The sequence below is a fragment of the Thiohalospira halophila DSM 15071 genome (genome assembly GCF_900112605.1).
Lineage (GTDB): Bacteria > Pseudomonadota > Gammaproteobacteria > Thiohalospirales > Thiohalospiraceae > Thiohalospira > Thiohalospira halophila.
In genome coordinates, this window is the sequence record NZ_FOMJ01000001.1 from 300,788 (window position 1) to 356,155 (window position 55,368).

53 protein-coding genes (2 of these 53 only partly in view) are annotated in these 55,368 nt (G+C 70.1%); 38 read left to right on the forward strand and 15 right to left on the reverse strand.

Features of this window, described 5'->3' with window-relative positions:
- The 10 genes from BM272_RS01595 to BM272_RS01640 all read left to right on the forward strand — a co-directional run.
- Positions 1-1,142, forward strand: partial view of an oligosaccharide flippase family protein gene (locus BM272_RS01595; RefSeq protein ID WP_159432988.1) — the 3' portion only. The gene continues 412 nt to the left of window position 1, outside the view; only the last 1,142 of its 1,554 coding nucleotides appear in the window; its start codon lies beyond the left edge, outside the window; the stop codon is at positions 1,140-1,142.
- Positions 1,143-1,145: 3 nt separating this feature from the next.
- Entirely contained in the window at positions 1,146-2,492 is a 1,347-nt protein-coding gene (locus tag BM272_RS01600) for a phenylacetate--CoA ligase family protein (protein ID WP_093426999.1), read from the forward strand.
- Entirely contained in the window at positions 2,489-3,598 is a 1,110-nt protein-coding gene (locus BM272_RS01605; protein ID WP_093427000.1) for a glycosyltransferase, read from the forward strand. Before BM272_RS01600 ends, BM272_RS01605 begins: the two co-directional genes overlap by 4 nt.
- The gene (locus tag BM272_RS01610; protein WP_093427001.1) at positions 3,595-4,770 is read left to right on the forward strand and encodes a glycosyltransferase; all 1,176 of its coding nucleotides are present in this window, start codon (positions 3,595-3,597) and stop codon (positions 4,768-4,770) included. The genes BM272_RS01605 and BM272_RS01610 overlap by 4 nt, the downstream gene beginning before the upstream one ends.
- Entirely contained in the window at positions 4,767-5,405 is a 639-nt protein-coding gene (locus BM272_RS01615) for a polysaccharide deacetylase family protein (protein WP_093427002.1), read from the forward strand. The genes BM272_RS01610 and BM272_RS01615 overlap by 4 nt, the downstream gene beginning before the upstream one ends.
- The gene (locus BM272_RS01620) at positions 5,402-6,589 is read left to right on the forward strand and encodes a glycosyltransferase (protein ID WP_093427003.1); all 1,188 of its coding nucleotides are present in this window, start codon (positions 5,402-5,404) and stop codon (positions 6,587-6,589) included. The genes BM272_RS01615 and BM272_RS01620 overlap by 4 nt, the downstream gene beginning before the upstream one ends.
- The gene (locus BM272_RS01625) at positions 6,586-7,785 is read left to right on the forward strand and encodes a glycosyltransferase family 2 protein (protein ID WP_093427004.1); all 1,200 of its coding nucleotides are present in this window, start codon (positions 6,586-6,588) and stop codon (positions 7,783-7,785) included. Before BM272_RS01620 ends, BM272_RS01625 begins: the two co-directional genes overlap by 4 nt.
- The gene (locus BM272_RS01630) at positions 7,782-8,987 is read left to right on the forward strand and encodes a hypothetical protein (protein WP_093427005.1); all 1,206 of its coding nucleotides are present in this window, start codon (positions 7,782-7,784) and stop codon (positions 8,985-8,987) included. The genes BM272_RS01625 and BM272_RS01630 overlap by 4 nt, the downstream gene beginning before the upstream one ends.
- Before the next feature lie 22 nt (positions 8,988-9,009).
- Entirely contained in the window at positions 9,010-10,149 is a 1,140-nt protein-coding gene (locus BM272_RS01635; protein WP_093427006.1) for a GNAT family N-acetyltransferase, read from the forward strand.
- Between the two features lie 222 nt (positions 10,150-10,371).
- On the forward strand, positions 10,372-12,462 hold the full coding sequence (locus BM272_RS01640; protein ID WP_093427007.1) for an RIFT barrel domain-containing protein: 2,091 nt from the start codon (positions 10,372-10,374) through the stop codon (positions 12,460-12,462).
- A gap of 110 nt (positions 12,463-12,572) precedes the next feature.
- Here the strand turns inward: BM272_RS01640 and BM272_RS01645 are convergent, their stop codons facing one another.
- From BM272_RS01645 to BM272_RS01655, 3 genes are all read right to left on the reverse strand, one after another.
- Positions 12,573-14,483 (reverse strand): hypothetical protein, encoded by a 1,911-nt coding sequence (locus BM272_RS01645; protein WP_093427008.1) that lies wholly within the window; start codon positions 14,481-14,483, stop codon positions 12,573-12,575.
- Between the two features lie 179 nt (positions 14,484-14,662).
- Complete coding sequence (locus BM272_RS01650; RefSeq protein ID WP_093427009.1) at positions 14,663-16,582, reverse strand: methyl-accepting chemotaxis protein; 1,920 nt, start codon at positions 16,580-16,582, stop codon at positions 14,663-14,665.
- 212 nt (positions 16,583-16,794) lie between these two features.
- On the reverse strand, positions 16,795-17,370 hold the full coding sequence (locus BM272_RS01655; RefSeq protein ID WP_093427010.1) for a Smr/MutS family protein: 576 nt from the start codon (positions 17,368-17,370) through the stop codon (positions 16,795-16,797).
- A 127-nt stretch (positions 17,371-17,497) separates the two neighbouring features.
- Here BM272_RS01655 and surE point away from each other — a divergent pair, with 127 nt between their 5' ends.
- From surE to rpoS, 5 genes are read left to right on the forward strand one after another with little or no spacing between them, the layout of a single operon-like run.
- Positions 17,498-18,247 carry a 5'/3'-nucleotidase SurE gene (gene surE, locus BM272_RS01660; RefSeq protein ID WP_093427011.1) on the forward strand — a complete coding sequence of 250 codons (750 nt, stop codon included), beginning with the start codon at positions 17,498-17,500 and terminating at the stop codon, positions 18,245-18,247.
- A gap of 26 nt (positions 18,248-18,273) precedes the next feature.
- On the forward strand, positions 18,274-18,909 hold the full coding sequence (locus tag BM272_RS01665; RefSeq protein WP_093427432.1) for a protein-L-isoaspartate(D-aspartate) O-methyltransferase: 636 nt from the start codon (positions 18,274-18,276) through the stop codon (positions 18,907-18,909).
- The gene (locus BM272_RS01670; RefSeq protein ID WP_093427012.1) at positions 18,906-19,484 is read left to right on the forward strand and encodes a YqaA family protein; all 579 of its coding nucleotides are present in this window, start codon (positions 18,906-18,908) and stop codon (positions 19,482-19,484) included. Before BM272_RS01665 ends, BM272_RS01670 begins: the two co-directional genes overlap by 4 nt.
- 4 nt (positions 19,485-19,488) lie before the next feature.
- Positions 19,489-20,271 (forward strand): peptidoglycan DD-metalloendopeptidase family protein, encoded by a 783-nt coding sequence (locus BM272_RS01675; protein WP_093427013.1) that lies wholly within the window; start codon positions 19,489-19,491, stop codon positions 20,269-20,271.
- Positions 20,272-20,287: 16 nt separating this feature from the next.
- Entirely contained in the window at positions 20,288-21,286 is a 999-nt protein-coding gene (gene rpoS / locus BM272_RS01680; RefSeq protein WP_093427014.1) for an RNA polymerase sigma factor RpoS, read from the forward strand.
- Here the strand turns inward: rpoS and BM272_RS01685 are convergent.
- Positions 21,279-21,728 carry an Mth938-like domain-containing protein gene (locus BM272_RS01685; protein WP_093427015.1) on the reverse strand — a complete coding sequence of 150 codons (450 nt, stop codon included), beginning with the start codon at positions 21,726-21,728 and terminating at the stop codon, positions 21,279-21,281. The two genes, rpoS and BM272_RS01685, sit on opposite strands and share 8 nt — an antisense overlap.
- Before the next feature lie 171 nt (positions 21,729-21,899).
- Here BM272_RS01685 and alaC point away from each other — a divergent pair, with 171 nt between their 5' ends.
- From alaC to lysS, 7 genes are all read left to right on the forward strand, one after another.
- On the forward strand, positions 21,900-23,093 hold the full coding sequence (gene alaC / locus BM272_RS01690) for an alanine transaminase (RefSeq protein ID WP_093427016.1): 1,194 nt from the start codon (positions 21,900-21,902) through the stop codon (positions 23,091-23,093).
- A 28-nt stretch (positions 23,094-23,121) separates the two neighbouring features.
- A complete protein-coding gene (locus tag BM272_RS01695; protein WP_093427017.1) occupies positions 23,122-24,435 on the forward strand; it encodes a homoserine dehydrogenase in 1,314 nt (437 codons plus the stop codon).
- Positions 24,436-24,459: 24 nt separating this feature from the next.
- Complete coding sequence (gene thrC, locus BM272_RS01700) at positions 24,460-25,611, forward strand: threonine synthase (protein WP_093427018.1); 1,152 nt, start codon at positions 24,460-24,462, stop codon at positions 25,609-25,611.
- 4 nt (positions 25,612-25,615) lie between these two features.
- On the forward strand, positions 25,616-26,626 hold the full coding sequence (locus BM272_RS01705) for a hypothetical protein (protein ID WP_093427019.1): 1,011 nt from the start codon (positions 25,616-25,618) through the stop codon (positions 26,624-26,626).
- A gap of 58 nt (positions 26,627-26,684) precedes the next feature.
- On the forward strand, positions 26,685-27,008 hold the full coding sequence (locus tag BM272_RS01710; RefSeq protein ID WP_093427020.1) for a hypothetical protein: 324 nt from the start codon (positions 26,685-26,687) through the stop codon (positions 27,006-27,008).
- 71 nt (positions 27,009-27,079) lie between these two features.
- Positions 27,080-28,181 (forward strand): peptide chain release factor 2 gene (gene prfB / locus BM272_RS01715; protein ID WP_143613100.1). Its coding sequence is split into 2 segments (ribosomal slippage): positions 27,080-27,154 and positions 27,156-28,181, totalling 1,101 coding nucleotides; the frame shifts between segments, so codons are not numbered across the junction.
- 50 nt (positions 28,182-28,231) lie between these two features.
- Positions 28,232-29,764, forward strand: coding sequence for a lysine--tRNA ligase (gene lysS, locus BM272_RS01720; protein WP_093427022.1), 1,533 nt, complete (start codon positions 28,232-28,234; stop codon positions 29,762-29,764).
- A 222-nt stretch (positions 29,765-29,986) separates the two neighbouring features.
- Here lysS and BM272_RS01725 read toward each other — a convergent pair whose 3' ends face one another.
- The 7 genes from BM272_RS01725 to BM272_RS01755 form a co-directional block, all read right to left on the reverse strand.
- Positions 29,987-31,066 carry a 3-deoxy-7-phosphoheptulonate synthase gene (locus BM272_RS01725; RefSeq protein ID WP_093427023.1) on the reverse strand — a complete coding sequence of 360 codons (1,080 nt, stop codon included), beginning with the start codon at positions 31,064-31,066 and terminating at the stop codon, positions 29,987-29,989.
- A 360-nt stretch (positions 31,067-31,426) separates the two neighbouring features.
- The gene (locus tag BM272_RS01730; protein ID WP_093427024.1) at positions 31,427-32,794 is read right to left on the reverse strand and encodes a tetratricopeptide repeat protein; all 1,368 of its coding nucleotides are present in this window, start codon (positions 32,792-32,794) and stop codon (positions 31,427-31,429) included.
- Positions 32,791-33,819 (reverse strand): VWA domain-containing protein, encoded by a 1,029-nt coding sequence (locus tag BM272_RS01735; protein WP_093427025.1) that lies wholly within the window; start codon positions 33,817-33,819, stop codon positions 32,791-32,793. Before BM272_RS01735 ends, BM272_RS01730 begins: the two co-directional genes overlap by 4 nt.
- A complete protein-coding gene (locus tag BM272_RS01740) occupies positions 33,816-34,313 on the reverse strand; it encodes a DUF4381 family protein (RefSeq protein ID WP_093427026.1) in 498 nt (165 codons plus the stop codon). The genes BM272_RS01735 and BM272_RS01740 overlap by 4 nt, the downstream gene beginning before the upstream one ends.
- The gene (locus BM272_RS01745) at positions 34,310-35,296 is read right to left on the reverse strand and encodes a DUF58 domain-containing protein (RefSeq protein ID WP_093427027.1); all 987 of its coding nucleotides are present in this window, start codon (positions 35,294-35,296) and stop codon (positions 34,310-34,312) included. Before BM272_RS01745 ends, BM272_RS01740 begins: the two co-directional genes overlap by 4 nt.
- A gap of 6 nt (positions 35,297-35,302) precedes the next feature.
- Positions 35,303-36,274, reverse strand: a complete 972-nt coding sequence (locus BM272_RS01750; protein ID WP_093427028.1) for an AAA family ATPase — start codon at positions 36,272-36,274, stop codon at positions 35,303-35,305.
- A gap of 89 nt (positions 36,275-36,363) precedes the next feature.
- The gene (locus tag BM272_RS01755) at positions 36,364-36,867 is read right to left on the reverse strand and encodes a gamma-glutamylcyclotransferase family protein (protein ID WP_093427029.1); all 504 of its coding nucleotides are present in this window, start codon (positions 36,865-36,867) and stop codon (positions 36,364-36,366) included.
- Positions 36,868-37,110: 243 nt separating this feature from the next.
- Here BM272_RS01755 and BM272_RS01760 point away from each other — a divergent pair, with 243 nt between their 5' ends.
- The 7 genes from BM272_RS01760 to BM272_RS01790 all read left to right on the forward strand — a co-directional run bounded on the left by BM272_RS01760 (position 37,111) and on the right by BM272_RS01790 (position 43,420).
- Positions 37,111-38,433: an MFS transporter gene (locus tag BM272_RS01760; protein ID WP_240307973.1), complete on the forward strand. Its 1,323-nt coding sequence runs from the start codon at positions 37,111-37,113 to the stop codon at positions 38,431-38,433.
- Positions 38,430-39,065 (forward strand): class I SAM-dependent methyltransferase, encoded by a 636-nt coding sequence (locus BM272_RS01765; protein WP_093427030.1) that lies wholly within the window; start codon positions 38,430-38,432, stop codon positions 39,063-39,065. Before BM272_RS01760 ends, BM272_RS01765 begins: the two co-directional genes overlap by 4 nt.
- Before the next feature lie 94 nt (positions 39,066-39,159).
- Positions 39,160-39,474: a hypothetical protein gene (locus BM272_RS01770; protein ID WP_093427031.1), complete on the forward strand. Its 315-nt coding sequence runs from the start codon at positions 39,160-39,162 to the stop codon at positions 39,472-39,474.
- Complete coding sequence (locus BM272_RS01775; protein ID WP_093427032.1) at positions 39,471-40,463, forward strand: zinc-dependent alcohol dehydrogenase family protein; 993 nt, start codon at positions 39,471-39,473, stop codon at positions 40,461-40,463. Before BM272_RS01770 ends, BM272_RS01775 begins: the two co-directional genes overlap by 4 nt.
- Positions 40,460-40,945, forward strand: coding sequence for a GIY-YIG nuclease family protein (locus BM272_RS01780; protein WP_093427033.1), 486 nt, complete (start codon positions 40,460-40,462; stop codon positions 40,943-40,945). The genes BM272_RS01775 and BM272_RS01780 overlap by 4 nt, the downstream gene beginning before the upstream one ends.
- Before the next feature lie 4 nt (positions 40,946-40,949).
- Positions 40,950-42,020, forward strand: a complete 1,071-nt coding sequence (locus BM272_RS01785; RefSeq protein WP_093427034.1) for a lipoyl protein ligase domain-containing protein — start codon at positions 40,950-40,952, stop codon at positions 42,018-42,020.
- A gap of 95 nt (positions 42,021-42,115) precedes the next feature.
- The gene (locus tag BM272_RS01790; protein WP_093427035.1) at positions 42,116-43,420 is read left to right on the forward strand and encodes a diguanylate cyclase domain-containing protein; all 1,305 of its coding nucleotides are present in this window, start codon (positions 42,116-42,118) and stop codon (positions 43,418-43,420) included.
- A 14-nt stretch (positions 43,421-43,434) separates the two neighbouring features.
- Here the strand turns inward: BM272_RS01790 and BM272_RS01795 are convergent, their stop codons facing one another.
- A complete protein-coding gene (locus BM272_RS01795) occupies positions 43,435-45,015 on the reverse strand; it encodes a bifunctional aminoglycoside phosphotransferase/ATP-binding protein (protein ID WP_093427036.1) in 1,581 nt (526 codons plus the stop codon).
- Positions 45,016-45,156: 141 nt separating this feature from the next.
- Here BM272_RS01795 and BM272_RS01800 point away from each other — a divergent pair, with 141 nt between their 5' ends.
- The 3 genes from BM272_RS01800 to tsaB are packed head-to-tail and all read left to right on the forward strand — an operon-like array spanning position 45,157 to position 48,280.
- Positions 45,157-45,642: a hypothetical protein gene (locus BM272_RS01800; RefSeq protein WP_205407724.1), complete on the forward strand. Its 486-nt coding sequence runs from the start codon at positions 45,157-45,159 to the stop codon at positions 45,640-45,642.
- Entirely contained in the window at positions 45,642-47,594 is a 1,953-nt protein-coding gene (locus BM272_RS01805; protein WP_093427038.1) for a DNA repair helicase YoaA, read from the forward strand. The genes BM272_RS01800 and BM272_RS01805 overlap by 1 nt, the downstream gene beginning before the upstream one ends.
- Entirely contained in the window at positions 47,591-48,280 is a 690-nt protein-coding gene (gene tsaB, locus BM272_RS01810) for a tRNA (adenosine(37)-N6)-threonylcarbamoyltransferase complex dimerization subunit type 1 TsaB (protein WP_093427039.1), read from the forward strand. The genes BM272_RS01805 and tsaB overlap by 4 nt, the downstream gene beginning before the upstream one ends.
- Before the next feature lie 47 nt (positions 48,281-48,327).
- On the opposite strand, the gene BM272_RS01815 is transcribed toward tsaB, so the two are convergent.
- Positions 48,328-48,930: an acyloxyacyl hydrolase gene (locus BM272_RS01815; RefSeq protein WP_093427040.1), complete on the reverse strand. Its 603-nt coding sequence runs from the start codon at positions 48,928-48,930 to the stop codon at positions 48,328-48,330.
- 98 nt (positions 48,931-49,028) lie between these two features.
- Positions 49,029-50,069, reverse strand: a complete 1,041-nt coding sequence (gene ygfZ, locus BM272_RS01820) for a CAF17-like 4Fe-4S cluster assembly/insertion protein YgfZ (RefSeq protein WP_093427041.1) — start codon at positions 50,067-50,069, stop codon at positions 49,029-49,031.
- A 134-nt stretch (positions 50,070-50,203) separates the two neighbouring features.
- Here ygfZ and sdhC point away from each other — a divergent pair, with 134 nt between their 5' ends.
- From sdhC to BM272_RS01850, 6 genes are all read left to right on the forward strand, one after another.
- Positions 50,204-50,584, forward strand: coding sequence for a succinate dehydrogenase, cytochrome b556 subunit (gene sdhC / locus BM272_RS01825; protein WP_093427042.1), 381 nt, complete (start codon positions 50,204-50,206; stop codon positions 50,582-50,584).
- Positions 50,581-50,931 carry a succinate dehydrogenase, hydrophobic membrane anchor protein gene (sdhD, locus tag BM272_RS01830; protein WP_093427043.1) on the forward strand — a complete coding sequence of 117 codons (351 nt, stop codon included), beginning with the start codon at positions 50,581-50,583 and terminating at the stop codon, positions 50,929-50,931. The genes sdhC and sdhD overlap by 4 nt, the downstream gene beginning before the upstream one ends.
- On the forward strand, positions 50,928-52,691 hold the full coding sequence (gene sdhA / locus BM272_RS01835) for a succinate dehydrogenase flavoprotein subunit (RefSeq protein WP_093427044.1): 1,764 nt from the start codon (positions 50,928-50,930) through the stop codon (positions 52,689-52,691). Before sdhD ends, sdhA begins: the two co-directional genes overlap by 4 nt.
- A gap of 201 nt (positions 52,692-52,892) precedes the next feature.
- A complete protein-coding gene (locus BM272_RS01840) occupies positions 52,893-53,585 on the forward strand; it encodes a succinate dehydrogenase iron-sulfur subunit (protein ID WP_093427045.1) in 693 nt (230 codons plus the stop codon).
- Positions 53,586-53,834 carry an FAD assembly factor SdhE gene (locus BM272_RS01845; protein WP_093427046.1) on the forward strand — a complete coding sequence of 83 codons (249 nt, stop codon included), beginning with the start codon at positions 53,586-53,588 and terminating at the stop codon, positions 53,832-53,834.
- Complete coding sequence (locus BM272_RS01850) at positions 53,797-54,240, forward strand: protein YgfX (RefSeq protein ID WP_093427047.1); 444 nt, start codon at positions 53,797-53,799, stop codon at positions 54,238-54,240. The genes BM272_RS01845 and BM272_RS01850 overlap by 38 nt, the downstream gene beginning before the upstream one ends.
- A 3-nt stretch (positions 54,241-54,243) precedes the next feature.
- Here BM272_RS01850 and nadB read toward each other — a convergent pair whose 3' ends face one another.
- Positions 54,244-55,368, reverse strand: the 3' portion of a protein-coding gene (nadB, locus tag BM272_RS01855) for an L-aspartate oxidase (RefSeq protein ID WP_093427048.1). 519 nt of this gene lie beyond the right edge of the window; 1,125 of the gene's 1,644 nt are visible here — the last part of the coding sequence; its start codon lies off the right edge, out of view — the gene reads right to left on this strand; its stop codon occupies positions 54,244-54,246.

A 55,368-nucleotide genomic window follows, 5' to 3' on the forward strand; every position in this document is an offset into this window, starting at 1 on the left:
ACATGTTCCGGCAGGGGCTCGCGAAGGGGCGGGAAGACTTTCGTGCCATCGCCCTGACCATCCTGGTGGTCGCACCGGCCAATACGGTCGCGGTCGCCGTGGCCTCATCGGTGGGCGCCGGGCTGGCCGGTTTCCTGGCGGTCTTCACGGGGGCCGGCCTGGCCTACTTCCTGTTGCTGCGGGTATTCCTGGGCCGTCCCCCGATTCCCGATCCCGGCGCGCCGGAGCGGGTCGCCGCGCTCCGCCCGCGCCTGCATCGCCACATCCTCCTGGCAACGGCCAATACCCTGCTGGCCTTCCTGGTCTTCAAGCAGTCGGAGGTCCTCTTCCTGCGCCTGTTCGCGGAGACCAGCGCCATCGCCTACTTCAATGTGGCCTTCACGCTCTCCACGGCGGCGGCGACGCTGGTGCCGGGGATCGTCGGCACCATTCTGCTGCCGGCCATGGCGCGGGCGGTGGCCCGGGATCAAGCGACGGCCGGGCGCACCTTCGTGGAGTCCACTCGGTACCTCTGGCTGCTGGGACTGCCGCTGATGGCGGGCGGGCTGCTCTATGCGGACAACCTCGTGGGGCTCCTCTACGGGGCCGAATTCCGGGATGCCGCCGTCCCGCTGGCGGCGCTACTGGTTGCCAGCTCCTTCCACATCATCTCGCAGGGGGGCAGCAGCTATCAGATCAGCTCCGATCGGCAGCATGTCCTTCTGCGACTCAATCTCGTGCTGGTGGCGATCACCCTGGCCCTCGACTGGGTCCTCATCGCCAACTACGGCCTGACCGGGGCGGTGATCGCCTTCAGCACCACCACCATCGGGTCGTCGCTCTTCCTTATCGCGCTGACCTGTCGGGATCTGGGGGTCCGCCTCCCGCTGGGCATCGCCCTGCGGGCCACGCTGGCCGGCGGCCTGGCCCTGGTCCTGGTCTGGCCCCTGGGCTGGGTTCTGGGCTCCGTCGCGGAACTCCTGGTGGGCGGGGTCCTGTTCGTCGCCATCTACCTGGTGGCAACCCTGCGCCTGCGCTGCTGGACGGCCACCGACCTGGCCACCGGGCACCGCCTGCTCAAGCGGCCGGGGATCCGGTGGCTGGTGCCGGGCGGTGCCTTCCTGCTGGACCGCGTCGGGGCACGCCCCGCTACTACGGAGTAGCCCATGTACGAGACCCTCTTCCAGAAGGCACTGCTACCGCTCCGGGACCGGCTCCGGGGTGGCAGAACCACGAACTACTGGCGGGAGTACGAGGCGCAGCAGTGGTGGTCGCCGCAGGAGCTGGCCGATCTCCAGTGGCAGAAGCTGCAGGTGCTGCTGGACCACTGCCAGCGCCGGGTCCCCTATTACCGCGAGACCTGGGCCGCCGCCGGGGTGGATGTCAACGACTTCACCGGTGTCGGCGATCTGCGCTTCCTGCCCACCGTGGACAAGGCGGCCATCCGCGAGAATCGCCAGGCCTTCATCGCCGAAGGGTGGGAGGACCGGGTGATGACCAAGAACACCGGGGGCTCCACCGGCGAACCGCTGCACTTCGGCTTCACCCGCGAGAGCGATGAGCGGCGGATGGCCGTGATGTTCCGCGGCTACGGCTGGGCCGGCGCCGCCCCGGGGCGGCGCGTAGCCTATCTCTGGGGGGCGCCGGTCGCGGAGCGTACCCGCCTGGCGCAATTGAAGGAGGCGGCCTTCCACCGCTTCTTCCATCGGCGCATGTTCGATACCAATCGACTGGACCCGGAGGTTCTGGAGTCCCTGCGTCGGCAGCTCCTGCGCTACCGGCCGCGGGCCATCGTCGGCTACGTGGCCCCCCTGCAGGCACTCGCCGACTACGCCCTGCGCCAGGGGCGGGAACTGCCGCGAGTGGATGGCGTCCTGGCTGCCGCCGAGCAGCTCTATTCCAGTCAGCGCGAACTCATCGAGGAGGCCTTCCGATCCCCGGTCTTCAATACCTACGGCTGCCGGGAATTCATGCTCATCGCCTCGGAGTGCGAGCACGGGCGCATGCACCTCAACAGCGACCACCTGGTGGTGGAGGCGGTGGACGAGGCCGGCCAGCCGGCCACTGAAGGCGGGGATCTCGCCATCATCGACCTGCACAACTTCGGCTTTCCCTTCGTGCGCTATCGCAATGGCGACCAGGGATTGCCCGGGGCCGCCGGCTGCCCCTGCGGACGCGGCCTCCCGGTACTGGACCGGCTGGACGGGCGCAGCCTGGACATCCTTCGGACCCCGTCCGGGGCCACCATTCCGGGTGAGTACTTCTTCAACGTCATGCGACCGGTGGAGGGGGTGCGCCGCTTCCAGGTGGTCCAGGAGGCGCTGGATCGCCTGGAGGTGCGCTACGTCCTGGGGCCGGAGTTCACCGCGGCCGATCAGGAGCAGATCGAGGCGGAGATCCGCCGGGTACTGAATGATGACGCCATGGAGGTGACCTACCGCGCCATGGACGAACTCCCGACTACCGCCAGCGGCAAGCTCCGGGTGACGCTCTCCCGGCTGGAGGAGACATGAACATCGTCCATGTTGTGGAGAATCTGGAGCGGGGCGGCCTGGAACGCATGGTCGTCGACCTCGCCACGGCGCAGCAGGCGGACGGCCATCGGGTCGCCATCGCGACGCTCTTTCAGCCGGGGCAGCTGGCCCCGGAGGCCGAGGCGGCCGGTGTGGTTGTCCATCCGGCGGGCAAGCGGCCGGGCCCGGATCTGCGCGCCCTGGGCGAACTGCGCCGGTTCTTCCGGTCGTGGCGGCCCGAGGTGATCCACAGCCACAATCCCATGCCCCACCAGTACGCAGTCGCCGCCTCCCCGGGGCGGCGAACCGGGCGCATCAATACCCGTCACGGCCTGGGGCAGGCGGCGGACAGCCGGCGCTCCCGCCGTCTCTTCCGGCTGGCCATGACGCGGACGGACTTCGGCGTCGCGGTGTGCCGCGCGGCGCTGGATCAGTACGTCCGCAATGGCCTGATCCCGCCGCGCAAGGGGCGGGTAATCCACAACGGGATCCGGGTCGACCGCTTCCTGCCGCGGGATTCGCGCCGACGGGATGCCCTGCGTACCGAGCTGGGACTGGAGCCCGGCGGGCCGGTGGTGGGGACGGTGGGCCGGCTCAATCCGGCCAAGGATCAGGGGCGGCTGGTGGCGGCCTTCTCCGGCATCCGCCAGCGCCATCCCGACGCCATCCTGGTGATCATCGGGGGCGGCCCCCTGGAGGCCGAACTCCGCCAGGATATCGCCAGGTCGGGCCTGGAGGCCGCCGTCTTCCTCCTGGGGGACAGCGACCATGTCCCGGAGTTGCTGGCCGGTTTCGACCTCTTTGTCCTGCCCTCCCGGACCGAGGGCTATTCCATCGCCCTGCTGGAGGCGGCGGCGGCCCACCTGCCCGCCGTGGTCACCCGGGTCGGGGGGAACGCCGACATCGTCGCCGACGGCCTGCGGGGGCGGGTGGTGCCACCGGGGGATACGGCCGCCCTCACCACCGTGGTGAGCGAACTCCTCGCCGCGCCGGAACATCGCCTGTTCATGGGGCAGAACGCCGGGAGCTGGGCGCGTGAGCATGCCTCCGTGGAGGCCATGGCCCACAGCTACGAGGCGCTCTACCGGGAGGCGGGGGCGAGATGAACGAGACCGTGATCCTGACCAATCTCTTCCCGACACCCTGGGAGCCGGGCCGCGGGACCTTCAATCTCCAGGCCTTTACCCATCTGGCCGGCCGTCGTCCGCTGCGCGTGATGGTGCCGGTGGAGTGGCCGACCTGGCTCCGGCGTCGACCCGCGCCGCCCCCCCTGCCCGCGGGGCTGGCCGGGCGGGTGGACTGGTTCCCCTACTGGTACCCGCCGCGGGTGGGACGTGCCCTCCACCCGCTCGGTCTCCTGGCCTCCCTCGCGGCCGCCCGGCCGGGCCGCCTGTTGCGCCGGCCCGCCGCGCTGCTGGCGAGCTGGGCCTATCCGGATGCCGTGGCCGGGGCCTGGCTGGCGGCCCTGTGGCGAGTGCCGCTGGTGGTGAAGGTCCACGGCTCCGATCTCAACCTCATGGCCACCGGCGGCCTCCATCGGCCCCAGATCCGCTTCGCCCTGCGGCGGGCCGCCGGGGTACTGGCGGTGAGCGAGGCCCTGGCCGGGGAGGCGCGCAGCCTGGGGGCGGCACCGGACCGCATCCGGGTGATCTACAACGGCGTGGATACTGCCCGATTCCAGCCCGGCGATCGGCGCCAGGCGCGACAGGCCCTGGGGCTGGCTCCCGGTCGGCGAGTCCTGCTCTTCGTGGGCAACCTCAAGGACTCCAAGGGCTGCCAGGATCTCCTGGCGGCCTTCGCCAGGGTGGCGGCCGCTCAGCCCCGGGTCGATCTCCACTACGTGGGGAACGGGCCGGAGTCGGACTCGCTGGCCGACCGGGCCGCGAGCCTGGGAATCGGGGAGCGGGTCCATCTCCACGGGGGCCGGCCTCATACCGAGCTGGGTCAGTGGTTCAACGCCGCCAACTGGACGGCGCTCCCCAGCCATGCCGAGGGCGTTCCCAACTGCCTGCTGGAGTCCATGGCCTGCGGGACGCCGGTGGTTGCCTCCCGGGTCGGCGGGATCCCGGAGGTGGTTCCGGACGAGGCCGGGATCCTGCACCCGCCCCGGCGGGAGGAGGAGCTGGCGGCGGCCCTGGAGGAGGCCATGGGACGGCGCTGGGACCGGCCCCGCATCGCCAGCCACGCGGCCGGCTTCGACTGGGCGACCAATGCCCGCGAGACCGATGCCCTGCTGTCCCGGGCGACCGGAACAGGGGAGGAATTCCAGACATCATGAAGACCCGACTGATCCAGGAACTCAAGCGCCTGATCCGCGCCTGGCTCCTTCGCAGTACCCGCAACCGGCCCGAGGTGTATCTGACCTTCGACGACGGCCCCCATCCGGTGGGGACACCAGCGCTGCTCGACGTGTTGCGCCGCCACGAGGTCCCGGCGACCTTCTTCCTCATCGGGACGGCTGCCGAGCGCTTTCCGGATGCCGTGGATGCCATCGTGGCCGATGAGCACCTCATCGGGAATCACTCCCTGACCCACCGGCACTTCGGGCAATTGGGGAGTCTGGGCCAGTGGCGGCAGATGCGGGCGGCAGAACGGATTCTGCGGCGTCACGACAGGCTTCGGGGACGACCGTTCCGGGCCCCTCAGGGGCGGTTCCGGCCCCTCTTCGGCCTCTGGCTCGCCCTGCGCGGACGGGGGCCGATCCACTGGTCCCTGGATAGCGGCGATGGCGGCTTCACCGACGTCGACGAACTGGTGGAGCACCTCCGGGAGCATCCACCGGGGCCGGGGGATGTGCTGCTCTTCCATGACGATAGTCCCGTCACGCCGCGGGCCCTGGAGCGGCTCCTGCCGGAGTGGAAGGCCGCCGGCCTGACCTTCGCCAGACTGCCGGGCTGGGAGGTCGGGCGATGAGGATCCTCTATCACCACCGCACCCGCGGTCGCAGCGTGGAGGGCGTCCACATCCGCGGCATCGTCGAGGCCCTGCGCGCCATGGGCCACGAGGTGTCCATCCTCTCCTTCCCCGGGGCCGATCCGGAGGCCCCGGAGGAGCGGGCCGATCAGCGCCCCGGCCGGGCCCAGGCGGTGATCCGCTGGGTTACCACGCGCCTGCCGGAGTGGGCCTTCGAGGCGCTGGAGCTGGCCTACAACGCCTATACCTGGCCGCGACTCTCCCGCGCCGCCCGGCGCGACGGCGAATGGGATCTCATCTACGAGCGCTACTCCCTCTTCCTCTTTGCCACCGTGCTCTGGGCGCGGCGGCGGGGGATCCCCGTGGTGCTCGAGATCAACGACTCGGCGCTGCTCGAGCGGGTGCGACCGCTGTCCTGGCGCCGTCTGGCGCGCGCCATCGAGGGCCGCGTGCTGCGGGCGGCCAGCGGGCGAGTCTTCATCTCCCGTAATTTCCGGGAGACCGCCGAGGCCGCCTACGGTGACCTCTCCCCGGCGGTGATCTCCCCCAACGCGGCCGATGCCGCGGTCTTCTTCGACCCGGACCGCTACGATCGCGAGGCCATCCGCGCGGAGTACGGCCTCGAGGGGCGCGTGGTGGCCGGTTACGTCGGTGCCTTCGTCGCCTGGCACGGGATCCAGCCCTTCGTGGAGGCCATCCTGCCCCGGCTCCGGGAGCGGCCCGAGCTGGTGCTGCTGCTGGTGGGGGACGGCGAACGCTACCCGGCCATCGCCGAGGCGGTGGAAGCGGCGGGTCTCGCCGATCAGGTACGGCTCACCGGACGGGTTCCCCATGCCGAGGTCCCGGCACTCATGGCGGCCATGGACTTCGCGGTACTCCCCGACTCCAACACCTACGGCTCCCCCATGAAGGTCTTCGAGTTCATGGCCATGGGGCTGGGGGTGGTGGCGCCGGACTACGGGCCGCTCACGGAGGTCATCGGCGACGGCGAGACCGGCTGGCTCTTCCCCGCGGGAGACATCCCGGCCGGCATGGAGCGGACCCTGGCCGTGGCCGGTGACGAGGCCGAGCAGCGCCGCGTGGGGGCGGCGGCAGCGGACTACATCCGCCGGGAACGGCAGTGGCGGGACAACGCCGCCCAGCTCCTGGCCCTGGTGCCCGGAGCGGGCGAGGAGGGGAGATGATCGGACTGGAGCTACTCTTCTGGCTGGCGGTGGTGGGAGTGGTCTATACCTATGCCCTCTATCCCATCGTCCTCATCGTGGCCGCCACCGGGGGGCAGGTGGCCGGTGATCTGCGCTTCGTGACCGGCAAGGGGGAGCGTCGGACACCGGCGCTTCCGGCGGAGCCGCCGCCGGTGGCCGTGATCATCGCGGCCTTCAACGAGGCCGGCTCCATCGGGCCCCGGCTCTACAACCTCCTGGCCCAGGCGTATCCCGGGGAACTCCGCATCCTCGTCGGGTCGGATGCCTCCGATGACGCCACGGTGGCCGAGGCCCGGGCCGTGGCCGACCCCCGCATCGAGGTCATCGACTTCCGCGAGCGGCGGGGCAAGGCGGCGGTGCTCAATGATCTCGTCTCCCGGGTGGGGGAGGGGATCCTGATCCTGACCGATGCCAACACCCGCTTCGAGCCCCGGACCCTGGAGCAGCTGGTGCGCCACTTTGCCGACCCGGCCGTGGGCGTGGTCTGCGGGGAACTCCATCTCGAGGGGAATGACGGCAGCAATCAGGACGGCGTCTACTGGCGCTACGAGCAGGTCCTGAAGTTCTACGAGAGCCGTATCGGGGGCCTTCTCGGGGCCAATGGCGCCGTCTACGCCCTGCACCATGACGCCTTCCGCGCCCTGCCGGCGGGGACCATCGTGGATGATTTCCATACCGCCATGGTCGCGGCGGAGGAGGGGTGGGGAGTGGTCTACGACCCCGAGGCGCGGGCGGTGGAGGAGACGCCGGAGGCGCTGGCCGATGAGTTCCGCCGCCGGATCCGCATCGGGGTGGGGAACTGGCAGTCCTTCGCCCGCTTCGTCGGCATGCTCCATCCGCGCCACGGGGCGCGGGCCTTCACCTTCCTCTCCCACAAGGTGCTGCGCTGGCTGGTACCCCACCTGGCCCTGGTGGCGCTGGCGACCAGCATCGCCCTGGCCGTGAGCGGGGAGGGGCTCTACATCGGGATCCTGGTGCTCCAGATCCTCGGCTATGGCTGGGCGGTGGGTGGCTGGTTGTGGCTCGCCGCCGGCCGCCGCCTGCCGGGACTCGCCCGGGCACCCATCTCCCTGGCGGCCATGAACGTGGCGCTCTTCCTGGGATTCCTGCGCTGGCTGGTCGGGGGCAGTGGCGGGGCGTGGAACCGGACCCGGCGCAATTCGGAGGCGACATGATGGCGATCCTCATCGGCCTGCTCCTGGCGGCCCTCCTGCTGGCAGCCGGGGGTGTGGTGCTACTGGTGCGACGACGCAACATGCACCAGTGGCTGCCGGCCTATCTCCGCCGGCGGCGCCCGCGCCACCGCGAGCCGGGGCCGGTGCACGTCCTCTTCTGCTTCGTGGATCACTTCGAGCCGCGCTGGGGCGGGGCGGATATCGAGACCGAGCGGGCCCGGGTGGCGCGCTGGTGCCGCGACTATCCCCGCCTGGCGGAAGGGCACCGCGATGCCGACGGTCGACCGCCCCAGCACACCTTCTTCTATCCCGAGGAGGAGTATCGCCGGGAGCACCTGGAGGCGCTGGTGGGGCTCTGCGCCGCCGGCTACGGGGAGATCGAGGTCCACCTTCACCACGATGACGACACGGCCGAGAACCTGCGCCGGACCCTCAACGGCTTCGTGGAGACCCTGGATTCCGAGCACGGGGCGCTGCCGCGGGATCCGGCAACGGGCCACCCGGTCTACGCCTTCATCCACGGCAACTGGTGCCTGGACAACAGCCGGGCGGACGGCCGCTGGTGCGGCGTCAACAACGAGATCGACATCCTGCGGGAGACCGGCTGCTACGCCGATTTCACCCTGCCCTCGGCCCCCTCGGATACGCAGACGGCGCAGATCAACAGCCTCTACTACGCTACCGACGACCCCGATCGACCCAAGTCCCACGACCGCGGCGAACCGGTCCGCGTGGGCGGGCGGGCCAGCGGCGACCTGATGATCATCCAGGGTCCGCTGGGTCTCGCCTGGCACGACCGCAAGTGGGGCCTCATGCCGCGCATCGAGAATGCCGACCTGCGCCGCGCCTTCCCGCCCACCCCGGCGCGGGTGGACCAGTGGGTGCGCGAGGGCGTCCACGTGGAGGGGCGTCCGGAGTGGGTGGTGGTGAAGGTCCATACCCACGGCACCCAGGAGGGGGACATGGATACCCTGCTGGGGGAGCCGGTGGACCGGATGTTCGAGCACCTGGAGCGGGCCTACAACGATGGCGAGCGCTACCGCCTCCACTACGTCACCGCCCGGGAGTGCTACAACATCATCAAGGCCGCCGAGGCCGGGGAGAGCGGCGACCCCGGCGCGTTCCGCGACTACCGCCTCCCGCCGCCGCCCATGCGGGCCGGGAATGATGGAACGGAGGTGCGGGGCCATGTCGCCTCCTGACAGTGCCGGCCGGACGGCAACGATGGCCGCCGAGGTGACCCTCCCCTGGCGCTGGCTGGACCCCTGGCGGGAGGCCGGGGAGGTGGAGACGGCCTGGCGGAGCCTGGAGGCGCGCTTTCACCCCCCCTGGTTCCTGCGCTGGGCCTGGGTGGAGAACTGGCTGGCCTGCCTGCCGCCGGGGCTCGACCTGCGGCTGGCCGTGGCCGGTTCGGTAACGGAGCCCGAGGCCGCCTTCTTCATCGGCCGCCGCCGACGCTGGCGCCACGGCCTCTTCCCGGTGCGGGAATGCCATCTCAATGCCACCGGCTACCCGACCTACGATAACCTCTGGATCGAGTACAACGCCGTTCCCGGGCGCTCACTGGCCTGGTCCGAACTCCTGGCGGCCCTTCCCGCGGGCTGGGATGAATTCCACCTGCCCGGGCTGGACACGGCCGCCTTACCCGGCCATGCCCTGGCGACAGTGCCACCGGGCCTGATCGGGATCTCGCGCAAGGCGATTCCCTCTCCCCGGGTGGATCTGGAGGCGGTGCGGCGGCGCCAGGCCGAGGGAGGCGACTACCTCGATCTCCTCGGGCGGAATACCCGCAGCCAGATCCGGCGCTCCTGGCGGCTGGCCGAGGAGACCTGGGGCCCGCTCCGGCTGGAGGAGGCCGCCGATCCCGGGGAGGGCGCGGTCTTCCTGGACCGGTTGGCGGCCATCCACCAGGAGAGCTGGCAGGAGCGAGGGGAGGCCGGGGTCTTCGGGGAGGAGTGGTTCCTCGATTTCCACCGGCGGCTGGTGGCGCGACACTTCGATGACGGTATCCAGCTCCTGGCGCTGCGAGCCGGCGACCAGGAGCTGGGCTACCTCTACAACCTCGTTGCCAACGGCCGGGTGCTCTTCTACCAGTGCGGGATCCCGCGCCTGGAAGACAACCGCATCAAGCCGGGCCTCATGGCGCATGCCGCGGCCATCCGTCACAACGCGGCCCGGGGCGAGGCTCTCTACGACTTCCTCGGCGGCGATACCCGGTACAAGCAGAGCCTGGCCACCGGGGCCGCCTCCTCCTCGAACGACTCGGCCGACCTTGCCTGGTTCATCCTCCAGCGGCCCCGGCTCTCCCTGCGTGCGGAGGCGCTGGCCCGCTCCCTCAAGCGCCGCCTCTTCCCCTCCCGCTAGGGCGTCGCGGCCTCGCTCTCCCGTATCGAGTCCGGAACTGGTTCACACGGACAGTGGGGCGTGGCTCACGCTCGGACTGCCAAGCCGGTCCCGATTTGAGTAATTGGTTCTGCCAGGGAGTGCGGATCGTGAAACCTGTCGCAAACCGTGAGCCCCGACTGCGTTTTTATTACGCCCGACGCCATTGGAACGTCCATGAACGCAGAATACGGGGAATCAGACATGCGACAGAACAACCGGGGCTATGTACGCGGGACCACGGCGCTGGCGCTTCTCGCCGCGCTGGGGGTGTCCGGCTGCCAGGTCGAGGTAGCGGTCGACGGCGAGACGCTGGAGGGCGAGACCGTCGACGGGGATGGGACCGTAACCGTGACCGGAACGGAGGATACCACGACCTCGGATGGTACCGAGTCCGGTACCTCCGGGGATGACACCACGACCTCCGATTCCGGTGGTACGGATTCCAGTACTTCGGATTCCACGAGTTCGGATTCCACGACTTCGGACTCGACCACCGACGACTCCACGGCCTCCACCGACGACAGCACCAGCACCGCCGACGGCTCCACCACCGACGATAGCACCAGCAGCTCGACCGATGACGCCACCACGGCGGATGCGGTGGCGGTGACCTTCCACGGTCAGCCCGGGATCGGGGCCGCAGAGGATCGCTGGGTGGCCTTCGCCGTTCCCTTCCCGCAGGGTGCCCGTCAGGAAACCGCCGATCTCGCCCTTCAGGTGGGCGGGGCCGAGACCCCGGTGATGGCCGAGGTCGTCGCCAACTGGCCGGATGGCAGTGTGCGCTCCGTGCGCCTGTGGACGCAGGTGGCTATCGGGGCGGGGGAGACCGTCAGTGGTGAACTCGTGACGGGTGCCACTGATCCGGCTCGCCTGGACTCCGTCGGCGTCTCCGTGGCCGATACCTGGATCCCGATCAGCGAGTCCGGGGTCGACGAGTCGGAATATACCACCGCCGAGGTCATGGAGCCGGCGGTCTATACCACCCTGCCGGCGGAGTGGCTGGCCGGCATGACCCTGCGCACCGAGACGGTGCCGGTGGACGCGTGGAGCGACTCCGGCTGGTTCGACGAGGCGCTGCTGGGCTATTCGCGCACCATGGTCAACGACGTTTCCGACGCCGTGAGCGAGGAGGACCTGGTCAACTATGAGCCCGACACCTGGGGGGACACCGGTTCGGTGGACACCAGCTCCTGGCTCTTCGACCGCGCCTCCACCCTGTGGGGCGTCTACTTCCGGACCGGGGATGTGAAATGGCTGCGCCATGCCCACCGGGCCAGCCAGTACTACGCCCTGAACGTCGAGCGGGACAACGACACCAGCCCGTCGGATTCGGATAATCGCAACTTCCGGGGCCAGTTCCGGTTCAAGGACATCAACTACGTCGATCACAAGTACAGTTATGGTATGCCCATGCTGATGGACCGGCTGGTCCTGGGCGCGGCGGTTGATGGCCCCGCCGCCGGGGAAGACGGGGTGCGGGCGGTCTCCGACCTCGTTACCAATGGCTACTGGGAGGGCACCTACGGTAGTGACGGTGCCTACAATCCCGACCTCGGGGCCAACCACCTCTGGACGGAGCGCCACCAGGCCTATGCCTTTGCCGCTCATCTCACGGCCTGGGAGTACACCGGCGACGCCGCCTACCGCGACAAGCTGGACGACTACGTGGCGCAGATGGTCGACCACGTCGCCAATCCGCCCGGGGGCTACGCCGCCGACGGCTGTCTGGTCCACGACTTCAAGCACCACGAGTGGAACAAGTACAACGACACGCCGACCCCGGTCTGCTCTCCGTGGATGACGGCGCTGCTGGCGGAGCCGCTGTGGCGCTACCACCGCCTCACCGGCGATGACCGGGCGCTGGGCCTGCTGGCCGATTTCGCGGAATCGGTGGCGCAGGACGGGACCTACATCGCCCAGGACGAGAGCAGCAACGTCGGCACCAGTTCCACCCTGTGGGACGCCCGGCTGCCGCAATATCTCTACTCCAGCAGCTATAACGGGGTGTCCGAGGGGGTCAGCGACCCCTGGCAGGACTGGGAGCACGCCTGCGATGTGGCGGGTCTGGTGGAGCGCGGGGTCACCGCCGGGGAGATGCTCGACCGCGACATGGCGGCCGAGCAGACCGTGGCCGATGACCTTATGGCCACCTGCGAGACCAACCTGGACAAGTGGTACCGTCCCGGTGATGACTCCTACGTCTCCCAGTACGGTCCGGAATGGCGTCTGACGCCGGCGCGCAAGTACAACTGGTGGTTCGGTACCACCCTGGACCTGCCGCGGCTGCGCTAGGACTGCCGGACTCGGCCAATAGCCGTGAGGAGAAAGAAAGGGCCCCCGCCTTCCAGGTCGGGGGCCCTTTTCTGGTTGGTCTCATGGCCCTGGTGGGGTGGCCCGCCGGTTCAGTGCTGGAGATCGTGGAGCCAGGGCAGATCGAGCGTCGTCCCGAACCACCAGTTGTACTTGCGGGTGGGGGTCAGGCGCCACTCGGGGCCATTCTGTGCGAGATAGCTATCGTTGCCCGGGCGACGCCAGTTGTCGAGATTGGTTCGGCAACTCGCCATCATCTCGTCGGCAACCACCCTTTCACGGCTCATGTCGCGCTCCAGGAGCCGGCCGGCGACTACGCCCCGATAGAGCAGGCCGGAGACATCACAGGTATGTTCCCAGTCGCCCCAGGGGTCGCTGACCCCTTCATCCACTCCATTGTACTCGCTGGAGTAAAGGTACTGCGGCAGCCGCGCATCCCACAGGCCCGAGCTGGTGCCGACGTCGCTGCTCTCGTCCTGGGCGATGTAGGTGCCGTGCTCGGCTACCGACTCGGAGAAGTCGGCGAGGAGGCCCAGGGCGCGCCGGTCCTGGGTGAGTCGATAGTAGCGCCACAGCGGCTCCGCCAGCAGCGCCGTCATCCACGGAGAGCAGACCGGGGTCGGCGTGTCGTTGTACTTGTTCCACTCATGGTGCTTGAAGTCGTGGACCAGACAGCCATCGGCGGCGTAGCCCCCGGGCGGATTGGCGACGTGGTCGACCATCTGCGCCACGTAGTCGTCCAGCTTGTCGCGGTAGGCGGCGTCGCCGGTGTACTCCCAGGCGGTGAGGTGGGCCGAGAAGGCATAGGCCTGGTGGCGCTCCGTCCAGAGATGGTTGGATGCAAGGCCCGGGTTGTAGGCCGCCGAGTCGCCGTAGGTACCTTCCCAGTACCCGTCCGTGATGAGGTCCGAGACGGCCCGCACCGCATCCTCGGCCCGGGAGGGTCCGGCCTCGGGGGCACCGGCCACCAGCCGGTCCAGCAGCATGGGCAGGCCGTAGCTGTACTTGTGATCCGGGTAATCGACATCCTTGAACCGGAACTGGCCGCGGAAGTTGCGATCACTGGAATCGCTGGGGTTGGTATCGTTGTCCCGCTCGATGTTCAGGGCGTAGTACTGGCTGGCCCGATGGGCATGGCGCAGCCACTTCACGTCGCCGGTCCGGAAGTAGACCCCCCACAGGGTGGAGGCGCGGTCGAAGAGCCAGGAGCTGGTGTCCACCGAACCGGTGTCGGCCCAGGTATCCGGCTCGTAGTTGACCAGGTCCCCCTCGCTCACGGCGTCGGAGACGTCGTTGACCATGGTGCGGGAATAGCCCAGCAGCGCCTCGTCGAACCACTCCGATTCACTCCACTGGTCCACGGGGACGGTCCGGGTGCGCAGGGTCGTTTTGGAGAGCCAGGCCGCCGGGAGGGTGGCGTAGACCGCCGGCTCCATGATCTCGGCGGTGGTGTATTCCGCCTCGTCCACGCCGGATTCCGTGATGGGGATCCAGGTCGAGGCGGCCTCGATACCGGTGCCCAGCTCCTTGTCCCGCGGCCCACCCCAGCGCAACTCCAGGGTCAGCGATTCACGGCTGGAGAAGCGCGCATTCAGGGAGACGCGAACCGACCGGATACTGCTCGGCTCACCGGTGTCCGGGTCCCACCAATGGCCAATGGCCCTGGTACGGATGGGGATCTCGCCCTGATTGTCGTGCAGGGAGACCGAATCCGCATCGGTTAGCCAGCCCTGCGGGAAGGGGACGGCGAAGACGACGCCCGTGCCGGTATCCGTTGAGACGGCCTGCTGGGGATGGAGAGTGACCACCACCCGGCCCTCGTAGCCGTCGGTGTCGTAACGAAAGGCATCGCTGTCGGGGTCCAGCTCGCTGTCGTTCAGCGGGGTGCCCCCATCGGAGCTGGTGGTATCCGTGGTCGCCCGGAGTTCCTCGTTACAGCCGGGGAGGGTGAAGGCCAGCATGGCGGCCAGCGCCAGGAGCGTGGGGGAAGGGGGGTACCGCATGGTTGTCCTCCGTGGAGTTCCGGGTCGGCGAGGGCCGTCCCTGGCCTCTCGGGAATGGGACTATAGCCCCTGGGGGAGGGGCTGTAGACCGCTTCCGACCCGCTGCGGTACCAGTTGCGGGAGGGTCGAACGGATCTGCCGGATTGTGGCCGGTTATCAACCAGCCGCGGCAGGATTGTTCAGTACTTGAACCGGTTCACCAGGTCCTGGAGCTCGCTGGCCAGGCGCGCCAGTTCGTCGCCACTGGTGGAGGTCTGGTTGGCGCCCTCGGCGGTCTGCTCCGAGATCTCGTTGATCTGGACGATATTCCGGTTGATCTCGTCGGCGACGGTGCTCTGCTCCTCGGCGGCCGAGGCGATCTGGGTGTTCATGTCCGAGATCTGGCTCACCGAGTGGGTGATGTTGGTCAGCGCCTCTCCGGCACTGCCGGCCTTTTCCACCGTGTTGGCGGCACGGGTCCGGCTGGTCTCCATGGCCTCCACCGCCTCCCGGGCGGCCTGCTGCAGCCGCTCGATCATGCCCTGGATCTCCTGGGTGGACTCCTGGGTCCGGCTGGCCAGGGTGCGGACCTCGTCGGCCACGACGGCGAAGCCGCGGCCGGCCTCGCCGGCCCGGGCCGCCTCGATGGCGGCGTTGAGGGCGAGCAGGTTGGTCTGATCGGCAACGTCGCGGATGACGTCCAGCACGGAACCGATGCTCTCGGAGTCCTTGCCCAGCCGATTGATGGTCTCCGAGGCCTGGTTGACGTCCTCGGCGAGCTGCTTGATGGCGTCCACGCTCTCGTTGACCACCTGGGAGCCGTTGTTGGCGCTGGAGTCGGCCTCGCGCGCCGCCTCGGCGGCGTTCTCGGCGTTGCGGGCCACCTCCTGCACCGTGGAGGTCATCTCGTTCATGGCGGTGACCACCTGCTCGGTCTCGCCGCGCTGGCGCTGGATGGCGTCGTTGGTCTCGGAGGTGATGGTGGACATCTCCTCCGAGGCCGCCGCCAGCTGGTTGGTGGAGCCGGCCACCTGGCTCACCGTCTGCTGGACCCGCTCGGCGAAGCGGTTGAAGGCCTCGCCGAGTTCGGCGATCTCGTCGGAGCCGCTGGTATCCAGGCGGCGGGTGAGGTCGCCATCGCCCTCGGCGATGTCGTGCATGGCCGCGACCGCGCCCTTGATGGGCCGGGTGATGCTCAGCCCCATGAACCAGGCGAAGGCCAGCCCCGCGGCCAGGGCGAGGACGCCGACGCCGATGATGGAGTTACGGGCCACGGCGTAGGCATTCACGTAGTAGCTGCGGTCCCGGGAGACCTCCAGCACGCCGATGGGCTTGCCGGAATAATCGGTGACCGGGGCGGCGTAGAAGGCCGCGGGGTCACCGCCGAGCTCCCCCTGGCGGAAGGCGTCGCCGTCGCGCGCTTCCCCAAGGGCGGCCTCTTCCATGAGCCTGGGCGCCTGCCAGGTGCTGGCGAAGGGCTCCAGCCGACCGTCGCGCAGGGTGTGGAGGGCGATATGGACATTGGCCTCGGCGCCCTGGAGTGCCCGGACCTCCTCGAAGAAGGGCTTGCCGAAGGACATGCCCAGCTCCACGGAGCCCACCTGCTCACCGTCGTGTTGGACCGGGACCACGCCGCGGATCCCCAGGCCGGCCACGCCGCGCTCCAGTCCGCTCACGGCCTCGCCTTCCTCGTTTACCTCCACCACGGTATGGCGGAAGCCGGAGAGGTCATCGCCGTATTTCTCCGGCCGGTGCAGGCGCAGGAAGGAGGTGGCCGGGGCGGTGTGGAACTGGAACTGCCGCACGGCGTACTCCTCCTCCAGGAAGGAGTACATGGGCAGGAGCCACTCGCGCAGCGTCTGCCGGTCGCGCTCGGCAAACCGCTCGGTGACGGGTTCGAAGTGGGCGAGGGAGTCGGCCACGGCCGACCCGACCTTCGCCTCTGCCTGAATGCGTCCGGTGACCTTGTCGTGCAGGGCCCGGAGTTCCCGCTTCTCCGCCTCTTCGATGATGCCGCCGATCTGATTCAGAACCAGCGGCATGAGGATGGCGAGGGTGACCAGCAGCGTGGCGGCCACGCCCAGGATCAAGCGGGGGCCGATGCGAAGACGTTGCAGCATGGGGACTCCATGTTCCTTGAGTGCTTACGATCGAGAGTACCGGTCGTACGGGGACCGGGAAAAGAAGAGCGCGGAAGTCTATTACCAGGCGCTAATGTCGACAACCCTGGTGGGGATTTCGTGCTGGCCAGCCTTTTCCAGAGTGTGATCCACGTCACAGAATGAGGGGTTGCGAATCTCGTCGCTGCCAGACCCCTCGGGTTCCGGCCGGGCTATCGGGCTCGGGCCAGGAGCACCAGCAGCGCGCCCGTACCGCCGGCGCTGGCCGGGGCCGAGGCAAAGGCCAGGACCTCCGGTCGCTGCCGCAGCCAGGCATCCACCAGCCCCTTGAGGACGGAGCCGTCGGTGCCCCCCTTGCCGTGTATGACCCGGATGCAGCACTGCTGCCGCTGGCGCGCCCCGGTGAGGAATCGGTCCAGCTCCGTGCGGGCGGCCTCGCGGGTCAGGCCGTGGAGATCGAGTTCCGCCGTGATGGTCAGCTGGCCGTTGGCCAGTCGCCGCATGACCTTGTGCTGGATGCCGCCCCGGCGGAAGGAGAGGACCTCGCCGCCATCCCGGGGGAGGGCAGGACCATCCGTCAGGGGAGGATCCTGCGCCTCACCGGCATCCGCGCTCGCCCGGTCGCCGGTCCTGCTGAAGCGTGGCCGGGGTGCCGGTGGTGGTGGGGCGTCCGGGCCCGGCTCCGATTCCAGGGGCGTGACGTCCGCTACTGCCTCGCGGAAGAGGCGTCGCTCCTCCTCGGTTACCGGGTCGGATCCCCGGGGGCGGGTTGGGCGGCGTCGGGACATGGCAGGTCGATTCCGGACCGGATTATCCACAGGCTAGCATGTCATCCGGCGGTCACGGCAGGGCGGCTTACCCGGGCCGGGCCGTCTGTGCCAGAATACCTGCTGTAGTGGGCGCGAGGAGGGGCGCATGGAGATCCTGCTGAGTAATGATGACGGGGTGCGTGCACCCGGACTCCGGGCGCTGGCCGAGGCGCTGGGTGGCCTGGGGCGGGTCACCGTGGTGGCCCCGGATCGCAATCGCAGCGGCGCCTCCAACTCCCTGACCCTGGAGCAGCCCATTCGTGCGCAGACCGAGGCCGACGGCTTCGTCTGCGTCGAGGGGACCCCCACCGATTGTGTCCATCTCGCCATCACCGGACTGCTGGAAACCGAGCCGGACATGGTGGTCTCGGGGATCAATGCCGGTTCCAACCTGGGGGACGACGTCCTCTACTCCGGCACCGTGGCGGCGGCCATGGAGGGGCGCTTCCTGGGGCTGCCCGCCATGGCCATCTCCCTGGCCGGGACCGAGCTGGTCCATTACGACACCGCTGCCCGGGTGGCTACCCGGCTGGTGCAGCGGCTTACCGAGGATCCGTTGCCGACGGACACCCTGCTCAACGTGAACGTGCCCGACCGGCCCTTTGATGAGCTGGCGGGTTACCGCGTGGCGCGGCTGGGTCATCGCCACAAGGCGGAGCCGGTGATCCGTTCCGCCGACCCGCGCGGTCGCCCCATCTACTGGGTAGGGCCGCCGGGGGACGAGGAGGATGCCGGCCCGGGGACCGACTTCGATGCCATCCGCCAGGGCTACGTCTCCCTGACCCCCATCCAGGTGGACCTGACGCGCCACGAGGCGCTGGACGGCCTGACGCGCTGGACGGAGGGGCTGGGGTGACCGACCTGCGCCGCCACGGCATCGGCATGACCTCCCAGCGGACCCGCGACCGGCTGGCCGAACGCCTGGCGGAGAAGGGGATCCGGGATACGGCGGTGCTGGAGGCCATCCGCTCGACCCCGCGCCATCTCTTCATGGACGAGGCGCTGGCCACCCGCGCCTACGAGGATACGGCGCTGCCCATCGGCCACGGCCAGACCATCTCCCAGCCCTGGGTGGTGGCGCGGATGACCGAGGCATTGCGCGAGATCCAGCCCATGGATCGGGTCCTGGAGGTGGGGACCGGGTCCGGTTATCAGGCGGCGATCCTCGGCGGCGTGGTGGACGAGGTCTATACGGTGGAACGCATATCCGAGCTGGTCCGCCTGGCGCGAGAGCGTCTGCGTGAACTGCGCGTGAACAATGTCCATCTGCGCCAGGGCGACGGGGCGGAGGGCTGGGTGGACCAGGCCCCCTTCGACGGCATACTGCTCACCGCAGCCCCGGAAGAAGTACCGTCGGAGCTGCTGGAGCAGGTCCGTGAAGGGGGGCGGATCGTCGCCCCGGTCGGGCGCGAGGGGGGCGTGCAGGAGCTCGTCGCCCTGGATCGGACCTCGGAGGGCTTCGAGCGGACCGTCCTGGACTACGTGGCCTTCGTCCCGCTCATCCGGGGACGCGGATGAGGCTCTTCGGGCCCCTCTATGATCGGGTCATGGCCTGGTCCCGCCATCCGCGGGCGCCCTGGCTGCTGGGCGGTCTCTCCTTCGCCGAATCCTCCTTCTTCCCCGTGCCCCCCGACGTCATGCTGGCTCCCATGGCCATGGCCCGCCCTTCCCGGGCTGCGGTCCTGGCCCTTATCACCACCCTGGCCTCGGTGGTGGGCGGGATCCTGGGGTGGATCATTGGCGCCTTCGCCCTGGAGGCGGTCCAACCCCTGCTGGTGGAACACGGCTACCAGGCGGCCTTCCAGCGGGCCACCGACTGGTTCGCCGACTGGGGCTTCTGGGCGATCCTCATCGCCGGTTTCTCGCCCATCCCCTACAAGGTCTTCACCATCGCCGCCGGCGCCCTCGCCATGAGCCTCCCCGGCTTCATCCTCGCCTCGTTCCTCGGGCGCGGTGCCCGTTTCTTCCTGGTTGCCGGCCTCATGGCCCGGGGCGGTCCGCGCATGGAGGCGGCCCTGCGGCGCTGGGTGGACTGGCTGGGCTGGGGCGGAGTGGTCGTCCTGGCCGGGGCCTGGCTGCTCCTGCGGGGATGAAGCCATGACCGGCCGGTTCCTCACCCTTCGCTCCGCTTTGCTCCTGTTGTTTGCCCTCCTGCTTGTCGGGTGCGGTCCGGGCTTCATCGGTGATCGTACCCAGCAGCTCAACTGGCATCCGCGCTACCACACGGTAACCGAGGGGGATACGCTCTACTCCATCGCCTGGAGGTACGGTTACAACTACAAGACCGTCGCCCAGTGGAACGATATCGGTCCCCCCTACACCATCGAGCTGGGGGAGCGTATCCGCGTGGCCCCGCCGGCGGAATTCGGGGCGCGCGAGGCGCAGGCCCGGGCGCGGGGGGACTCCGGGGGCGGAACGGGCGGCAGCGCCTCGGCCGCTGCCGGCGGGGCCGCTTCCGGTTCCGCGTCTTCCTCCGGGTCGTCACCGGCGCGCACCCCGGCGGGGCCGCCACCCGAGTTCGCCTGGCCTGCCAGGGGGGAGGTGGTCCGCGAATTCCGTGGTGATGGCAATGGCAAGAAGGGTATTGCCATCGCCGGCGAGGCAGGGGACCCGGTCCGTTCTGCAGCCAATGGCCGCGTGGTCTATGCGGGTAGTGGACTCATCGGTTACGGCCGCCTTATTATCGTCAAGCACGATCGGGACTACCTGAGTGCCTATGCCCACAACAGCCGCCTCCTGGCGGCCGAGGGCGACCGGGTGGAGAAGGGAGAAAAAATCGCGGAGATGGGGGATACCGGCGCCGACCGGGTCATGCTTCACTTCGAGATCCGCGAGGGCGGCAGCCCCGTCGATCCGCGAGGCCATCTCCCGGCGCAGTAACCGGTACGGGGGAAGAATGGAGAACGAGAATCCCGAGAGCGAGTCGGACGAGATCGCCAAGACGGAGTGGGGGACGGAAGCCGATCAGGATATCGCAGAAAACTCGGCGGAACCATCGGCTGCAACGGAGGGAGCGGTAGACGAGAAGGAGGGAAACTGGGAGGCGGGATCCATCCCCGACAGCCAGCTCGATGCGACCCGTCTCTACCTTTCCGAGATCGGCTTCTCGCCGCTGCTGACCGCCGAGGAGGAGGTGACCCTGGCCCGGGCCCTGCAGCAGGGGGACGAGGCGGCGCGCAAGCGCATGATCGAGTCCAATCTGCGGCTGGTGGTCAAGATTGCCCGGCGTTACCTCAACCGCGGTCTGCCCCTGCTCGACCTCATCGAGGAGGGCAATATCGGCCTCATCCGGGCGGTGGAGAAGTTCGACCCCGAGCGCGGGTTCCGCTTCTCCACCTACGCCACCTGGTGGATCCGGCAGACCATCGAGCGCGCCATCATGAACCAGACGCGCACCATCCGGCTGCCCATCCACGTCATCAAGGAGATCAACATCTATCTCCGGGCGGCCCGGCATCTCTCCCAGACCCTGGATCACGACCCCAGTACCGAGGAGATCGCCGCCGAACTCGACCGGCCGGTGGAGGAGGTCAAGCGCATGCTCGGCCTCAACGAGCGTACCGCCTCGGTGGACGAGCCGGTGGGCCGGGATGGCGAGCGCTCCCTGCTGGACTCCATCCCCGACGAGGCCGTCATCGACCCGGCCCAGATGCTCCAGGACGAGGATGTCCGGGAGCACCTGGAGGAGTGGCTCTCCGGCCTCACCGAGAAGCAGCGGGCGGTGGTGGAGCAGCGCTTCGGCCTCCACGGCACGGAGCCGGCCACGCTGGAAGAGGTGGGCAACCGGATCGGCGTTACCCGGGAGCGGGTCCGCCAGATCCAGATCGAGGCCCTGCGCCGGCTGCGCCGGGTCCTGGAGGGGCAGGGCTACAACGCCGACGCCCTGTTCAAGTAGCGCCCGAGGTGGCCAGGATGGCCGCCGCCACCGGCCGGCCCTCGGCGGCGATGACGTTGAAGGTCCGGCAGGCGCCGGGGGTGTCCAGGCACTCCAGGCCGATCCCGGCCTCGTTCACCGGCGCCGTCACCTGCGGATGCGGGAAGCGGATCCGGTCTCCGGTCCCCAGCAGCAGGACCTCCACGTTGAGTTCGGCCAGGGCCTCGAAGTGGCTGCGCTCCAGCTCCTCGAAGGTCTGCGGTGGCCAGCCCCGGTCCAGATGGCCCGGGGTGGCGACCAGGAAACTGCCCGGGATGACGTCCAGCCGCTCGTTGCGGAAGCCGTTCTCCTCCTCGATCACGGGATTCTCCGCCCGCTCGCCGGGGGGCAGGGCGATGGTCACCCCCTCCGGTCCGTAGGCGCGGATGGTGTACCAGCCGTGGTTGTCGAGACTCAGTTGCATGGTCGACTCCAGTTCGATGGCGGGGCCTTTTCTTCGTCAGAGACCCACGAGCGGCTAACTGCCACCGGAATTCCCAAAGCGCAAATTGACAGCCCGGGGAGGCGTGGTTACGTTAGCGGTTTACCGCGGCGCCGTTGCGCGACGCCCACCGAAGACGCGGACCCGTAGACCTTGAACGAAGAATTCCCCCGAATCAAACGCCTCCCCCCCTACGTCTTCAACATCGTCAATGACCTCAAGGCGAAGGCCCGCGCCCGGGGCGAGGATATCGTCGACTTCGGCATGGGCAATCCCGACCAGCCCACGCCGCGCCACATCGTGGACAAGCTGGTGGAGGCGGCCCAGCGGAACAACACCCACCGCTACTCCGTCTCCCGCGGGATCCCGCGCCTGCGCCGGGCCATCAGCCAGTGGTACGCCGACCGCTACGACGTGGCCATCGATCCCGAGAACGAGGCCATCGTCACCATCGGCTCCAAGGAGGGGCTGGCGCACCTGGCGCTCTCTGTCCTGGAGCAGGGGGATACGGTCCTGGTTCCCAATCCGGCCTATCCCATCCACCCCTACGGCGTGGTCATCGCCGGGGCGGATATCCGTCACGTCCCGCTGGTGCCGGACGTGGACTTCTTCGCCGAGCTGGAGCGCGCCATCAAGGAGGCGTGGCCGCGGCCGAAGATGCTCATCCTGAACTTCCCGGGAAATCCCACCACCCAGTGCGTCGACCTCGACTTCTTCGAGCACGTGGTGGCCATGGCGCGGGAGTACGGGATCTGGGTGGTCCACGACATCGCCTACGCCGAGATCACCTTCGACGGCTACGAGGCCCCCTCCATCCTCCAGGTGCCCGGCGCCAAGGAGGTGGCGGTGGAGTTCTACAGCCTCTCCAAGACCTACAACATGCCCGGCTGGCGCGTGGGCTTCATGTGCGGCAACGACAAGCTGGTCGCCGCCCTGGCGCGGATGAAGTCCTACCTCGACTACGGCACCTTCACCCCCATCCAGGTGGCCGCCATCCATGCCCTGGAGGGGCCGCAGGAATGCAAGGAGGAGATCCGCGCCATGTACGAGCGCCGGCGCGACCACCTGGTATCGGGCCTGCGTGGCGCCGGCTGGGAGGTGGAATCGCCGCGGGCGACCATGTTCGTCTGGGCGCCGATCCCCGAGGCCTATCGCCACCTGGGCTCCCTGGAGTTCTCCAAGAAGCTCCTGCAGGACGCCAAGGTGGCCGTCTCGCCGGGTATTGGTTTCGGCGAATACGGCGACGACCACGTGCGCTTCAGCCTCATCGAGAACGAACACCGCACCCGCCAGGCGGTGCGCGGTATCCGCGACATGTTCCGCCGGGACGGCGTCGCCCAGAGCTGACGCCGCCGGCCAGGAAAGGAGGAAAACCTTGGAACCGGTAAAGATCGGCCTTCTGGGCCTGGGGACCGTGGGCTGCGGCACCGCGACGGTCCTGGAGCGCAACGCCAGTGAGATCGGCCGGCGCGCCGGCCGCGGCATCCAGATCGCGGCGGCCAGTGCCCGGGATATCGAGCGGCCCCGGGCCTGCGACACCAGTGGCATGCGGCTCACCACCGAACCCACCGAGGTGGTGGACGACCCCGAGGTCCAGGTGGTCGTGGAGCTCATGGGCGGCGAGGGTCTGGCCCGGGAGATGGTCCTGCGCGCCATCGAGGCCGGCAAGCACGTGGTCACTGCCAACAAGGCGATGATCGCCAAGCACGGCAACGAGATCTTCGCCGCTGCCCAGGCCCGGGGCGTCATGGTCGCCTTCGAGGCAGCGGTGGCCGGCGGCATCCCCATCATCAAGGCCATCCGCGAGGGGCTGGCCGGCAACCGCATCGAGTGGCTGGCCGGGATCATCAACGGCACCGGCAACTTCATCCTCACCGAGATGCGCGACAAGGGTCGCGACTTCGCCGACGTCCTCGGCGAGGCGCAGCGGCTGGGCTATGCGGAGGCCGACCCGACCTTCGACGTCGAGGGGATCGATGCCGCCCACAAGCTCACCATCCTGGCGGCCATCTCCTTCGGGATCCCGCTGCGCTTCGATGACGTCCACTGCGAGGGCATCGGTCACATCGCCCGGGAGGATGTCGCCTACGCCGACGAGCTGGGCTATCGCATCAAGAACATCGGCTTCGCCCGCCAGAACGAGGACGGCGTGGAGCTGCGGGTCCACCCGACCCTGATCCCGGAAAAGCGCCTCATCGCCAACGTCGACGGTGTCATGAATGCCGTGCTGGTGCGCGGCGATGCCGTGGGGCCGACCCTCTACTACGGACCGGGTGCCGGCGCGGAGCCCACCGCCTCCGCCGTGGTGGCGGACCTGGTGGACGTGGTCCGGGCGCTGACCAGCGATCCGGAGAACCGGGTGCCCCACCTGGCCTTCCAGCCCGACGCCATCGTCGAGCGGCCCATCCTGCCCATCGACGCCGTGGAGACGGCCTACTACCTGCGCCTGCAGGCGGTGGACCGGCCCGGCGTCCTGGCCGAGATCACCCGGATCCTGGGCGAGGAGGGGATCAGTATCGAGGCCATGATGCAGAAGGAGCCGCCGGGCAGCGCGCCCGATTCGGCCACCGTGATCATGTTGACCCAGCGGGTGGTGGAGCGCTCCATGAACCGCGCCATCGAGCGCATCGAGGCGCTGGACACCGTCGCTGGCAACGTTACCCGCATCCGCATGGAGACGCTGGGCTAGGCCCGGCGCGACGAGGAAAACCACATGCCGTTTCGTCCCCGCTACACCGGCCTCATCGACAAGTACCGCGACCGCCTGCCGGTCCACGATGACACCCGCGTCATCGGTCTGGGCGAGGGCAACACGCCCCTCATCCGGCTGAACAACATCCCCGCCGAGCTGGGCCGGGACGTGGACATCTACGTGAAGTACGAGGGGCTGAATCCCACCGGCTCGTTCAAGGATCGCGGCATGACCATGGCCGTGACCCAGGCGGTGAACGAGGGATCGAAGGCGATCATCTGTGCCTCCACCGGCAACACCTCGGCCTCCGCCGCCGCCTACGCCGCCCGGGCCGGGATCACCCCCTTCGTGATCATCCCCGACGGCAAGATCGCCATGGGCAAGATGGCCCAGGCGATGATCGAGGGGGCCGTGGTCATCCAGATCCAGGGCAACTTCGACGAGGGCATGCGACTGGTGAAGGAGGTCGCCAACGAGGCGCCGGTGACCATCGTCAACTCCATCAACCCCTACCGCCTCCAGGGGCAGAAGACCGCCGCCTTCGAGATCGTCGAGGAGCTGGAGCGCGCCCCGGACTACCACTGCCTGCCCGTGGGCAACGCCGGCAACATCACGGCCCACTGGATCGGCTACAGCGAGATGGCGGCCTCGTCGCCCAAGGATGCCACCGACGCCTGCAGTTTCTGCCAGGGCCACTGCAAGTTCGCCGGCGGGGCCTCGGTGGGTAATCGGCCGAAGATGGTGGGCTACCAGGCGGCCGGCAGCGCCCCCTTCCTGCGCGGAGCCTACGTGGACGACCCGGACACCGTGGCCACCGCCATCCGCATCGGCCATCCCCAGTCCTGGGACATGGCCTGGACGGTGAGCCAGGAGTCCGGCGGCTGGTTCGACGAGTGCGCCGACGCGGAGATCCTGGATGCCCAGAGCCTGCTGGCCCGGCGCGAGGGGATCTTCTGCGAGCCCGCCTCCGCCGCCTCCCTGGCCGGGGCCCTGCGCGATATCCAGAACGGCCGGATCGAGGACGGCTCCACCATCGTCTGCACCCTTACGGGCCACGGCCTCAAGGATCCCGATACCGCCATCCAGCAGGCCGAGGAACGCGGTGGCCGCATGCATCGCGTCCCGGCCGAACTGGGGGCGGTGAAAGAGGCCATCCTCGGCAACCTGGACTGAGGCCGTGGCGGGGCGGCGGCTTCCCCTGCTGGTCCCGCCGCTGTTCGGTCCGGTCTCCGGTCTCGAGCGGGCGGCCGCCAGCGACCTCCCGCGGCTCCCCGCCCTGGGGGCCCTGGCGGCTCGCGGCCGGCCGCTGCCCGGTTCCAGTCCGGAGGCCCTCCTGGCCGGCTTCTTCGGAGAGGGAGCCGGCCTCGCCGCCCTGGCCCATATGGGGGATACCGGCGAGGACGATGGCCGATTCCGCCTCTTCGCCGATCCCGTCCACCTCACCGCCGGCCACCACCACCTGGTCATGGATGCCGCGGGGGAGGAGCTGGAACTGGAGCCGGAAGAAGCGGCGGAGCTGGTGGCCGCCCTCAACGACCTCCACGGCGACCGCGGCTGGATCTTTTCCGCCCCCCTGCCGCACCGCTGGTATCTCGAACTGTCCGAGCCGGCCACGGTGGTGACCACGCCGCTCCCCGCCGTCGCCGGGCGCCCGGTGGATCGGGGGCTCCCTGGCGGCGAGGCTGGACGGACCTTCAACGCCGCGCTGGCCGAGACGCAAATGGCGCTCCACGACCATCCCGTCAATCAGGGGCGCGCCTCCCGGGGGCTGCCGCCGGTGAACAGCGTCTGGTTCTGGGGCGAGGGGCGGGTCGCCGGCTTGCAGCGACCGGTCTCGACCCTCTGGGCCGACCATCCAGCGGCTCGCGGCGGCGCACGGGCCACCGGCGCCGACCTGCGCGAACCCCCGGCCGATGCCGACGCCTTCCTGCGCACCGCGGAAGCCGGCGATCATGTCGTCCTCCTGGAGGAGGAGAGGTATGCCGCGGCCACCGCCCCCGGTGCCTGGCTGGAGGTGATGAAGGCGCTGGAGACCGCCTGGTTCGAGCCCCTGCTGACCGCCCTCCAGCGAGGACGCCTGCAAGGACTGGATATGGTGGGCGAGGCCGGCGGGGTGCACCTGACCCGGGGCAGTGCCCGCCGGATCTGGCGCCGGCCCTGCTCGCTGGGGCGGCTCGCCGGCGGTTGACCGGGCACCGGACCCCCGGTAGCGTACCGACCGGTTCTCCGCACATGGATGGTGTGACATGGCCCTGTTCGAACTCCTCATGCGCCAGGAGGTCTCGCTGCTCATCAATCTGGCGGCGATCCTGGTGATCCTCTACGGCCTCTTCCTCGCCGTGAGCCTGCGCCCGGCCGTGGCGTCCGGGGCCGTGGGTCGTTGGTGGACGACGCTGACGCTGCTCATTGTCCTCTTCAGCATCGGCTTTCTCGCCTCGCCCTACCTCTGGGAGCTGCCGCCGGCCAACCAGCAGCTGGTAGTGGCACTGGTCTTCCTCTTCGGCGCCTTCTACGTGGTACTGACCATCCGCATGCTCCACGGCGTGATCCGCGAACTCAGCGAGGCCTGACTGCCCTGCATGGCCGGCGGCGGCTGTAGTATCATGGCCGTTTAACCGTCGAACCGCTTGGGAGTTCGTTAATGCAGGAGCTCAACGCCGTCTACAGCCGGATCCGGGACCTCCAGGGACGCGCCGAGTCCCTTAGGGGGTATCTTTGACCTCGAGGGCAAGCGGGAACGCCTGACCGAGGTCGATCGCGAGCTGGAGGAACCGGCCGTCTGGTCCACCCCCGACCGCGCCCAGGAGCTGGGCAAGGAGCGGGCGCGACTGGCCAATATCGTCTCCGAGATGGACGCCATCGGCGGCACCCTGGCGGATGCCGAGGAGCTGCTGGAGATGGCGGCCGCCGAGGAGGATCAGGGGACCGTGGACCAGGTCATTGCCGACCTGGACGAGCGCGAGCAGCAGCTGGAGCGGCTGGAATTCCAGCGCATGTTCTCCGGCGACATGGACTCCCACAACGCCTATCTCGATATCCAGTCCGGCTCCGGCGGCACCGAGGCCCAGGACTGGGCCGAGATGCTCCTGCGGATGTACCTGCGCTGGGCCGAGCGGCGCGGCTTCGATACCGAGATCATCGAGGTCTCCGAGGGCGACGTCACCGGCCTCAAATCGGCCTCGGTGAAGGTCTCCGGGGAATACGCCTACGGCTGGCTGCGCACCGAGACCGGGGTCCACCGGCTGGTGCGCAAGTCGCCCTTCGACTCCGGCAACCGGCGCCATACCTCCTTCGCCTCGGTCTTCGTCTATCCCGAGGTGGACGACACCATCGAGATCGAGGAGCCGGATCCCGGCGAGCTGCGCGTGGATACCTACCGCGCTGCCGGCGCCGGCGGGCAGCACGTCAACAAGACCGACTCCGCCGTGCGGCTGACCCACCTGCCCACCGGGATCGTGGTCCAGTGCCAGACCGAGCGCTCCCAGCACCAGAACAAGGCGCGCGCCATGGAGGGCCTGAAGGCCAAGCTCTACGAGATGGAGAAGCGCAAGCAGGACGAGGAGCGCCTGGCCCAGGAGGAATCCAAGTCGGACATCGGCTGGGGCAGCCAGATCCGCTCCTACGTCCTGGACTCCGGCCGGATCAAGGACCTGCGTACCGGCGTGGAGGTGGGCAATACCCAGGCCGTGCTCGACGGCGACCTCGACGGCTTCATCCAGGCCAGCCTCAAGCAGGGGCTCTAGCCCCGAAACCAACCACGCCCCACGAATCAACTGCGGAGTCGCCTCGACCCATGAGCCGCGAAGAGAACGAGCAGATCGCCGCCCGCCGCGCCAAGCTTGCCGAGCTGCGCGAACAGGAGGGCGCCACCTTCCCCAACGACTTCCGCCGCAACGTCATGGCCGGCGAGATCCACGCCGAGTACGAACAGACATCGGGGGAGGCGCTGGAGGCGGAGCCGGTCCGGGTGGCGATTGCCGGCCGGATGATGACCCGCCGGATCATGGGCAAGGCCAGCTTCGCCCACGTCCAGGACGAGTCCGGACAGATCCAGCTCTACGTCCAGCGGGACAGCTTGCCCGAGGGGCTCTACAACCAGCAGTTCAAGAAGTGGGACCTGGGGGACATCATCGGGGCGGAGGGGACGCTCTTCCGCACCAGGACCGGCGAGCTCACCGTCGCCGTGGACCATATTCGACTGCTCACCAAGGCCCTGCGTCCGCCGCCGGAGAAGTACCACGGCCTGGCCGACCAGGAGACCCGCTACCGCCAGCGCTACCTGGATCTCATGACCAACGAGGCCAGTCGCGCGGCCTTTCGCAAGCGCTCCGCCATCCTCCACCACATCCGCGACTTCCTGGTGGAGAACGGCTTCCTGGAGGTGGAGACGCCCATGATGCAGGTCCTGCCGGGCGGGGCGGCGGCGCGGCCCTTCGTCACCTACCACAACGCCCTGGACATGGAGCTCTACCTGCGCATCGCGCCGGAGCTCTATCTCAAGCGGCTGCTGGTGGGCGGCTTCGAGCGGGTCTTCGAGATCAACCGCAACTTCCGCAACGAGGGGCTGTCGCCGCGCCACAACCCCGAGTTCACCATGCTGGAGTTCTACGAGGCCTACGCCAACTACCACGACCTCATGGACCAGACCGAGGCGCTGCTGCGCCGCCTGGCCACGGAGGTCCACGGCGCCAGCGAGGTCACCTGGCAGGGCGAGACCTTCGACTTCGGCGCCCCCTTCGCCCGCATGACCATGGCGGAGGCGGTGGCCGCCCACGAGCCGGGGCTGGATGCGGCCGTGTTCACCGACCGCGAGGCGGCGGCAAAGGCCGCGGCCGGGTTCGGCCTCGAAGTGGGGCAGCAGTGGGGGCTGGGCAAGATCCTCACCACGATCTTCGAGGAGCGGGTGGAGCACCAGCTGCGCCAGCCCACCTTCATCACCGCCTATCCGGCGGAGGTCTCACCGCTGGCCCGGCGCAACGATGCCGACCCCTCCATCACCGACCGCTTCGAACTCTTCATCGGCGGCCGGGAGATCGCCAACGGCTTTTCCGAGCTCAACGACGCCGAGGACCAGGCGGAGCGCTTCCGCCGCCAGGTGGAGGAGAAGGAGGCCGGGGACGAGGAGGCGATGTACTTCGACCAGGACTACGTCACCGCCCTGGAGCACGGCATGCCTCCGGCGGCCGGCGAGGGGATCGGCATCGACCGCCTGGTGATGCTCTTTACCGACGCCGCCTCCATCCGCGACGTCCTGCTCTTCCCGCACATGCGGCCCCAGGTCGAGGCAGGAGCGCATGCAGAAGTCGAGAGTAGCGGCGAGTGCTGATCCTCAAGTGGATGGTTCGTAGGGCCGTCGTTCCGGATGGCGCGCAGCGCCAGTCCGGAACCCCGAGAAAAGGCCGGTAGAGGCCGTTCCGGACTCCGGTGGCCAGGCTTTCGAGGTTCCCGCCTGCGCGGGAACGACGGGGGTGCGGGAAGCCGGAAATGCCGTCGTTCCGGACTGGCGCTACGCGCCATCCGGAACGACGGCATTTCCGAAAAGGCCCCGTCAGGTGCTGGCGGCCTCGCGGGTCTCGCCGCGGGCGCGGCGAGTCCGTACGGCCTCGGCCAGTAGCCGGGCAGCGGTCACGCTGTCCTCCCAGCCCAGGCAGGCGTCGGTCACCGACTGGCCGTAGGCCATGTCGTCGCTGATCTCCTGCCTTCCGCCCTGCAGGTGACTCTCCAGCATCAGGCCGATGATCCGGTTCTCGCCCCCGGTGATCTGTCCCGCCACATCCCGGGCGACCTCCAGCTGGCGCTGGGGGTCCTTGCGCGAGTTGGCGTGGGAGCAGTCCACCATCAGCCGGGACGGGAGGCCGGCGTCATCCAGCTCGGCGGCGGCGGCCGCCACGTGCTCGGCATCGTAGTTGGGGCCGTCGTTACCGCCGCGCAGGATGATGTGGGTGTCTTCGTTACCGGCGGTGGAGAAGATGGCCGAGCGCCCCTCCCGGGTCAGGGACATGAAGTGGTGCGGATGGGCCGCCGAACGGATGGCGTCGATGGCGATCTTCAGGCTGCCGTCGGTGCCATTCTTGAAGCCCACCGGGCAGGAGAGGCCGGAGGCCAGCTCGCGGTGGACCTGACTCTCCGTGGTCCGGGCGCCGATGGCCCCCCACGCCACCAGGTCGGCGATGTACTGCGGGCTGATGAGGTCCAGGAACTCCGTGGCCGCCGGGACTCCCTTCTCCGCCAGGTCCGTGAGCAGACCGCGAGCGAGCCGCAGCCCCTTGTTGATGCGGAAGCTGCCGTCGAGATCCGGGTCATTGATGAGCCCCTTCCAGCCCACGGTGGTCCGCGGCTTCTCGAAGTAGACCCGCATCACCAGCTCGATGTCCTCGGCCAGCTCCTCCTTGAGCGCCTTGAGGCGATCGGCGTACTCCCGGGCCGCCTCGGGGTCGTGGATGGAGCAGGGCCCCATGATCACGAGCAGGCGGTCGTCCTCGCCGGTGAGGATGCGGTGGATCGCCTCCCGGGAGCCGAAGACCGTCTCCGCCGCCGCGTCGGACAGCGGCAGGCTCTGGTGCAGCTGCACCGGGGAGATGACTTCCTTGATGTTGGTAATGCGCAGGTCTTCGGTTCGGTGCGACATGGGCGTTCGGCGTTGGCGTCGGTACGAATGGGCCCATTCTAGCGCGTTTGAACGCCGATCGGGGCCGTGGCGATCGAATTTGGACTGAGTCCAAATCGAGAGTAACCCGTTCGGGCCCGTGTGCCAAGTCCGGGTAACTGTCTCGGGGCTCCGGACCGGCGCTACGCGCTATCCGGAACGACGGCACATCCGGCTTCCTGCACCCCCGTTGTTCCCGCGCATGCGGGAACCTCGAGAACGAAGCCCCCCTAAAGTTGAGTTACCGACCTGTTCTCGGGCTTCCGGGTCGGCACTGCGTGCCGCCCGGAATGACGGAGCTGGTTGTTCGTGGACAGGCCGGAATCCCGAGAGCGGAGCCCCTCAGGGATCGCGCCGCCGCAGGTCCTGTTCGAACTTGCGCCGCCAGAAGCCGGCAGGATCCTCCTGGAGGAGGGGGCCGGGGTGGTCCACCGCCTCGCGCTCGTCCTCGGCGCGGTCCTGGGCGCGGCGGACCGCCTCCTCGCGGGCATCCAGGTATTCCTGCACCAGGTCGCGGTTGATGCGGGCATCCTCGAGGTCGGGATTGCCATCCAGGGCGGTCTCCCAGGCGGCGATGGCCTCGCCGGGGCGGCCGGCCCGCAGGAGGGCATTGCCCCGGTTGTAGTGGGCACGGGGGTGGTCCACCCGGGCAAAGGCCTCGGCGGCATCCAGCCAGCGGTCGGCGCGGTAGAGCGCCATTCCCCGCCACTCCGGGTCCTCGAACAGGGCCGCGGCCTCGCGGTAGTCGCCGGCCTCGTAGGCCGCCATGGCGGCCTGGTCCGGCGTCTGCCACGGGTCGGCGGGAGCGGGCGGCGGAACGGCCAGCAGTGGGAGCAGGAGCAGCCAGCCGCGTCTTGCCCCCAGGGCGACCACCAGGGCCATCAGCACCAGCAGGGCCGTGAGGGGCGCGGCCGAGGTGCCCTCGCCGGCGATGCGGCGGTCCCGGAAGGCTCCGGGCCCACGAGGGAGGGGATCCAGGCCGGCGAGCCCGGCGGCGGCGTGGACCTCGCCGCCGACGTCACGCAGCGCCGGCGCCTCCCCGCCGTGGCCCACCCGATGGACGGCGACTCCCTGTTCAATAAGCCGTCGTGCAGCCGTTACGGCCGCCGGATCGGGCGGGGGGGCGGAGACCAGGATCACGGCGCCGTTCTCGATCCCGGTGCGTTCCAGGACGGCCCCGGCGCGCTCCAGGGCGGTGGCGAGGTCGCGGCCGGGACGGGGCATGGTATCCGGGGCGAGCCAGCGCAGCTGCCGGCGGACCAGCGCGGCATCCGGGGTCGGCGGTACCACCTCGTGGGCCGTCCCCGCGGCAACCAGCAGGCCCACCTGGGGGAGCCGCGAGGTGCGCAGCCAGTCGCGCAGGGCGGTCCGGGTCTCTTCTGACGGGGCGCCGGCAGTGGAGAGATCCAGAACCACCATGGCGGCGGAGGTGCGCTGATAGAGCGATGTAGTGCTGCCCTCCAGGCGGGGGCCGGCGAGGGCGATTACGGCCAGGAGCCAACCCGCGGCCAGGAGGCCGGCGGCCAGACGGCGGCGGTCGCGGTGTTCGCCGCCGGTGAGGTGGGCGAGGAGCCGGGGTTCGATGACGCCGCGCCACGGGGAGTCGCTGCCGCCGCGCAGGAGCCAGCCCCCCCAAAGGGCGGCCAGGGGCAGGAGCAGCCAGAGCCATTCCGGCCGGGCCAGGCTCCAGTGGGAGAGCCAGTCGCTCATGGCGTCTCCTCCCCGGGGGCGGATGTCTCGTCGGCGCCAGGGCGACGGCGCAGGGAGAGGCCCACCCACACGGCGGAGCCGAGGAGGGCGAGGCCCAGCGGGAACGGGTAGAGCGGGGTGGTTCGAACCACCCGCCGCCGGTCCGCCACCGGCTCCAGCTCGTCCACCGTGGCGAGGAGATCGGTCAGGGCGTCGGGGTCGGCGGCGGGGAAGTAGCGGCCGCCGGTGCGTTCGGCGATGCGCCGGAGCAGCGGCTCGTCCAGATCGCGCATGGGATCGATGGGTGTGCCTCCCTCTTCACTGGCCCCGATCCCGACCGTATGGATCCGCAGGCCCTTCTCCACGGCCCGGTCCAGGGCGGTGTCCACCGGGATCCCCGGGGCGGTGTGGGCGCCATCGGTGAGCAGGAGCAGGACCCGCTGGGCGCCGCTGGCGGCGTCGGCCCGGGCTGCTGCCAGGGCGATGGTCGCCCCGATATTGGTCGTCGTTCCGGCCAGGCCGACGTCCAGGCCCTCGAGCATGGCGGCCAGACCGGCGTGGTCGTGGGTCAGGGGCACCAGGGGGTAGGCGCGCCCGCCGAAGACGATGAGGCCCAGCCGGTCCCCCTCCCGGCGGGCGATGAATTCGGCCAGCCGATCCCGGGCGATGGTCAGCCGGGTGGGGCCGCGCTCGCCGCCGCCCATGTCCCGGGTAAGCATGCTTACCGAGATATCCAGTCCGATGACCAGGTTGCGCGCCGTCCCCTCCACGGTGGTGGCGGTGCGCTCCATCGCCACCGGCTGGCTCGCCGCCAGGACCACCAGGAGCCACAGGACCAGGGCCGCGAATCGCCGCCGGCGGGCCCCGCCGCCGTGCCGGGGCGGATGGCGCGACTCGTCGAAGAAGGGGACCCAGACCGCCGTGCCACTCGGGGCCGCCGGCGGCAGGAGTCGGCGGACCAGCCACGGCAGGGGCAGCAGAAGCAGGGCCCAGGGCGCGGCCAGCCCTGACGGACCCAGCCGCAGGGTCTCGAGGAGTCCGCTCATCGCCGCTTCCTCCGCCGCGCGTGGCGCAGCCACCGCTCGGCCAACCGGAAGAGGGCCTCCCGGTCATAGTCACCTGCTTCCACCGTCGGCCGGTAGGGGGCATCCAGCAGGATCCGGCCCGGACCCTCGCTGAAGGTGCGCGCCTCCAGGGTATTGTCCAGGAAGTGGAGCCACGCCAGTCCGGTCAGCCCGGCGACCTCCTCCGCGGGCGCCAGGGCGAGTGCGCGGCGCCTGAGGAGGGTGTTGAGGGCGGCCAGCTCCCGGGCACGCTGGGAGTCGTCCTCGGGGGGCTGGCGGTGGAGCCGGCGCAGGGCGCGCAGGAGTTCTCGCCGCTGTCGCCCGCGGCGCCACAGCCAGCTGGCGAGGACAAGCAGTCCCAGCGCCAGGAGGAGGCCCCCGGCGAGCCACCACCAGCCGATTGCCGGCGGCCACCAGGCGACCGGCGGCGGGGCGTGGACGTCGCGCAGGCGCGTCAGGAGTTCGGCGGTGCTCATGCGCTGCGCCCCTGGCCGCGGGCATGGAGCAGGCGCCGCACGCTGTCCCCCAGGTCGTGCTCGGTGGACAGGCGCAGCAGGTGGGCGCCCCGTTCCACGAAGGCGGCCCGCACCGCCGCCGCCCGCGCCTCGAAGGCGGCGTGGTGCTGACGGCGGTAGGCGGGGTCGGTGAAGTCCAGGGTGCCGCGGCGGACGCCGTCGGTGACCGGGTAGCGCGCCGCCGGGGGCGCCTCGGTCTCCAGCGGGTCGTAGAGGAAGACCCCGAAGAGGTCGGTGCGCCGTGCCAGCAGTCCCAGCAGGCGCTGGGCGTTGTCGTCCAGCCCCTGGAAATCGCTGATGGGCACCAGGGCGGTGCCGGTGGAGACCCGGCGCAGCAGGTGCTCGAACAGTGGCGTCATGCCCGGCGGTTCGATCTCCGGGTCCGGTTCGGTGGCATGGGCCTCGGCCAGCACCCGGATTACGCGGAGGATCCCCCGCTTGCCGCCCCCGGGGGGGAGGTCCACGTGGCCGCGGTCGGTTGCCACGGTCAGGCCCACCCGGTCGCCGTCGTGGATGGCCGCCCAGGCGAGCAGGGTGGCGACCCGGGCCGCCAGGACCGACTTGAAGACCGAGCGGGTGCCGAAGCGCATGGAGCGGCGGAAGTCCACCACCAGGTGCAGCGGCCGCTCGCGCTCTTCCCGAAAGACCTTGGTGTAGGGACGGCCGGTGCGGGCGGTGACCTTCCACTCCACCAGCCGCAGGTCATCTCCGGCCTGGTAGGGGCGGACCTCCTCGAAGTCCAGGCCGCGACCGCGGACCCGGGAGGTGTGCAGGCCCACCCGGGTTCGTCCGGGGGGTCGGCGCCGGCCCAGCGCCAGGCGGGCGGCCAGGGGCTGCAGGGCGAGGAGGTCGGTGCGGCGCACGTGGACCGGCGAGGGCCCCTCCGGCTCGGCCGGGGCCCGCCTTCGGGGGAGTCTGCGGCGCAGGGCGTCCAGCCAGGACATGGGGCCTCAGGTGGCGCGGACGCGGCGGAGGAGCTCGTCGATGACCCGGTCGCTGTCGATGCCCGAGGCCTCCGCCTCGAAGGAGAGGACCAGGCGGTGGCGTAGCACGTCGTGGGCCACGCGCTGGATGTCCGTGGGCGTGACGTGCTCGCGGCCGGCCAGCCAGGCATGGGCCCGGGCGCAGCGATCCAGGGCGATGGTTCCCCGCGGGCTGGCGCCGAAACGGACCCAGTGGCCCAGCTCCTCGCCCAGCTCCCCGGCCTGTCGGGTCGCCAGCATCAGGCGCAGGAGGTAGTCCTCCACCTCCGGGCTCATGTAGAGGGAAAGGACCTCGGCGCGGGCGGCGAAGACGGTCTCCTGGCTGATGGTCGGCGGCGGAGTGACCTCGGTGTGCTCGGCGTTGCGGCGCGCCTCCTGGCGGGCCAGCTCCAGGATGCGCTGCTCGGCACCCTTGCCGGGGAAGTCGATGCGCACGTGCATGAGGAAGCGGTCCAGCTGCGCCTCGGGGAGGGCGTAGGTCCCCTCGGTCTCCACCGGATTCTGGGTGGCCATGACCAGGAAGAGGTCGGGCAGGGGATAGGTCTGGTGGCCGATGGTCACCTGATGCTCGGCCATGGCCTCCAGCAGCGCCGACTGGACCTTGGCCGGGGCGCGGTTCACCTCGTCGGCCAGCAGCAGGTTGTGGAAGATGGGGCCGTACTGGAAGGCGAAGGTGCCGCTGTCCGGGTGGAAGACCTCGGTGCCGGTAAGGTCGGCGGGCAGCAGATCGGGGGTGAACTGGATCCGGTGGAAGTCCCCCTCCACCAGGTCGCCCAGCGCCTTCACGGCCCGGGTCTTGGCCAGGCCGGGTGCTCCCTCCACCAGGAGGTGGCCATCGGCGAGCAGGGCGATGAGGAGCCGGTTGACCAGCTCCTCCTGGCCGATGACGTCCTGTTTCAGGTGGTCGCGGACGGTCTGGATGGCCTCGCGTACGGACATGCGCGTATCCCCTGATTTTCCGGTGCCGCTTTCGGTGGTCGCGGCCGTCTCGCTGGCCTCCCAGTATGGCACGGCGAGGGCGCACCGCCCTATGCGGGGGAGGGGTCGTCCTGCAGGGCAAAATTGGCCGCGGCCCGCTCCGGGTCGGGGTCGGGGGTGGCCGGCACGGCCTCGAGCCGGGCCACGTAGTCGTCCGGCAGGCCGTGTTCCCGGGCCCCGGCCACCACGAACCCCTTGTACCAGTCATACGGCGAGCGCTCGGGGTCGTGGACCAGGGCGCGATAGGCCAGGGCGGCAATGGCCTCGCCCTCCGGGGTGGTCACCGAGATCGTTTCGCGGTCGTAGCCGTGGCCCAGCCCCTCGGCCGCATCCAGCAGGGGCAGCTCCTCGTCGTCGAACCGGAAAAGGACGCCGTGGACCATCGCGCCGGGCGTGGTGACGATGTCGCACTTGGCGGAGCCGTCCGGGCCGGCCATGTGCCAGGCCAGCGCGTGGTCGTCCAGGCGGGCCGGGCCCACCGGTCGGGTCGAGGGGACCCGGGCCCGGAGGCGGGCGGTAAGCATGTTCGAACCGTAGGCGAAATAGGGCGTCATAGGGGGCCTCCCCCCGGTGATGGTGTGGCGATCGAGAGGGCGCGAGGATGGCCCGAGGCGGGGTTGCAATCAAGGGTGTAAAAAAGAGCTCTGCGGGGCTGGACAGCGGGGCGCTGCGGGGGCATATTGCGCCGCCCCTTGACAATTGCCATGGTTGGTCGTGAAGGGGCGACTGCGGGGCCGTCGGGGACGGCGGGATCGACAACACGGTGCACGCCACGGGCGTGATCATGAAGGAGCGAATTGTTCAGGCTGGCGTATTCCATCTATACCCTCCTGATGGGGATCGGGCTGCTCCTGGTGGGGGGCGGCCTGCTGGGAACGGCGCTGGGCGTGCGCGCGAGCATGGACGGCGTCTCGCAATCCACCATCGGCCTCATCATGGCCGCCTACTTCGCCGGCTTCATCGTGGGGACCTACGGGGCACCGGGGATCGTGCGCCGGGTGGGCCACGTCCGCGCCTTCGCCGCCTTCGCCGCCGTGGCCTCCACTACCGGCATCCTCCACGCCATGTTTCCCGATCCGGTCGCCTGGATGTTCCTGCGACTCATCACCGGGGCGGCCTTCGTCGGGATCTACATGGTCATTGAGAGCTGGCTGGGGGAGCAGTCCACCAGTAACACCCGGGGCCAGGTCTTCGCCCTCTACATGACCATCACCCTGCTGGCCCTGGCCGGGGGGCAGTTCCTGCTCCTGGCGGGGGACGTGAGCACCTTCGTCCCCTTCGGCCTGGTGACGATCCTCATCTCCCTGGCCCTGGTCCCGGTGGCGCTGACCCGGCTGCGCGAGCCCACGCCTCTGGAGACTCCCACCCTGGGTCTGCGCCATCTGGTCAGCATCTCGCCCCTGGGGGTCGCCGGGGCCTTCTTTTCGGGGCTCGCCTACGCCGCCTTCTGGGGCATGGGGCCGGTCTTCGCCAGCGGGATCGGTCTGGACAAGATGGGCGTGGCGACCTTCATGGCCGCGACCATCCTGGGCGGGGCGCTGCTGCAGATCCCCATCGGTCACCTCTCGGATCAGCTCGACCGGCGGAGCGTCATCGCCGGGGTGGGGGTTACCGGTTCGGTGCTGGCCCTGGCGCTGTTCGCAGCGACCTTCTTCGGCCAGGGCGCCATCGTCCTGGCCAGTTTCCTCTACGGCGGGGTCATGTTCACCGTCTACGGCCTCTCCGTGGCCCACATGAACGACCACCTCCACGAGGGGGGCGTGCTGGAGGCGACCCAGGCGCTGCTGTTGGTCCACGGGGGCGGCGCCGTGGCCGGGCCGCTGGTGGCCGGCCTGATCATGGAGCGATTCGGTTCCCAGGCGCTGCTCTTCTTCTTCGCCGTTATCCTGGCGCTGCTGGCGGCCTATGCCTTCCGCCGCATGCACGTCAGCCCCCATATCCCGCTGGAGGACCAGGGCGACTACATGCCCATGGTGCGGACCACCCAGGCCGCGGCGGAGCTGGACCCGCGTTCCGACGAGTCGGAGCTGGAATACACCGCCGAGATGGACGACGAGGAGGAGCCCTTCCAGGCGGACCATCCGGAGGAAGAGGGCGAGCCGGAGGGGAGCCGGGCATGAACTGCCCCCTCTGCGGCGGCGTCCACCTGAGCCTGTTCGGCCGGGACCGCCGCCGCAGCTACTGGCGCTGCCGGGCCTGCGAGCTGGTCAGCGTTCCCCCGGACCAGCGGCCCGACCCGGCGGAGGAGCGGGCGGAATACGATCGCCACGAGAACCACCCCGACGACCCCGGCTACCGCCGCTTCCTGGGCCGGCTGTTCGAGCCCCTGGCCGAACGCTGCCCGCCGCCGGCGCGGGGGCTCGACTTCGGCTGCGGCCCCGGGCCCGCCCTGGCCGCCATGGGGCGGGAGCGTGGCTACGAGATGAGCCTCTACGATCCCCTCTACGCCGATGAGGCCAGTGTCCTGGCGGCCGACTACGACTTCATCACCGCCACCGAGGTAGTGGAGCACCTCCACGACCCGGGACGGACCCTGGAATGTCTCCTCCGGCGCCTGCGCCCGGGTGGTTGGCTGGGCCTCATGACCCAGCTGGTCATCAACGCCGAGCGCTTCGCCACCTGGCGCTACAAGGATGATCCCACCCACGTCGCCTTCTTCTCCCGACAGACGCTGGAGTGGTTGGCCCGCCGACACGGCCTGGGATTCGAGGCGGTGGCCCGGGATGCCTTCCTGTTCCGGCGTCCCGAATAGGCCCCGTGGAATAGCCCCATTGGGCGTGGATTGAAGGGGCTGTACACGGTGTTTACTCTTCTTTACCGGGAGATGACGCGCTTCGGGAGGTGCCATGGACTACGCCGAGTTCCAGCAGCTGCTGGCCGCGGATGAGCCGCCGGACCTGCCGCCCGCGCTCCGGGCCTTGTGGCAGCAGGGGCGGGGCGACTGGCACGGGGCCCACGCCACCGTGCAGGAGGCCGGCGGGGCGGATGCGGCGCGGGTCCACGCCCACCTCCATCGCGTCGAGGGGGATGCCGGCAATGCGGCCTACTGGTACCGCCGCGCCGGCCGAACGCCCGAGAAGGGGTCCCTGGAGGCCGAATGGGAGGCCCTGGCGCGGGAGTTACTGGAGCGGGATTTCCGGGCGGAGGGAGAGTCGACATGAGGGCGGTTCGCATCCATGAACCGGGAGGCCCGGAGCAGCTTCGCTACGAGGAGGTCCCCGACCCCCTCATCGAGCGCCCGGGCCAGGTGAAGGTCGCCATCCGGGCGGCCGGGGTCAATCCGGTGGATACCAAGGTCCGCCAGAAGGGGCCCATGTTCGCCGAGGGGTTGCCCTTCATTCCCGGCTGCGATGCCGCCGGGGAGATCGTCGAGGTGGGCGAGGGGGTGACCGAACGCGCCGTGGGGGATCGCATCTTCTTCTGCCATGGTGGCCTGGGGTCGGCGCCGGGTACCTACGCCGAATTCGCCGTGCTGGACGCCGCCCGCACCCGGCCACTGCCCGACTCGGTGGACTTCGAGACCGCCGCGGCCGCCCCCCTGGTGGCCATCACCGCCTGGGAATCCCTCTTCGACCGCGCCCGCCTGCAGGCCGGTCAGACCCTCCTGGTCCACGCCGGCGCCGGCGGGGTCGGCCATGTGGCTATCCAGCTCGCGCGCCTGCAGGGGGCGCGGGTCGCGACCACGGTGGGCAGTCGGAACCATCTCGGCTTTGTCGCCGGACTCGGGGCGGAGGAGATCATCGTCTATACCGAGCGCGACTTCGTCGATGCCACTCTGGCCTGGACGGAGGGACGGGGCGTCGAGGTCGCCCTGGATACCGTGGGCGGTGCCACCTGGCGGCGAACCGTGGAGGCGGTGGCCTACTACGGCGACCTGGTGACCCTGCTCGATCCGGGCGAGGTGGATCTCACCGAGGCGCGCACGCGCAATCTGCGCCTCTCCTTCGAGCTCATGCTGACGCCGCAACTACGGGGGCTGACCGAGGCGCTGGACCATCAGGGCGAGATCCTGGACCAGTGCGCCCGGTGGCTGGCCAGCGGAGAACTGCGGGTGGAACTCGCGGAGAGCCTCGCCCTGGAACAGGTGGTCGAGGCCCACCGGCGGCTGGAGTCCGGCGGCATGCAGGGCAAGCTGATCCTGCGTCCATGAGCCGCCCGCCGTCGGAGCCGGGGACCTACGCCTTCATCTTCCGCCTGGAGCCCGGGGCGTATACGGTAGGGGCCCTCGGTGCCGTGGAGCTTGCGGGTGGTCAGTACCTCTATGTCGGCAGCGCCTTCGGCCCGGGGGCTCTGTGCAGCCGGGTGGTGCGCCACTGGGAGGGGCCGGGGAAACGCCGCTGGCACCTGGACTATCTCCAGCCGCGGCAGCCCGTCGTCCTCTGGTACACCACGGACCGGCGCCGGCGCGAGGCCCTCTGGGCGCGGGTGGCCGCCGCGCTGCCCGGCGCCGAACCCGCTGTGACCGGCTTCGGCGCCTCCGACCGACCCGGCGCGACCCACCTCCTGCGGCTGGCATCCATCCCGTCGCTGGAGGATTTCCGGGGCCGAATCATGCGTCGAGCCCCCCGTCACGGGCCTCTTGCGGCCTGGGCGGGGGAAGACGATTCCCGAAAACCCGACGGAGAGCCCTGATCCCATGCGACTGCGTGTCCTCGACTTCGGCTTCCAGCCGGCCTATCGCTCCCAGGCGGTCTACCACGGCGTGGCCCATGCCATGGGACCGGATGACGACCCCGTGGTGACCCTGGTCAACCCCGAGGATCCCTACGTCTGCGTGGGCCTCCACCAGGATATCGGCCTGGAGGTGGATCAGGACTGGTGCCAGGAGCAGGGCCTGCCCATCATTCGCCGCCACGTCGGGGGCGGGGCGGTCTATCTGGATCGCGACCAGCTCTTCTTCCACTTCATCTATCCCTCCGGGAAGGCTCCGCGCTTCGTCGCGGACATCTACGTCCACTACATCGAGCCGGTATTGCGTACCTATCGCCGCTTCGGGATCCCGGCAACCTTCCGCCCCGTCAACGACATCCACGTGGACGGCCGCAAGATCGGCGGCACCGGGGCGGCCACCATCGGTGATGCCACGGTCATGGTGGGCAGCTTCATGTTCGACTTCGACGTGGAGTCCATGGCCCGGAGCCTGCGCGTGCCCTCGGAGAAGTTCCGGGACAAGCTGCGCTCCGGCATGGCCGACTACATCACCACCTTCCAGCGGGAACTGGGGGAACGGCCGGAGCGGGAAGCGGTGCGGGACACCTTCCTCGAGGAGGTGGCCGCCACCCTGGAGGTGACGCCGGAGCTGGATGAGCCGGGGGCGCAGGAGCAGGCGAGCATCACCGAGCAGGAGCACGAACTCCAGGACCCGGAGTGGACCTGGCAGCAGGGCCGCAAGTTCGTGGAGGAGGGCGTGAAGATCGCCGCCGGGACCCATCTCACCGAGGGGGCCCACAAGGCCGAGGGCGGGCTGATCCGGGCGCGCCTGCTGGAGAAGGACGACCATATCGCGGAACTCGGCCTCTCCGGGGATTTCACGGTCTTCCCGGAGGAGGGCATGGACGATCTGGCCAGGGCCCTGCACGACCAGCCCCTGGCAGAGGAGGCGTTAACGGCCGCGGTGGCGGAAGCAATGGATCGCCTGGGACTGGATATTCCCGGCGTGGGACCCGAGGATGTGGGAGCCGCCATACTCGCCGCGCTCCATCGCTGACGGAATGTCACAGCCCGGTTAAATCTCCCGGCCGGAGCGGATGCGCAACCGACCCCCAGGTTTGGCCCGCGAGAGGTCGGTGCTACTCTGGATGCATGCCGTTCCCCGCTCCCAGTGCCGTCGACCTCCTCGAAGAGGTGGCCTGCCCCCTGGTCCTCCTCGACCCGGCAGCGCGCATCCGTCACGTCTCCGAGGCTGCCGCCCGGCTCTTCCACGCCTCCGACCCCTCCCGGCTCGTCGGCGAGCTCATCGGGGACCTCCTCGAGTGTCCCCGGGGCGCCGGGACCGCCGAATGGCTGGAGGCGGGCGCCCGTCGATCCCTGCGCTGCACCGTGCGGGAGGCCTACGGGGGCTTTACCGCGACCCTGCGCGCGACCCCGCTGGGGCCCGATGAGGGCTGGCTGGTCAGCATCGGCGATGTCGCGGCGGCGGGCGGCGCCGCCGATCGCCTGCGTCTGGCCGATGCCGTCTTCGCCCATTCGGGGCAGGGGATCATGGTCACCGACGCGCGGGCCCGTATCGTGGATGTGAATCCGGCCTTCGAGGAGGTCACGGGGTACCGCCGGGACGAGGTTATCGACCACAATCCCAGTATCCTCAGCTCCGGCCGCCAGGGTCCGGCCTTCTACGCCGAGCTGTGGGGCCGACTCAAGCAACAGGGGCGCTGGGAGGGGGAGATCTGGAACCGGCGCAAGGACGGGACGGCCTATGCGGAGTGGCTGACCATCACGGCCGTCCCTGACGAGGCCGGCGAGGTGGTCAACTACGTCGGCGTCTTCTCCGATATCACCGCGGTGAAGCAGGACCAGGCCCGACTGGCGCGGATGGCCTACCACGACCCGCTCACCGGCCTGCCCAATCGCGCCCTCATCCTGGACCGCCTGGAGCACGCCCTGGCCGCTGCGCAGCGCGATGGTACCAACGTGGCGGTCATCTACCTGGACCTGGACGGTTTCAAGCCCATCAACGATGACCTCGGCCACGCCACCGGCGATGCCCTGCTGGAGATCCTGGCCCAGCGTTTCTCCATCTGTGTGCGCGGGGCCGATACGGTGGGCCGCATGGGTGGGGACGAGTTCGTCCTCATCCTGGAGGGGGTCCAGGGGCACCGGGGCGTGGAGCGCGTGGTGGCCTGCCTGCTGGAGTCGGCCAACGAGCCCGTGGAGGTGGAGGGTGTGGCCCTGCGGCTCTCGGCCAGCATCGGGATCCGCATGGTCCTGGACGGGTGGCAGGATCCCGAGGAGCTACTCGCCGAGGCGGATGCGGCGATGTACGAGGCCAAGGGCCGCGGCCGTAACCGGCGCCAGTTCTTCGCCCCGGGGATGAGGCGCAAGCCCTCCGCCCGTTCGGGGATGCAGGAAGGGGCGGAGCCCGGCGAATCCGGCGCCAGCTCGGCGTGACTCCCTGCGCGCTGTTACCCCCCGGCCTCCTGCGGGAGGATGCGCTGAAGTAGCTCCCGCCCGTCAATCGGCCGGGTGGCATCGATCCGGACCACGTCCTCGCCACCGTCTTCCGCCGGTGGTTCCCGTCGCTGGAGCTGGGCCTCCAGGACCGACGTATCCGCCTCCGAGGCGTCGCCCCCGGCCTCGGCCCGGGCGGTGATCCGCTCCCTCAGCACCGCCTCCGGTGCCTCCAGCTCAAGGACCGCGAAGGGCCAGCCGCGCCGCCGGGCCAGGGCGCGGAAGGGGGCGCGGCGGTCGGCGGTGAGGAAGGTGGCATCGACTACCACCGGCCAGCCGGCCTCCAGCAGCTCCTCCGCCCGGGCGAGGAGGTGTTCGTAGGTCCGCTCCGAGGCCGCCGCGGTATAGATCCCGGCATCCACCCCTGCTCCGGTCTCCGCGTCCGGCGGGAGTCCGTGGAGACGCTTGCGCTCCACGTCGGAGCGCAGGCGGATGGCATCGGTGGCGGCGACGAGGGCCCCGCTGGCGTGGCTCTTCCCGGAACCGGAGAGGCCGTGGGTAATGGCCAGCCAGGGCTGGCGGGGTCGGGTCAGGGTGTCCGCCAGCCCTAAGTATTCCTCCATCTCGGCCCGGGCCGCGTCCGCGGCCTCGCCCGTCTCCTGGTCGACCCGGATGGCGGCCACCTTGGCGCGGACCAGGGCGCGGTAGACCTGGTAGTAGTCGAAGACGGCCAGGCCGCTGAAATCGCCGGTATGCTCCAGGTAGCGGTTCAGGGCACGGCGACCGAGGTCCGGACGGCCGCGATCCCGGGTGTCCATGGCGAGGAAGGCGACCTCGTTCATGGTGTCGATCCAGTAGAAGGCCGGATTGAACTCGATGCAGTCGAAGGCGATGACCCGGCCCTCCACCCGGGCCATGTTCCCCAGATGGAGATCGCCATGGCACTCACGCACCGCGCCCTCGGCCCGGCGGCGGGCGAAGACGGGGGAGAGGCGGTGGTGGGCCTGCTCGGTCCAGGCGGTCACGGCCTTGAGGTGGGGGTGGCCCGGGTCGTCCGCATCCACCGTGCGGCGGAGAGTGGTCAGGTTGTCCCGCGCGGGCGCGGCGACGGCCTCGGGCGTTCCCCAGGTGGTGTCGTTGTCGGCCACCGCGGTCTCGGCGTGGTAGCGGGCCAGGCGCTCGGCGAAATCCTCGAGCTCGGCAGCCTCCAGGCGGCCGTCGGCCAGGGCGTGGTCCAGCCGCTCGGACTCGTCGAAGCGGCGCATGCGGACGCCGTATTCGAAGGCCTCCACGCCGTCCTCGTCGGGCCCCAGGACCGGGTCTTCCGGTTCGCCGCACAGGGTGATCACGGCCTCGTAGAGGTCCCCGGCCAGGGGCCGATTGCGGCGGAGCTCCTCGCGGCAGTAATACCGCCGCAGATGGAGGGCACTGAAGTCGACGAAGCCGAGGTTCACCGGCTTCTTGAACTTGTAGGCGTAGTCGCCGGCCAGAAGGACCCAGGAGATGTGGGTCTCGATGAGCTCCACCTCCTCCACCGGATGGGGGAAGCGGGCCGGTTCCTCCAGTGCCCGTAACCAGGCCGGGGTCTCGCTCATGGTGGGCTCCTGTGCGCATGGCTGCCTGACTGTACGTTGGGCCGGCTTGCCAGGCTTTGCAAGGGGCACGGCCGGGGGGTTAGAGTACTCAATCAATCTGTCAGCGGTGCGCCTGTGGGTGTCTATTCCGTGGATCGGCTGATGGGCGAGGCCCGTAGGCTGGCGGCCGAGTACCGCCGGGCCACGGGCAAGACCCTGCCCATCAGTAACGAGATCGCCATCTCCGATGCCGTCCGGCTGCTGGGCCTGGAGCCGGCGCCGGACGATGCGCCCGCCGGGACCGATGCCATTGGCACCGGCGCCTGGGAGGGCGAGGCCATCCAGATCAAGGCGCGTGCCCTCTTCGACGAAGGCAGGAGCAAGCCCCGTATCGGCCAGCTGGCGCTGGACAAGCCCTGGGACCGGGTCCTCCTGGTGCTCATGGATGCCAGCTACGAGACCGAGGAGATCCTCGCCGCCGACCGCGCCACCATCGAGGCGAGCCTGGCCGAGAAGCCCTCGGGCGAGAATCGCCGCCGTCGCGGCGCCATGTCCGTCGCCCGTTTCCGCATCCTCGCCGAACCGGTCTGGACCCGGGACGAGGGCCGGGTCCGGGACGAGGTCTGGGACAACCAGCGGGACGGCTGATGGACGACGCGGCAGTGGAGAGGGAGGACGCGCCGGGGCCCGTCGGCGCGCTGCTGGCGGCGGACGGCCCGCTGGCTGAACACATCCAGGGCTTCAATCCGCGCCCGGCGCAGCAGTCCCTGGCCGATGCCGTGGGCCGGACCCTGGCCGCGGGCGGCACCCTGGTCGCCGAGGCCGGCACCGGAACCGGCAAGACCTTCGCCTACCTGGCCCCCGCCCTGCGCCAGAGCGGGCGGGTCATCATCTCCACCGGCACCCGCCACCTGCAGGACCAGCTCTTCGGCCGCGACCTGCCCCTGGTGCGGCGCGCCCTGGGCGCGGCGGCCGATGTTGCGCTGCTCAAGGGGCGCAACAACTACCTCTGTCGCCACCGTCTGGCCCTGGCGCGCAACGTGGAGCGGGCGCCCCAGCCCCGGGCGCGGCTGGAAAAGGCCGCGCGCTGGGCCAATACCACCAAGAGCGGTGACCTGGCCGAGCTGGACGAGGTGGTAGAGGACGATCCGCTGATCCCGCGGATCACCTCCACCACCGATAACTGCCTGGGCCAGGAGTGCCCGGAGGTCAACGACTGCCACGTCCTCCACGCCCGGCGCCGGGCCCAGCAGGCCGATCTGGTGGTGGTGAACCACCACCTGCTGCTGGCCGACATGGCCCTGCGCGACGACGGCTTCGGCGAGATCCTCCCCACCGCGGATGCGGTGATCGTGGACGAGGCCCATCAGCTCCCGGACGTGGCCACGCGCTTCTTCAGTACCCGGGTGAGCAACCATCAGCTCCTGGAGCTGGCGCGGGACACTCGGGCCGCCGCGACCACCGAGGCCCCGGAGCGGGCGGAGCTGCCGGAAGCGGCCAGCGGCCTGGCCACCGCGGTGGAGGGGCTGGAGGCCGCCCTGGGCGAGCGGGACGCGCGCCGCCCCTGGGAGGAGGTCGCCGGCGACGCCGCCGTGACCAGTGCGCTGGAACAGCTGGAGGAGGCCCTGGGGGTGCTGGCCGACGAACTGACCCTGAACGCGCCCCGGGGCAAGGCGCTGGAGGCGGCCTCGCGCCGCGCCGACGACCTGCGCGAGGCGCTGGCCGCGGTCACGGCGGAGGATTCCCCCGGCGAGGTCCACTGGTACGAGCGCGGCGGCCGGACCCTGGCGCTCCACGCCACGCCGTTGGAGGTGGCCTCCAGTTTTCGTTACCACATGGCGCGCCACGGCGGCTCCTGGGTCTTTACCTCGGCGACCCTGGCCGTGGCCGGCCGCTTCGACTACTTCTGCGGCCGGCTGGGCCTGCGGGATGCCGAGACGGCGGTCTGGGAGAGCCCCTTCGACCACCGCCGCCAGTCCCTGCTCTACGTCCCCGAGGGCCTGCCCGACCCGCGCGCCGACGACTACCTGCCCCGGCTGCTGGAGAAGGTGGAACCGGTGCTCCAGGCCAGTGGCGGCCGCGCCTTCCTGCTCTTTACCAGCCACCGCGCCCTGGCCGATGCGGCGAAACGGCTGGAGGGGCGGCTTCCGTGGCCGCTCTTCGTCCAGGGCTCGGCCCCGCGCGGGCGTCTGCTGGAGCAGTTCCGCGAGGCCGGCAACGGCGTCCTGCTGGGGACCGGAAGCTTCTGGGAGGGCGTGGATGTGCGCGGCGAGGCGCTCTCCTGCGTGGTCATCGACAAGCTCCCCTTCGGCGCACCGGGGGATCCCGTAACCGATGCCCGGATCCAGGCGCTGCGCAACAACGGCGGCAATCCCTTCATGGACTTCCAGATCCCGGAGGCGGCCATCGCCCTCAAGCAGGGCGTGGGGCGACTCATTCGCGATGCCTCCGATTACGGCGTGCTGGTCATCGGCGATCCCCGCCTGGTGGAGAAGCCCTACGGCGGGCTCTTCCTCAACAGCCTGCCGGAGATGACGCGGACCCGGCAGGTGGAGCGGGTGGAGCGCTTCTTCCGCTGGCATCGGGGGGAGGGCGAATGACAACCCGGGTCCTGGCCCTGGAGGCGGCTACCGATGCCTGCTCCGTCGCCCTGTGGGCGGATGGGGTCGTGGCAGCGCGCCGGGAGATCGCCCCGCGTCGCCACGCCGAACTCCTCCTGCCCTGGGCCGAGGAGGTACTGGCCGAGGCCGGCTGGTCGCGGTCCTCGCTGGATGTCATCGCCTTCGGCCGCGGCCCCGGCGCCTTCACCGGCCTGCGCATCGCGGCCGGGGTGACCCAGGGCCTGGCCCTGGGCCTGGGCCGGCCGGTGGCGCCGGTCTCCACCCTGGCCGCCCTGGCGCTGGATGCCGGCGAGGCGGCCGGCTCGGCCGAGAGTCCCGTGCTGGTGGCCACGGCCCTGGATGCCCGGATGGGGGAGGTCTACTGGGCGCCGTGGCGGGTGGCCAGGGAGGCAGTCGCGCCACTGGCGGAGGAAGCAGTGAGCGCGCCGGAGGTGATCGGTGCGCCCGGTGAAGAGGGCCCCTGGATCGCCGCAGGCTCCGGATGGGGCGCGCATGGCGAGGCGCTGGCGGCCGTTCTCGGGGAGCCCGCGGCTATCGAGGCCGAGCGCCGTCCCGATGCCGCGGCGGTGGCCCGTCTGGCGAGCCGGGCGACCGAAGGGGCGGGGCTGGTCCCGGCCGCCGAGGCGGTGCCGGTCTATCTCCGGCCCTGGCGCCCCGGTACCTGATGCCGGCTCTCTGACCGGTCTTCCAGAACTCTTCCCGCAGTGCCTGGTTACCAGCTCGGCGGCCGGTAGGTCAGCCGCAGCTGGTAGAAGTTGATCCCGGGATTCGGGGTCCTGATGCGGGCGTTGGAGAGGTGCTGGATCATGAGGGCGGCATCCAGCCGATCCCCCGGCCCGAAGCGGATCCCCGCCCCGCCGTGGCTGCCGAAGTGGAATTCCGTGGAGAGCTCCCGGCCGGAGACCCGGGAGCGGGTGAGCAGCCGGATCCCGGTGCCGACCTCCAGATAGAATCCGGTCGCCTCCGACGGGTGCGCGCGCAGGGCCGCTACCAGCCCGAATTCATCCAGCGACGTCGCCGCCGTATCGCCGGCTCCATCCCACTCCCATTCGCCGACCTCCAGCACGTAGCCGGTCTCCAGCCCCCAGCCCCGCCAGCGATCCGGGATCAGGGGGACCGGCAGCGGCCCCGAGAGGCCGATTCGCCGGGCCTGCACGTCGGCGACGTTGGTGGCATCTCCAAAGTTGTCGGCCTTCCCCACGGACAGGGTGATACCGCCGGGGGCCAGATCGGCCCGGGCGGGCATCACCAGAAGCAGTGCCAGCAGGGCGAACCAGCGGGGCAGGGGCAGGTTCAGGGCGGGCATGATCGTCATCCAGCTCCTTTACTGACTGTACGGTTAGTCAGTTTAAGGGCTGAATGACCGATGGCAACCCCGGCTGTACCGGGGTTGCTACCGCCTCGGGAGAAAGGTCAGGTTCCGGGAACGTCCACGGTGTAGGGCAGTTCCAGCAGGTCCAGGCGCTGCCCTTCCACCTCCAGGGCCAGTGCCTCGTCGACCACCGCGATCTCCAGAACGGCCAGCAGCTCGCTGCCGCCATCGGGCAGGGGGGCGGACTGGACCACCCGACCTATCGCCTGCTCGCGATCCGGGGTATGGACCTCGGCGCCCGCCTCGGGGGCGGCATCCCCCTCGGTGCGGGCCCGATACATCCGCCGTTTGAGCTTGCCCAGGTACTGCATGCGGGCGACCACCTCCTGGCCGGGGTAGCAGCCCTTGCGGAAGCTCACCCCATTGATGGCGTGGAAATTCACCATCTGGGGGACGAAGGCCTCGGTAGTGGCGTCGGTGATGGTGGGGATCCCGGCCCGGACCTCGGTGAGCCACCAGGCGGCGGCACTGCCGGCAGCGGCCCCCTGGGCCAGTGCCTGCCAGGCCGCCGGGGCGCCCTCCGCCGACACCAGGGCCAGGAAGCGTTCGCCGGGGCCGGGGAGGCGAATGGCCGTCCCGGCGTCCCCGCGAACCAGGCCGTGCGCCTCGCCCGGCGCCTCGCCGAAGACGCCGGCCACCCGGCCACTGGCGCCGGGCCCGGCCGTGGCGATGAGGGCGGAATCATCGCTGATATCGGTGAGGGTGACGTCACTGCGTAACACGAACATCCGCAGCCGCTTGAGAACCGGCTCCATGCGCTCCCGGGGCAGGACCAGATAGAAGCCCCCCTCGCGCGGGATGACGCGGAAGGTCACCAGGATGCGGCCCTTGGGATTGAGCCAGGCGGCCAGGCGGCTGCCGTCCGCCGGCAGGTGCTGGACGTCGTTGGTGAGCTGGTTCTGGAGGAATTCGGCCGCCTCGCTGCCGCCCACCTCGATCACGCCGTACTCGGTGAGGGGGACGGTGAGGTCGTCCTCGGTCGCCGCCGGCTCCAGGCCGTCGGCCCCGTTGAAACCGGTGACCCTCTCCGCCTCGAAGGCGGCACCCTGTTCGCTCAGAAAGCTCTGCCAGTCGCCATTCATGGTCGCTCGTCCATCGGCCGGGGTCGCCGGGTCGGGGCCGCAATGGCCCTCTGCCCAGCGACGGGGAAACAGTGCTAGTATCGAGGCCTAAAATAGCATGTCCACCGCCGTTTACTCGACCGGGAGAGTCAGGAATGGCCCGAGACCCGCGGCCGCGCAATCTCGACCTGAGCACCGTCCATTTTCCGGTCCCGGCGGTGCTCTCCATCCTCCACCGCGGTAGTGGTCTGTTGCTGGTGCTGGCCATCCCGTGGCTGGCGTGGCTGCTGGAGCGCTCGGTGAGCGGCCCGGCCGGCTTCCGGGCCGTGGTCGACCACCTGGACAGCGCCCCGGCGCGGGTGGTGCTGGTCCTGCTGGCCTGGGCCCTGGCCCACCACCTCTTCGCCGGGATCCGTTATCTCCTCATCGATGTCGATATCGGGGTCGACCGTCCCCGGGCCCGCGCCAGCGCCTGGCTGGTGAATGCGGCCGGGGTCGCGGTGGGGCTGCTGGCCGTGGCGAGGTGGTGGCTGTGAAGGCCGATCACGCGGGCCTGCGCGCCTGGATGCTCCAGCGCCTCTCGGCGGTCTACCTCATCGGCTTCGTGGCGCTGTTCGGCGGGCGGCTGCTCTGGGCGCCGCCAGCGGATCACGCCGAGTGGGCGGGCTGGCTGGCGCGTCCGGGGGTGGCCACCGCCATCACCCTGGCCTGGCTGGCCCTGGCGGTACACGCCTGGATCGGCGTGCGCGACATCACCATGGACTACCTCCATTTCACGGCCGCCCGATTCATTCTGCTGGTGGCGGTGGCATTCGGCCTGCTCTGGCTGGGCGTGCACCTGGCGGCCATCCTCGCCTCCATCCCCGCGGGAGGGACCCCATGAGCATCACCCGACGCCGCTTCGACACCCTGGTCATCGGCGCCGGCGGGGGCGGCCTGCGCGCCGCGCTGCAGCTGGCCGAGGCCGATGCCAACGTCGCCGTGGTCTCCAAGGTCTTCCCCACCCGCTCCCACACCGTGGCGGCCCAGGGCGGGGTGAATGCGGCCCTGGCCAACGTCCTCCCGGACAACTGGCACTGGCACATGTACGACACCGTCAAGGGTAGCGACTTCCTGGGCGACCAGGACGCCATCGAGTACATGTGCCGCGCCGCCTCCCACCTGGTGGTGGAGCTGGAGCATGCCGGCGTCCCCTTCTCGCGGCTGGACGACGGCCGGATCTACCAGCGCGCCTTCGGCGGCCAGAGCCAGGACTTCGGCGGGGCGCAGGCGGCGCGGACCTGCGCGGCAGCGGATCGCACCGGCCACGCCATCCTCCACACCCTCTACCAGCAGAACCTCCGGGCCAAGACCCACTTCTTCGACGAATACTTCGCCGTGGACCTCCTGCGGGATGCCGAGGGGGTCATCGTCGGCGCCCTGGCCCTGGAGATCGAGACCGGCGAGCCGGTGGTCATCGAGGCCAAGACCACCCTGCTGGCCACCGGTGGGGCGGGCCAGATCTTCCGCACCAACACCAACGCCCACATCAACACCGGTGACGGCCTGGCCATGGCCCTGCGCGCCGGGATCCCGCTGGAGGACATGGAGTTCTTCCAGTTCCACCCCACCGGGATCGCCGGCCGCGGCATGCTCATCACCGAGGGGGCGCGCGGCGAGGGCGGTTACCTGGTAAACCGTGAGGGCGAGCGCTTCATGGAGCGCTACGCCCCGCATGCCAGGGACCTGGCCAGCCGCGACGTGGTCTCCCGCGCCACCGCCACCGAGGTGCGCGAGGGCCGCGGCTGCGGCCGTGCCGGTGACCACGTCCACCTGCGCATCGACCACCTGGGCGAGGCGACGGTGGCCGAGCGGTTGCCGGGCATTCGCAGCACCTGCCAGACCTTCCTGGGCATCGACCCGGCCTTCGAACCCATCCCCGTCTTTCCCACCGCCCACTACACCATGGGCGGCATCCCCACCGACCGCTACGGCCAGGTGGTGGTCCCGGTGGGCGAGGGGGGCGAGGAGGCCATCCCCGGCCTCTATGCCGCCGGCGAGTGCGCCTGCGTCTCCGTCCACGGCGCCAACCGCCTGGGCGGCAACTCCCTGCTGGACATCGTCGTCTTCGGCCGGGCGGCGGCCAACCACATCCGTGAATACCTGCAGGAGAACCGCTACCACCGCCCGCTGGAAGAGTCCGAGGTGGAGCAGGCCCTGGCGCGGCTGCAGCGCTGGGATCGGACCGGCGAGGGGGAGAGCGTGCCCGCCCTGCGCGCCGAGCTGCAGACGGTCATGGAGCGCCACTGTGGCGTCTTCCGCAACCAGGACGTCCTGGACGAGGGGGTGGTCGCCGTCCGCGAGCTGCGTCGGCGGCTGGAGGATGCCGTTATCGGCGACACCGGCTCGGTCTTCAATACCGCCCGGATCGAGGCCCTGGAGCTGGAGAACCTCATGGATGTCGCCCTGGCCACGGTGGTCTCCGCCGCCGGCCGCACCGAGAGCCGGGGCGCCCACAGCCGCACCGATCACCCCGAACGGGACGATGAGCACTGGCTGCGCCACAGCCTCTTTTCCCTGGAGGGGGAGGCGCTGGACTACAAGCCGGTGCGGACGCGGCCGCTGTCGGTGGAGAGCTTCCCGCCCCGGGCGCGCGTCTACTAGGCAGGTGCGTCATGACCAGAGGCTCAGCGGAAACGGAAAAGGCCAAGGCGGTGATGGTGAGGCTGGGGGCTCAGGGTGTCGCGCGGCATGGATGCCGCGCGCAAGCCTACAGGGAGGTATTCACGGCGTCCCTGAGCCCCCAGCCTCGCCATCACCGCCCCAGATGGAGATCGCCCGGCCGGCGACCCGGAGGCAATGACGATGCGTCTTACACTCTACCGCTACGACCCGGAACGGGACTCGAAGCCGCGCACCGAGACCGTGGAGGTGCCCACGGAGCCCGGGATGATGCTCCGGGACGCCCTGCTGCGCTACAAGGAGCAGGACCCGACCTTCACCTTCCGCCACTCCTGCGGCGAGGGCGTCTGCGGCTCCGACGCCGTGAATATCAACGGCACCAACGGCCTCGCCTGCATCACCCCGGTGGCCGACCTGCGCGAGCCGGTGACCGTCCGACCCCTGCCGGGGATGCCGGTGATCCGGGATCTCGTGGTGGACATGGAGCCCTTCTACGCCCAGTACCGCGCCGTGGAGCCCTGGCTCACCGTCCACAACCCGGAACCGGAGGTGGAATACCGCCAGTCCCCCGAGGAGCGGGCGGAACTGGACGGCCTCTACGAGTGCATCCTGTGCGGTGCCTGCTCCACCGCCTGTCCCTCCTTCTGGTGGAACCCCGAATCCTTCCGCGGGCCGGCGGCGCTGCTCCAGGCCTGGCGCTTTATCAATGACAGCCGTGACCAGGCGGCGGAGCAGCGTCTTGCCGCGCTGGACGGACCCTATCGGCTCTTCCGGTGCCACACCATCATGAACTGCGTGGAGGTCTGCCCCAAGGGACTGAACCCCACGGCCGCCATCGGCCACATCAAGCAGCGCATGGTGAAGGAGAACCTCTGAATGGAGGCGCCGGAACGGGCCCGACTCCTGTGGCAGTGCCGGCGGGGCATGCGGGAGCTGGATCTGCTCCTGCAGGCCTTCGCGGAGGCCGAGATCGAGGGCCTGGATGCGGCCGAGAAGGCCGCCTTCGAGGGCCTGCTGGCGCGGCCCGATGCCGAACTGGCCGAACTCCTGCTCGGGGCCAGTGAACCCATGGACGGGACCACCGCCGATGTCGTCGCCCGGATACGCACCGCCGCTCGTCCTTGAGATCGGTCCCAGCCGCCGGCTCGCGCTCGCCCTGGCCGGCCTCTACGGGCTCGCCATCGCAGCGCTCACGGCACTGACCCTGCTCCCCCTCGTGCGGGTGGCCATCGCCGTCGGTCTGATCCTCTCCCTCCGCCGCGAATGGCGCCTGCACGCGGGCCGCAGCCACCCGCAGGCCATCACCGCCCTGGCCTGGACGGTCGACGGTCTGCGGGTGCGCACCCGAACGGGGCGCTGGTGGACGGCGGTGCAGGAGCCGGGCGGGCTGGTGACCCCGGCGCTGGTCGTTCTGCCGCTGCGGTTGCCGGAGGCTCGGCGCGGGTACCGCCATCGAGGCCTGGTCCTCGCCGCCGATGCCACACCGGCCCCGGCCCATCGGCGGTTGCGCCTGCGGCTGCTGAACCCCTGAGCCTCAGTCGTCGGGATCGACCCCCAGAGTCACGCGACCCTCCACGGCGAGGGCGCGGTCGGGGATGAGAATGGTTTCCCCGGGCGTGCCCTCGGCGCGCGGCTCGGGGTGGTCCCGGGTGAAGTGGAGACCGCGGCTCTCCCGGCGAGCCATGGCGCTGGCAATGATGAGATCGGCCACGGTGGCCAGGTTCCGCAGCTCCAGCAGGTTGCCGTTCACCCGGAAGTGGCCGTAGTACTCCTGGATCTCCGAGCGCAGGAGATCGGCCCGGTGGCGGGCCCGCTGGAGCCGTTTGTCGGTCCGGACAATGCCCACGTAGTCCCACATAAACCGGCGCAGCTCATCCCAATTATGGGTGACCACGATCTCCTCGTCGGAGTCGGTGACCCGGGACTCGTCCCAGGGGGGCAGGGCCGGCGGTTCTGGTAGCTGTCCCAGCCGCCGGACGATATCGTCGGCTGCGGCCCGGCCAAAGACGATGCACTCCAGCAGGGAGTTGCTGGCCATGCGGTTGGCGCCGTGCAGCCCGGAGCAGGTGACCTCGCCGGCGGCATAGAGACCGGGGAGATCGGTCCGTCCGGCCAGGTCCACCATGACCCCGCCGCAGGTGTAATGGGCGGCGGGAACCACCGGCAGCGGCTCCCGGGTCATGTCGAAGCCGAATTCCAGGCAGCGCTGGTGGATGGTGGGGAAGTGCTCGGTGATGAATTCCGCCGGCTTGTGGCTGATATCCAGCAGGACGTAGTCCACACCCAGCCGCTTCATCTCGTGGTCGATGGCCCGGGCGACGATGTCCCGGGGGGCCAGCTCGCCGCGCTCGTCGAAGCGGTGCATGAAGGGGGTGCCGTCGGGAAGCAGCAGCCGGCCCCCTTCGCCGCGCACCGCCTCGGAGATGAGGAAGTTGCGCGCCTCGCGGTGGAAGAGGCAGGTGGGGTGGAACTGGTTGAATTCCATGTTGGCCACCCGGCAGCCGGCGCGCCAGGCCATGGCGATGCCGTCCCCGGAACTGAGATCCGGGTTGGTGGTGTAGAGGTAGGTCTTGCTGGCGCCGCCGGTGGCCAGGACCACGCTTCGCGCGGCCATGGGCCGGACCTCGCCGTCGGCACCGAGCACGTAGGCGCCCCGGAC

What these genes read in the sequence shown, in the direction of transcription:
- BM272_RS01600 (WP_093426999.1), top strand. Translation starts at nt 1,146, where the DNA reads ATGTACGAGACCCTCTTCCAGAAGGCACTGCTACCGCTCCGGGACCGG.
- BM272_RS01605 (WP_093427000.1), top strand. Translation starts at nt 2,489, where the DNA reads ATGAACATCGTCCATGTTGTGGAGAATCTGGAGCGGGGCGGCCTGGAA.
- BM272_RS01610 (WP_093427001.1), top strand. Translation starts at nt 3,595, where the DNA reads ATGAACGAGACCGTGATCCTGACCAATCTCTTCCCGACACCCTGGGAG.
- BM272_RS01615 (WP_093427002.1), top strand. Translation starts at nt 4,767, where the DNA reads ATGAAGACCCGACTGATCCAGGAACTCAAGCGCCTGATCCGCGCCTGG.
- BM272_RS01620 (WP_093427003.1), top strand. Translation starts at nt 5,402, where the DNA reads ATGAGGATCCTCTATCACCACCGCACCCGCGGTCGCAGCGTGGAGGGC.
- BM272_RS01625 (WP_093427004.1), top strand. Translation starts at nt 6,586, where the DNA reads ATGATCGGACTGGAGCTACTCTTCTGGCTGGCGGTGGTGGGAGTGGTC.
- BM272_RS01630 (WP_093427005.1), top strand. Translation starts at nt 7,782, where the DNA reads ATGATGGCGATCCTCATCGGCCTGCTCCTGGCGGCCCTCCTGCTGGCA.
- BM272_RS01635 (WP_093427006.1), top strand. Translation starts at nt 9,010, where the DNA reads ATGGCCGCCGAGGTGACCCTCCCCTGGCGCTGGCTGGACCCCTGGCGG.
- BM272_RS01640 (WP_093427007.1), top strand. Translation starts at nt 10,372, where the DNA reads ATGCGACAGAACAACCGGGGCTATGTACGCGGGACCACGGCGCTGGCG.
- BM272_RS01645 (WP_093427008.1), bottom strand. Translation starts at nt 14,483, where the DNA reads ATGCGGTACCCCCCTTCCCCCACGCTCCTGGCGCTGGCCGCCATGCTG.
- BM272_RS01650 (WP_093427009.1), bottom strand. Translation starts at nt 16,582, where the DNA reads ATGCTGCAACGTCTTCGCATCGGCCCCCGCTTGATCCTGGGCGTGGCC.
- BM272_RS01655 (WP_093427010.1), bottom strand. Translation starts at nt 17,370, where the DNA reads ATGTCCCGACGCCGCCCAACCCGCCCCCGGGGATCCGACCCGGTAACC.
- surE (WP_093427011.1), top strand. Translation starts at nt 17,498, where the DNA reads ATGGAGATCCTGCTGAGTAATGATGACGGGGTGCGTGCACCCGGACTC.
- BM272_RS01665 (WP_093427432.1), top strand. Translation starts at nt 18,274, where the DNA reads ATGACCTCCCAGCGGACCCGCGACCGGCTGGCCGAACGCCTGGCGGAG.
- BM272_RS01670 (WP_093427012.1), top strand. Translation starts at nt 18,906, where the DNA reads ATGAGGCTCTTCGGGCCCCTCTATGATCGGGTCATGGCCTGGTCCCGC.
- BM272_RS01675 (WP_093427013.1), top strand. Translation starts at nt 19,489, where the DNA reads ATGACCGGCCGGTTCCTCACCCTTCGCTCCGCTTTGCTCCTGTTGTTT.
- rpoS (WP_093427014.1), top strand. Translation starts at nt 20,288, where the DNA reads ATGGAGAACGAGAATCCCGAGAGCGAGTCGGACGAGATCGCCAAGACG.
- BM272_RS01685 (WP_093427015.1), bottom strand. Translation starts at nt 21,728, where the DNA reads ATGCAACTGAGTCTCGACAACCACGGCTGGTACACCATCCGCGCCTAC.
- thrC (WP_093427018.1), top strand. Translation starts at nt 24,460, where the DNA reads ATGCCGTTTCGTCCCCGCTACACCGGCCTCATCGACAAGTACCGCGAC.
- BM272_RS01710 (WP_093427020.1), top strand. Translation starts at nt 26,685, where the DNA reads ATGGCCCTGTTCGAACTCCTCATGCGCCAGGAGGTCTCGCTGCTCATC.
- lysS (WP_093427022.1), top strand. Translation starts at nt 28,232, where the DNA reads ATGAGCCGCGAAGAGAACGAGCAGATCGCCGCCCGCCGCGCCAAGCTT.
- BM272_RS01725 (WP_093427023.1), bottom strand. Translation starts at nt 31,066, where the DNA reads ATGTCGCACCGAACCGAAGACCTGCGCATTACCAACATCAAGGAAGTC.
- BM272_RS01730 (WP_093427024.1), bottom strand. Translation starts at nt 32,794, where the DNA reads ATGAGCGACTGGCTCTCCCACTGGAGCCTGGCCCGGCCGGAATGGCTC.
- BM272_RS01735 (WP_093427025.1), bottom strand. Translation starts at nt 33,819, where the DNA reads ATGAGCGGACTCCTCGAGACCCTGCGGCTGGGTCCGTCAGGGCTGGCC.
- BM272_RS01740 (WP_093427026.1), bottom strand. Translation starts at nt 34,313, where the DNA reads ATGAGCACCGCCGAACTCCTGACGCGCCTGCGCGACGTCCACGCCCCG.
- BM272_RS01745 (WP_093427027.1), bottom strand. Translation starts at nt 35,296, where the DNA reads ATGTCCTGGCTGGACGCCCTGCGCCGCAGACTCCCCCGAAGGCGGGCC.
- BM272_RS01750 (WP_093427028.1), bottom strand. Translation starts at nt 36,274, where the DNA reads ATGTCCGTACGCGAGGCCATCCAGACCGTCCGCGACCACCTGAAACAG.
- BM272_RS01755 (WP_093427029.1), bottom strand. Translation starts at nt 36,867, where the DNA reads ATGACGCCCTATTTCGCCTACGGTTCGAACATGCTTACCGCCCGCCTC.
- BM272_RS01765 (WP_093427030.1), top strand. Translation starts at nt 38,430, where the DNA reads ATGAACTGCCCCCTCTGCGGCGGCGTCCACCTGAGCCTGTTCGGCCGG.
- BM272_RS01770 (WP_093427031.1), top strand. Translation starts at nt 39,160, where the DNA reads ATGGACTACGCCGAGTTCCAGCAGCTGCTGGCCGCGGATGAGCCGCCG.
- BM272_RS01775 (WP_093427032.1), top strand. Translation starts at nt 39,471, where the DNA reads ATGAGGGCGGTTCGCATCCATGAACCGGGAGGCCCGGAGCAGCTTCGC.
- BM272_RS01780 (WP_093427033.1), top strand. Translation starts at nt 40,460, where the DNA reads ATGAGCCGCCCGCCGTCGGAGCCGGGGACCTACGCCTTCATCTTCCGC.
- BM272_RS01785 (WP_093427034.1), top strand. Translation starts at nt 40,950, where the DNA reads ATGCGACTGCGTGTCCTCGACTTCGGCTTCCAGCCGGCCTATCGCTCC.
- BM272_RS01790 (WP_093427035.1), top strand. Translation starts at nt 42,116, where the DNA reads ATGCCGTTCCCCGCTCCCAGTGCCGTCGACCTCCTCGAAGAGGTGGCC.
- BM272_RS01795 (WP_093427036.1), bottom strand. Translation starts at nt 45,015, where the DNA reads ATGAGCGAGACCCCGGCCTGGTTACGGGCACTGGAGGAACCGGCCCGC.
- BM272_RS01800 (WP_205407724.1), top strand. Translation starts at nt 45,157, where the DNA reads ATGGGCGAGGCCCGTAGGCTGGCGGCCGAGTACCGCCGGGCCACGGGC.
- BM272_RS01805 (WP_093427038.1), top strand. Translation starts at nt 45,642, where the DNA reads ATGGACGACGCGGCAGTGGAGAGGGAGGACGCGCCGGGGCCCGTCGGC.
- tsaB (WP_093427039.1), top strand. Translation starts at nt 47,591, where the DNA reads ATGACAACCCGGGTCCTGGCCCTGGAGGCGGCTACCGATGCCTGCTCC.
- BM272_RS01815 (WP_093427040.1), bottom strand. Translation starts at nt 48,930, where the DNA reads ATGACGATCATGCCCGCCCTGAACCTGCCCCTGCCCCGCTGGTTCGCC.
- ygfZ (WP_093427041.1), bottom strand. Translation starts at nt 50,069, where the DNA reads ATGAATGGCGACTGGCAGAGCTTTCTGAGCGAACAGGGTGCCGCCTTC.
- sdhC (WP_093427042.1), top strand. Translation starts at nt 50,204, where the DNA reads ATGGCCCGAGACCCGCGGCCGCGCAATCTCGACCTGAGCACCGTCCAT.
- sdhA (WP_093427044.1), top strand. Translation starts at nt 50,928, where the DNA reads ATGAGCATCACCCGACGCCGCTTCGACACCCTGGTCATCGGCGCCGGC.
- BM272_RS01840 (WP_093427045.1), top strand. Translation starts at nt 52,893, where the DNA reads ATGCGTCTTACACTCTACCGCTACGACCCGGAACGGGACTCGAAGCCG.
- BM272_RS01845 (WP_093427046.1), top strand. Translation starts at nt 53,586, where the DNA reads ATGGAGGCGCCGGAACGGGCCCGACTCCTGTGGCAGTGCCGGCGGGGC.
- BM272_RS01850 (WP_093427047.1), top strand. Translation starts at nt 53,797, where the DNA reads ATGTCGTCGCCCGGATACGCACCGCCGCTCGTCCTTGAGATCGGTCCC.